Consider the following 52,521-nt stretch of genomic DNA (forward strand, 5'->3'; position numbering starts at 1 on the left):
TGGCCGCCTCGCGGATCAACGCGATCGTGGAGGGGCGCCCCAAGCACTACTGGTCGATCTACCAGAAGATGATCGTCAAAGGTAAAGATTTCGACGACATCCACGACCTGGTCGGTATCCGCATCCTCTGTGACGAGGTACGCGACTGCTATGCCGCGGTCGGCGTGGTGCACTCGTTGTGGCAGCCGATGGCGGGCCGGTTCAAGGACTACATCGCCCAACCGCGCTATGGCGTCTACCAGTCGCTGCACACGACCGTGGTCGGTCCGGACGGCAAGCCGCTGGAGGTGCAGATCCGCACGCAGGACATGCACCGCACCGCCGAGTTCGGCATCGCCGCCCACTGGCGCTACAAGGAAACCCGCGGCAAGCACTCCAACGACACCGCCGAGGTCGACGATATGGCGTGGATGCGCCAACTGCTGGACTGGCAGCGTGAGGCGGCGGATCCGGCCGAGTTCCTGGAATCGCTGCGCTTCGACCTGAAATCGCCGGAGATCTTCGTGTTCACGCCGAAGGGCGATGTGATCACGCTGCCGCAGAAGTCGACGCCGGTCGACTTCGCCTATGCCGTGCACACCGAGGTCGGGCACCGCTGCATCGGCGCCAGGGTGAACGGGCGCCTGGTCGCGCTGGAGCGTCAGCTGGAGAACGGCGAGGTCGTCGAGGTGTTCACCTCGAAAGCGCAGAACGCGGGACCGAGTCGCGATTGGCAGAACTTCGTGGTGTCGCCGCGGGCCAAGGCAAAGATTCGGCAATGGTTCGCCAAGGAGCGGCGCGAGGAGGCCCTGGAGAGCGGCAAGGAGCAGATCTCCAAGGAGGTCCGCCGCGTCGGACTACCGTTGCAGCGGCTGATGAGCGTCGATGCGATGACTGCGGTCGCGCACGAACTGCACTACACCGACATCTCCACGCTCTACACCGCCGTCGGCGAGCATCAAGTCTCCGCGCACCACGTGGTGCAGCGGCTGATGGCTCAACTCGGCGGCATCGGCGACGTGGAAAACGAACTGGCCGAGCGTTCCACGCCGTCGACGACGCCGAGCAGGCAGCGGGTCACCGGCGACGCGGGCGTGCTGATCCCCGGAGCGCCCGGCACCGTCGCCAAGCTGGCGAAGTGCTGCACCCCGGTACCCGGCGACGAGATCATGGGTTTCGTGACCCGTGGTGGTGCGGTGAGTGTGCACCGCACCGACTGCACCAACGCGGGCTCGCTGCGCGACCAGGCCGAACGGATCATCGAGGTGTCCTGGGCGCCCTCGCCGTCCTCGGTGTTCCTGGTCGCCATCCAGATCGAGGCATTGGACCGTACCCGGCTGCTGTCGGACGTGACGAAGGTGCTGGCCGACGAGAAGGTGAACATCTTGTCCGCATCGGTCGCCACGCACGGCGACCGGGTGGCGATCAGCAAGTTCACCTTCGAGATGGGCGACCCGAAACACCTGGGGCACTTGCTGAATGTGGTACGGAACGTCGAGGGCGTCTACGACGTCTATCGCGTCACCTCCGCGGCCTGACCGGCGGACATCTGCCTCCCTTTCTGGTAGCCGTGAACTAGCCAGAAAGCTCGAGGGCTCGAGCCCGGTCGGGTAGGGCGCCGGCGAAATCGCCTCCGCCCGAGCCGGTCGGAAACTTGTCGGACCGTATCGCGCGGCGTGCCATAGCGTGTCGCGTGTGAACCGATGTTTCGTGGAAGATTTCCGCCGATGCGGCAGCTAGATCCGGAATCTGTTACGGTCTATTGCGTTTCATGGTGTTGAGGGTAGTTGCGGCAAACACGACTTGATTGCGGATTGCTATGACTGGATGTTCGGCAGGGTTCTCGGGGATGCTGGTCGCACTCGCCGTAACTGTGGCGACCGCCGGAACAGCGGTAGCGGAGCCGCCGAATCCCGCAGGCCCCTCGACAAAGATCGAACTCGCCACTTGTCCTGCGCTGTACGCGTTGGGGGTTCAGGGAACCGGTGAGTCGTCGCCGGACGCCGCCCCCACCACGGACACCGGCATGCTCTCGACGGTGTTCCGGCCGATGCTGGCCAGGGCCGCCGATCCGGGTCTGGTCGATCGGGCTTATGTGCCCTATGAATCCGGCTTCGGCGGTGCGACGGCAGGAAGTGCTGTGCCGTATTCCGAGTCGGTGACCGGCGGCCTCGCCCGCCTGCGGACCATGGCCGCTGCTGTTGCCGACACGTGCCCGAACACGCGCTTCGCGGTGGTCGGATACTCGCAGGGCGCGCACGTCGCGTCGGTGTTCGCGCAGGAGGTCGGTCAGGGTCACGGCGTGCTGCCCGCTGAGAAGGTCGCGGCGGTAGCGCTGTTCGCCGACCCGACCCGCAATTCCGGGGCGCCACTGTTCCCCGGCGCACCCGGCAAGGCGACACCGGATGCCGCGCCGGGCACGTCGGGCGGGCGGCTCGCCTCCATCGTCGCTCTGCCGGGGGTGCCGGCCAGTGGTGGAGGCATCGGCCCGGAACGCGACAGGGCAGTCGATTTCGGCGCGCTCACCGGACGTGTGGCCAGCTTCTGTGCGGCGGGCGATCTCGCATGCGATGCCCCGGCTGGTGCTCCGATCCTGGGAGCGGTCGCCAACCTGGTCGGCCAGTCCAGACTGAGCGGTGGTGACCCGATCGCCTCGCTGGTGTCGATCGCGCAGGCGCTGGCGTTCACCTCGATCAAGACCGCGACCGAGGTGGTCGACGAGGACATCCAGGGCAATTCGCTGGCTACCTTGTCGATCTCGCCGCGGAAGTCGATTTCACAACGTCTCGCCGACGCGTCCGACCCGCGCACCCCGCTCGATCTGCCCGGCGCGTTGCAAGCCCTGCTGAAGGTCGGCATGATCGGTCTGAACGCGGTGGCAACGGTGGTCAAGACGATCATTGATCCGGCCGCTGTGTCGGCGCTGGCGACTGCCGGCTTGTCGAATCCACCCGCCGTGTTGCTGCGACTCGGCACCGAACTGTCCGACGCTACCCCGCAGCTGATTCCGCCGACGACGGGCGTTCGGCTGGTCGCTCAGGCGTTCGACGCGGTCGTGCAGAACATCACCGACAACAGCGAGTTGCTGAACACGACCGCCTGGGTGCGGTACTGGGACACCATCCGGCGCCACGGCGCCTACGCGAGCGCGACCGTCGCGGCCAATGGCGAATCGCCCACCCAGTTCGTCGCCGCCTGGTTCGCCGCCGCGGCCCGCGATGTGGCCGACCGGTTCGGCGGCAACGCCGAGCCACGAGGCGCGGCGGCCAGGCGGCCGACCGGATTCTTCGGGGACAGCTCCGGCGCGTCGCCGACGCCGAGTTCGTCCGGTACGGGACAATTTCCGTTTGGGACAGGAGCCGATGGCGCCTCATCCGGAGGCGTGACGTCGATTCCGCCCACCGATCGATCCGGCACATCCAGCACCTACCCGTTCTCCAACTGATCGCCGAGAGGGTCCGACGATGCGACACCACGTACCCGGCTCTGCGGGAATGGGGGAATGTTGAAGTCGTACAAACAACTTTCCCGTTGGTACGGCGCCCTCGAGCCGGACAAGGGCGCGCCGGAACCAGTGCACCCGGGTGCGGCTGACTCCGGGAAGGAGGACGACGAGCCCGCACGCAATCCGCGTTCTATCCGCGAAGACGACGAGCCGCGGCGCGGCCCATCCGATGACATCCCGACAGATCTCCCCGCGCAGCGCAGCGAGTTCATCGGCGGTTGGTCGGATTGGGTGGCCGGTCGCGCCCCTGGCCCGGACGACCATTACGTCGTCGCGCGGCAGGTCGGTTTCGCACAGTTGCCGTGGACCGACGACGAGCACGACCAAGGGGATCAGGCCCGTCCGCCGGTGTCCCGCGCGCCGCGCCGAGCCGTCCGCGAGCGTGCGCCCGCGCGCCGGGCTCGGGCGGTTGTCGTCCTGATCGCCGCGGTGGTGCTGCTCGGCGCGGCCGGTCTGTGCGTCCTGTTCTTGATGCGTTCCTCCGGCAACCGAGCCGCGGCGCCGAAGGATTCGCTCGTGCCCACCTCGGTGCAGTTCACCGCCGGCAGCGCGCGGGCCGGCGTCGGTGCGCGCCCGGCCGCTGGCGGCGCCTGCCCGACCGAGCGCAGCGACGCGATCGTACGCAGCGCGGAGGCGGGTGGTACGGACTCGGGGCCGGATGCGGTGCTGTCGTTCCAGTACGCCTATTACGTCGAGCGTTCCGGTGCGAGGGCCCGGGAGGTCGTCGCCCCGGATGCCGCCGTTCAGCCGGCCGGGGTCATCCAGCGCGGCATCGACACAGTGCCCGTAGGGACCGCGCATTGCGTGCGGATCGTGACGATCGGCGACAACCGGTATTCGGTGGAGGTCACCGAGTACCGGATGGGCGGCATTCCCTCGACGTACAACAAGCAGACGGTCACCACAGCGGTGATCGGCGGCCGCACGTTGATCACGGGCATCGTGGCCGGATAAAGGAGAGCAGAAGCGATGGGAGAGGACTGGAGCCGCTGGCTCGACGAGGCGCCCGAAGAGGGCGAATCGTCGGGTCGGCCGGTGCGCTCCAAGGCTCCGGTAGTGCGATTGCGGCGCGGTAAAGATGACGGTTCCGGGGCGGAACAGCCACTACAGCGCCCGATTCTGGTGGTTGGCGGGTGCGGTGGTGCGGGTACCACCACAACGGTGCTCGGAATCGCGGGTGAGCTCGGTATGGACGGCACGACGACGGTCGCGGTGGACGCGACGGCAGCGGGTAGTGATCTCGCGCTGCGCGGTGCGGATGAGCATCTGCACCCGATCAGCCTGCAGTCGTGGTTGTACGGACGTGGGGGCGATGAACCCGCGCCGTTGAAAGAATGCCTGTCGCGTGCCACCTCGGGCATCGGCCTGCTGTGGCGCGACGCTGAGCCGCTGCGCAGGCGTGCGACATACCTCACGGTCGCCCGCGCCGTGCGCGACGCGGGGTATACGGCGGTGTACGACGGAGGAACCCCGATTGCGGGTAGGCAGCTGCGTCCCCTGCTCGACGATGCGGATGTTGCTCTGGTGCTGGTGATTCCGGCGCGCACCGACGCGGCCAACCGGCTCCGCGTCGCCTTGGAATGGCTCGACGACCAGTTTGGTGATACCGCCGTTGGGCAGGGGAGCGGCATTGTCGGTGATACGACAATTGTTGTCTCGCACCAGTATCCGGACGGCGAGTCGCGGGTAGCCGATCATTTGCGAGAGCATCTTTCGGGCTGGGTCCGCGACATCGAAGAAGTACCGTACGATCCGCATCTGGCCCGCGGTGAACTCGTCCGGCACGAGTCACTCGCCGCCGAGACACGACGGGCATATCGGCGGCTGCTCGCCGGGGTGGCATCATGACCGCCGCCATGATGTATCCACGCCAGCCCGAACCCGCGCCCGCCGGTGTGATCGCCCCACCGGAGTCCCGTCGCGCCGCCATCTGGGATCGCCCGGTGCCTGGTGTCGGCCGTGCTCCGCTGGTGTGGCTACTGGGTGTGCACGGTGGTGCCGGAGCCAGTACCCTCGCGCATGTGCTTGCGCCCGCGGCGGATTCGGGCCGCCGCTGGCCCGGCGTCTTCGACCGCGAAAGTCCGTTCGTCGTCCTGATCGCCAGGGAGACCATCGCCGGGCTGACTCGCGCCCATGACCTTCTGCGCCAGCATCTTTCCGGCTTGGCCGGTCCCTCCGACGTGCTCGGGTTGATCACCATCGCGGCGCGACCCGGCCGGATCGCCCCCGAGATCCGGCGTTACCGCGACGTGGTCGGCTCGTTGTCCGGACAGCTGTGGCAGGTGCCCTGGTACGAGGAGTGGACGTTGGTCGAACCGGAGCAGTTGCCGGTGTGGTCGCCCGGTGACCCGCTGCCGCAGAAGAAACGCAAGCTCGATCCATTGGAGGAAGTACCGCTCGATGTCCGGATGCTCGGCGCCGACATCGTGGCGGCGGCTCGGACGGCGCTGGAGGAGGCGACATTCGACTATCAGGCACCGGACCTCGGGAGGCGGGCCGATCAGTGAACGTACGTGTCGAATCGGCCACAACCACACCACTATTCGAGAAAGGCATCCGATGAGCATGATCCTCCTCGCCGTGCAGGACACGTACGGCACCGTTCTCGCGCAAGTCGGTAACCCGACGCCTGAGGCTCCGCCCGGATCGGAGAAGATTCTGCAGCTGGTGCGTTATCTCACCTGGTTCGTCCTACTGTCCGGAATCTGCGGCATCACCTACGCGGGCGGCAAATTCGCGTGGGAGAAGTGGACCGGCGGCGGTCTGGAGTCACCGAAGATGGTGGCGGGTGCCATGATCGGTGGTGTCGTCGCGACCAGCGCGGGCACCATCATGAACGCGGTCATCGGCACCTGATGTCCGCGATGAACAGCGTGCGTGTGCCCGCAGCCGAGCTGCTGGCCTACAAGCAGATGCCCGCCGATGTCCTAGCACCGCTCATGCAGCTGTTGAACTGGCTGCTGTGGTTCGTGCTGTTGGTGTGCCTGGCCTGGATGATCGTGTCGGCAGGCAAGCTGTGGATCGCGTTCCGCAGCGATCTGGCCATGAACGACTCCTCGCACGGCGTGCTGATGAGCTTGCTCGGTGCCACGGTGGCGAGTACGGCGTCGGGAATCGCCCTGGCGTTCCTGCCTGCGTGAGCCATCGGAACGGGACGAGGACGACGCGGGATGAATTCCACAGTGATGCGGTCGAACGACGCCATGACATCGTCGCCGGTCTGCCGCCGCCCGACAGCCGGAGTGGTCGGTGTCGCGCTGCTGCTGACAGCGGTCGGGTGTGGCTGTGACGACGACACGACGGGCCCTGACCTGACCGCGGCGCCGACCGACGTGCGGTGGCAGCCGTTTCAGGGCGTGCCACTGCCACAGACCGGACAGGGGCCCGAGTCGATGGCCGAGGGCGCCGCAACCGGTTTCGAGCACTCGCCGCGAGGCGCGGGCGTTGCCGCACTGACCCATTCGGTGCGGTTGGCGGTGTCCACGGATGCGCAATGGGCGAAAGTGGCCGCGCAGGAACTGGTTCCGGGTCCGGCGAAGGACGAGTGGGCGGTGAACCGGATGCAGTTGTCGATCACGGGTCCGGCCGGGCCCGAGTTCGCACCGCGCCTTCTCGGCTACCAGATCACCAGTTATACCGATCAGCGGTCCACCGTCGATGTGTTCACCGAGTACTCCGACAGTTCGAAGGCGGTGAACCACACGACCGTCGAATGGTTCGCCGGCGACTGGAGATTACAGCTGCCCGACCCGAATTCGATCGCCCGACCTATCGATTCGATCGACGCATTACCCACCGACATCGTGAAACTGGAGGCACCGACGTGAGCGACAAGGAGCCGTACGCGGGCGATCGCGTCTCCTTCGGTGTCGTCGCGTCCGCCGCCGTGCTGGCGCTCATCGTGATCGTGGGGATTTTCGTCTTCGTCGGTCGCGATGATGACAGCCTGGAAGGCCCCCCAGCGGCCGCAGGTGGTTCCGGCGGCGTCGGATTCGCCTCGCCCGAGGTCGACATCCTCGGCAGGCGCGTGGATATTCCGAACAATGCTGCCGGACAACCCCTTCCGCAGGAGCCGTCGCGGCAACGTAAGCCGGCCGACTCGGATTGGCTGACCGCCGCCCCGGAAGGCACCACGGCGCAATACGGCTGGCAGCGGGTGTACGGCGCCTCCGTGCCGTTCTCCACCTCCGACGGGCCGACCCGTATCGAAGACGACCTGGCCGTCGGGTACTCGCACACGCCGCAGGGCGCGGTGCTGGCTGCCGCACAGATCACCTATCGGCTCAACGCTCGTCCGGCCGACCGCGATCTGTATGTGCGACAGGTCCGGGTTTCCGCCCAGCAGATCGCCGCGTACGACAAGGCGCTGGCCGATGATCGCCTGCCCGAACAGCAGCCCGAGAAGGTGACCCGCTACTTCGTCGCCTCCGACGCGTTCAAAGTGGACGACTACGCCGACGATCTCGCCATCGTCCGCCTGGCCACCCGGGGACCGGTGGTGGACGGTAAGCAGCTGTGGGCCGCGACGCGCCTGGTCATGGTGTGGGACTCGGGAGACTGGCGGTTGAAGCCCGCAACCACCAACAACGCCCAGACCGCATACATCGAGTCGTTGCAGGGGTGGACGAAATGGTAAGCGGGAAGAAATATTCTGGACGCGCTTCGCTCGCACTGAAGGGCGGCGGCGCTGTGCTGGCCGTGGCGGTTGTCGTGATTGTCACCGTGGTCGTTATGGGGGACAGAGCTTCTCGGGGTGACCAGGCATCGACGGTGGACCCGATCTCACAGCCGGTGCCGGTAGCGCCGACCGTCGCAGCGGGCTTTGCCGGAACCGATAAGGACTCGTTCGGTCATGCGTTCGATATCCCGAAAGAACCTGCTGGACAGGCACTTTCGCAGTCCGGAATACCGCGCACCCCAGCCGATCCGGAATGGCTGACCGCGGCCCCCGGGGGATCGGATCAGCAGGGTGGCTGGCAGCAGGTGTACGGCGGCCCGGTGATCCCGTTCTCGACTACCGATGGTCCAGCGCGCATAGCCGACGGTGTGCCACTGGGATTCACGAAGACTCCGCAGGGAGCCGTGCTCGCCGCCGAACAGATTTACTGGCGAACAGTGGCGCGTCCGACCGACCGGACGCTGTGGCAGCAGTTGGTGGTCCTCACGCCGGAGCAACTCGCCGACCGGGAGCGAAAGATTGCCGAGGGCAAGGTGCCCAACGTGCTGCCGGAGAGTGCCAAGCCCTTGTTGTTCGCGTCCGACGCATTCCGAATCGAAAGTTATGGTGACGATTTCGCTGTTGTTCGAATCGCCCGTAAGACCCGTGACTTTTTGCACGGCGGGCGTAGTTGGGTGGCCATGAGACTCAACGTGGTCTGGCGCGACGGTGCCTGGAAACTCAAGTCGTCGGCGAGTGACGCGCAGCCGCTCGAGACGATCGGCTCGATCGATGGGTGGACACGATGGTGAGGCGACTAGTCACAATCTTCGCGGTCATCTTTACGGTGATGATCGCGACGCCAACTGTGGCCTATGGTCAGACCTACGGCTTCGACGAGACGTGTGACGACATCCACGACACGCTGGACAACGTCGGACTGCCGGGGTTCTCCCTCGGTGATGCCGCATCGGCCGCATGCAAGGCGGGTAACGCCGCCTCGCACCCCGGTCAGGCGGCAACCGCGGTCAAGGACAAGGCATGGGACTCGACCTTCGGCAAGGTGGTCGACTCGCTGATGAACGGTCTCGGCGAGGCCATCATCCTGGCCTTGACCTTTTGGATGAAGGTACCCAACGAGGCGGTCAGCGACTCGGGTTCACTGTTCACCAAGATCAATGACTACACCTATCAAGCGCAGATTTTATTGCTGATAGCGTCGGTGATCCTGTCGGGCGCGCGATTGGCCGAGGCCAGACGGGGCGCCACGATGAACGAGGCGGCCGAGTCGTTCCGGATGTTCGCGCGCGTGGTGTTCAGTTCGTGGATGCTCGGCGCGGTGATCGTCGCGGGGACCCAGGCCTCGGATCGCTTTTCGGAGTGGATCATCAACGACTCGACCAATGGCAACGCCAAAGACCTGGCCGAGCTGATGGTGAAAACCAGTAAGCTGCAGGCGTTCTCGCCGGGCTTGGTGCTGATCATCGCGATCGTCGGCGTGCTCGGCGCGCTGGCGCAGATCGTGCTGGCCATCGTGCGCCAGGGTCTGCTGGTGATCGCCGCCGGTGTCCTGCCGCTGGCGGCCGCCGCGTCGGGTATGAACGTGGGTAAGCAGTCGTATCAAAAGCTGATCGGCTGGATCATCGCGTTCATGCTGTGGAAACCGGTGGCGGCGATCGTGTACATGATCGCGTTCACCACGGCGGGCCACGTGGATGCGCTCACCGAGACCGGTGGTCTGCCGGACGGTGAGCAGGCGCAGCGCATGCTGGTCGCGATTGTGCTGCTGTGCAGCGTGGCGTTCGTGCTGCCCGCGCTGATGCGGTTGGTCACGCCTGCCGTGGCGATTGTGGGCAGCGGCGGTTCCGGTCTCACTGCGACCGGTGGCACCTTGATTGCCGTTGCGGGTCTCGGTGCCATGGGAACCAAGGCCGTCGGCGTCAAGAGCACCGCGGCGCCGGGTGCGGCGGGCTACGTGAGTGGCAGCGGAACGGGCCCGCGTCCCGGTGGGGCCGGCGGACCGCGCGGCGGCGCGCCACGGCCGACCCCCCCGCGGGGTGGTGGCGGTGGGCAGGGCGGCGCGGCTCCGCGCGCCTCCGGGCCCGGGGGCGCCGCCGGAGTACCGTCCGGAGCGGGCAGGGCGGCAGGCCGGATCGGCGCGGCGCGTGCCGCCAGCGGCGGCCTGAACCGGGCCGACCAAGCCATGGGTGACGTCGCGGGCGACCGCTGGGCGAACCGGTCACCCGACCTCGGGAGGAGCACCATTCCGCGATGACATTCACCGATACCTACGAGCGGCGCTCGTACGGACTCTGGCAGAAGCCGCGCAGCGCAGGTCTTTTCGGCCTGCGGTGGGAGGAGACCGTGCTCGGCTTCGGGGTCGTGATCACGGCGCTGATCACCGCGATGGTCGGTGGCTTCCAATGGGGGGTGATCGTCGGCGGCACAGGTGTCGTCGTGATGGTGCCACTGGTGTGGCGGACGGGGGGCCGTTCGGGCTACGAGACGGGATTGATGATGTTCAACTGGATGCGCTCGCGCAGTCGCGGCGAGCACGTGTACCGGGGTGGCAGGTTCTCCCGAATCCCGGGCGGTGTCACCCGATTGCCCGGTCTGCTCGCGCCCTCCAAACTCTACGAGGGCATCGACGCGGGCGGCTACAGCTTCGGCATGATCCACCTCCCACAGTTCGCGCAGTACACGGTGGTGTTGCGCGCGTGGCCGCAGGGCCATGAGGCGGTGGACCAGCCGGTCATCGATCGGTGGGTTTCGGCATGGGGTACTTTTCTGGCCTCGGTCGGTCAGACCAGTGACATCATCGCCGTTGTCCCGGTCATCGATACTGTGCCCGAGACCGGAAACCGTTTGCTCACCGAGGTTTCCACGATCACCCGGCCGGAGGCTCCGGAGCTGGCTCAGCAGGTGATGTACGAGCTGGCGACCGAACTGCCGCAGGAGCGGGTGCAGTTGCTGCCGCGCGTGGCGATCACCTTCAAGGCCACTACCGCCGAGCGACGGAAGAACCCGGCCGAGGAGGCCGTCGAGATCGGCCGGCGGCTGCCGGGCATCTGTGCCGCGCTGGCGGAGGCGGGCGTGCGGGCGCAGCCGATGTCGGCCGACGAGGTGATCTCGTTCATTCGGCGCAGTTACGACCCTGCCTCGCAGGCCGATCTGGAAGTCGCGGCGAGCGCACCCGAGGGCCACGGGTTGGACTGGGCGGACGCCGGACCGGTCTCGCACGATGAGAAGTGGGACCACCTGCTGCACGACGGTGGCCGATCGGTCACCTGGGAGATGGACGCCGCGCCGGAGGGCGCGGTCGACGAGCGGGTGCTGCAGCGACTGCTCGCGCCGAATCCCGAAGTGCCGCGTAAACGTATCGCCATTGTGTACCGTCCGCACTCGGCCGCCGACGCCGCCGAGATCGTGGACGACGACTTCAAGAACGCACTGGTGGCCCAGCAGAGCGAACGTGGTGTGGTGTCCGCGGCGGCGACTCTGCGGGTGGGCGCCACCCAGCAGGCCCGAGAGGAGCAGGCCAGGGGTCACGGTGTGACCCGCTTCGGAGCGCTGGTGACCATCACCGAGCCCCTGCGCGGCGACCTGCCGCGTATCGAAGCCATCACGCGCGACCTGTCGACGCAGGCGCGCTTGAAGATTCGGCGGTGTTACCGCTACCAAGCGGCGGCCTTCGCGGCTTCGCTGGGTTGCGGGGTGATCCTGCCGGAACACGCGACAATTCCCAAGGCACTGGCGGGGTGAGCGATAGATGGCACGGGATTACGAGCCACCCGTACGAGACCGGGACGAGGCCGAACGCCGCAGGCGGCTCGAGCAGACCGGACGGGACGAATGGGGACAGCGGCTGGAGCGGCCGCGACGCCCGAGGCGGGAATCGGGGCGGGTGAGCGGCGAGGATCGGTCGGGCGTCGAGACGTCCGACCGGGACCGGCGGGCCGCGCGAGAGGCCGCCGAGCGGCATGCGCGCGCAGGCGCCGGCCGATCCGACGGCGCGCGCTCCGAACGGGCGCATGTCGACCGGTCCCGTGGTGAACGCTCGTCCGCGGATCGCTCCCGTGCCGACGGTACCCGGACTCCCCGTCCGTCCCGGGACGCGGTCACCGAGCGGATGGGCCGGCCGGGACGTCCGGATCCCAACGGCGCCCGAACCGGTCGCATGGCACGGCCCGCAAAGGTCGACTACACGGCCGACCGCGCCATGGGCGCCGCGTATCCGGACAAGGCGGCCCGGCGCGCGAAAGCCCGGGCGGACCGGCGCAAACAGTCTGGTCCTCCGCTGCTCGACGACGCCACCCGCGCCAAGCTGGAGATGATCGCCCGGGAGGGCAGCGGCCTGCGCGCTGCGTGGGCACAGTTCCGGGTCCGTACCGACGATATCCGCCGCCGCAACTACGCCGCACGTGCCGAGCAGACGATCGAGGACGGATTCGACCGCAGCACAGCGCAACTCACCGACCGGGGCTATGCGGGCGCGGGGGGTGGCAGGATGAACGTGGTCGGACGTCCCGTCGAATACCGCGCTACCACCGCGCAGGTCGCGGGCCTGTGGCCGTGGTCGGTCGGAGCCGGCGCACCGCTGATCGGTACGCCGCTCGGCTCGCACCTGCACACGGGTGCACCGGTCTGCTTCGATCCGATGAACTGGTTCATGCGCGGCAGCTTCATCACCGCACCCAGCCTGTTCGTGCTCGGCCTCAATGGTTTCGGCAAGTCGTCGCTGGTCCGTCGGATCGTGCTCGGCGGCATCGCGCAGGGCATTACGCCGCTGATCCTGGCGGACGTCAAACCGGACTACCGCAAGATGGTGGAGCTGGTCGGTGGCCAGGTGATCGACCTGGGATACGGGCACGGCAAGCTCAACCCGCTCGCCGCGGGGGTGCTCGGCGCGGTCGTGCCGCGTCTGGAAGACCATCCTGCCCTGCAACTTCAGGTATTGCAGGACCTGCGGGCCAGACAGGTGACGCTGATCGCCGGTCTGGTCGAACTGGTTCGCGGCGACCGCGTACGCGACTACGAGGAGACGCTGATCTCGACCGCGCTGCGCATCCTCTACAAACCGGGCAGCGGGTTCGCGCCGGACAAACCGCCGATCATGGAGAACCTGCTCGAGGTGATCGTCGTCGGCGGCGAGGAGCTGATGCTGGACGCGGGCGCCGACAACCCGGGCGAGTATCAGAATGCGATCAAAGGCTTGCGCCGCTCGCTGCGCGCGCTCACCCAGGGTCCGTTCGGCGCGGTGTTCAACGGCCAGACCACCGTACCGATCGACACCAGCGCGGTCGCGGTGTGCATGGACGTTTCGCATATCCCGACCGGCGACAAGAAGCTCAAGGCCGCCGTCATGTTGGCCTGTTGGGCGGATGGCTTCGCCTCCGTCGAGGCAGCACACGTTCTCTCGGATGCGAATCTGGGCCCGCAGCGGTATTTCCAAGTGGTGATGGACGAGCTGTGGCAGGTGCTCGGTCTCGGCGACTTCATGGTCGACCGCGTCGACGAACTCACTCGACTGCAGCGTGGCATCGCCACCGCGCTGATCATGATCAGCCATACGATCAAGGACCTGCAAGCACTGGGATCGGAAGCCGCCATCGCCAAGGCGCTCGGCTTCCTCGAACGCGCGCGCGCCAAGATCTTCGGCGCCCTCCCCGCCGAGGAGATCAAACGTCTCGACAGCACGATTCCGTTCACGTCCGCCGAGGAGGAGATGGTGACCGGATGGTCAGCGCCGCAGGCATTGACCGGCGAAGCGCTGAAACCGGGCCAGCAGCGGCCATCGCCGCCGGGAACCGGTAAGTTCCTGTTGAAGATCGGTGAGGACCGCCGGCCCGGCATCCCGTTTCACATGGAATTCACGCTGTCGGAGAAGGAGAGCGGAATCCACGACACCAACCAGCGGTTCAGCGAATTCACCGAATCGACGTCGCGGGGAACGGATTCGCCAGGGAGTGCCGCATGAGGTATCAATTGAGACGTGATGCGGGATCCGGTCGCGGCGGGTCGCGGCGTGTGACCGCCGGTGGGGGGTGCGCCGCATGATGCCGCACCGGTCCTATCGCCGCGTTTCGCCGGAGGTTCGCGAGGCCGCAGTCCAGCAGGCGATGGCGCTCACCGCCAAACTACGCAGCGAATCGGAGGCCTGTCGCGTGGTCGCCGAACAGATCGGTGTGCACACGAATTCGGTACGGAACTGGGTGCGCGCGGCCGAAGGCCCCAGTCTGGAACGTATGGACGCGACCGCGTTGCGGCGAAAGGTCGCACTGCTGCAACAGCAGTTGGCGGCCGCCGCCGAGATGAACCGCACCCTGGCCGACACGCTCAACGAAGCCCGGCGCCGGACGTGACGCACGCCTGCCCGCGGCACGGCGCCGAGGTGCGGCGATGAGCGGTAAAACGGTGCTGTGGTCCGCGCTCGGAGCGGTGCTCGGTCTCCTGACCATCGTGCTCGTCATCGTCATGCCCGCGGTGGACGACGCGTGTGAAGGAGTCCCGGTGCTGGGTTCGCAGTCGATGCTGCCGCCGGTCGGCGGATACGCTCCCGGTGACGCACGGGTCGCCGCGACCGGCAAGCCCAGTGTCACACAGGCCAATCCGACCGCGACCGCGACACCGTTGCTTGCCGCGGGACGCGGTCCGCTGCGGCGTACGCTCCCGCTGGCCGCCGGAACCTTCAGCGTGTCAGATACTTTCGGCTCTCGGGGCGGCGCGCACAGGGGCGTCGACCTGGCTGCGGACGACGGGACCCCGATCTATTCCGTGTCCGATGGTCGCGTCGTCGCCGCGGGTCCCGCATCGGGTTTCGGAAACTGGATCGTCATCGACTCGACGGACACCAACGGCCGCTCGTACTCGGCGGTCTACGGCCACATGTGGAGTTCGGGTGTTCTCGTCCGGGTCGGCGACACGGTGCGGGCGGCTCAGCCCATCGGCGCGGTCGGCTCCGCGGGCGAATCCAGCGGTCCGCACCTGCATTTCGAGATCGTCCCGGGCGGCCGGTTCACCGGGGGCCGTCAGATCGACCCGCTGCCCTGGCTGGGCGGTGCCCCCACCCCGGATGTCGGTGGCGCGCGCGCTTTCTCCAGCGATCCGCGGTGCAGTCTCGGGTTCGGCACCGCCGGTGGCGCGCTCGCGGCGGGCAAGGTTCCACCGGAACTCGAGATCTGGTATCGCCGTGCCGGTTCGATCTGCCCGCAGATCACGCCGTCGTTGCTCGCGGCGCAGGGTAGGCAGGAATCAGGGTTCCGGCGCGGTGCGATCTCACCCGCCGGTGCGCAAGGGCTGGCGCAGTTCCTGCCCAGTACCGCGGTGAGCACCAATCCGGACGACGGCCAGCCCTATGTGATCGACGCCGATGGCAACGGCATGGCCAGCCTGTGGGATGACGGCGACGCAATCATCGGCCAGGGCCGTTACATGTGCGCGATCGCGCACAAGATCCTGGGGTGGCAATCCGAGGGGAAAGTGCAGGGCGATGTCGTCGCGCTGACCCTGGCCGCGTACAACGCAGGCGAAGGCGCGGTGCTCGCCTCGGGGGGCATGCCGAATCAGGTCGCGGCGCATTACGCTGAGACCCAGCCATACGTCAAGAACATCCTGGCGATGGAAGCCCAGTACCGGGCGCCTGGTTCGCTCGGTCGGTTCACACCGGGGGAGGGGTCGACCGGCGACCAGATCGTCGAGGCCGCGCACGAGTGGCTCGGTGCGCCGTATGTATGGGGCGGTGGCGGGCCGCAGGGACCCAGCGGTGGCGGCCTGGACGGCCCCGGGCTGACCTCGGCGGCGGTGTTCGCGGCCTCCGCGGGCACGCTCACGCTGCCGCGCACGGCCGAGCAACAGTGGGAGACCGGTGTCGAGGTGCCGATGAGCAGAGTGCGGCCGGGTGACCTGGTGTTCAGCTCATTCGGGCCGCGTGGGCCCGCGCAGGTCGGCATCTACGCCGGAGCCGGACGCATGATCCAATCGGTGCCCGGCGCGGATGTGCGGTCGCGCGGCGGTGTCTCGGACATCGCGGTCCCTGGGGACGGACGGGCGAGGAGGGTGCTGTGAGTGGCGGTGTTCACGTCGCGCCGGAACACACGGCGGCGAGACTGCCGAAGTGCCCCCCGATGCCGCTAGCCTGGACAGACAAGGCAAATGCGCGCACGAAACTGGTGGTGATGCTGGTGCTGAGCGTCGCGATGCTCGGCGCGGCCTGCGGTCGTGGCGACCGTACGGACGCGGAATCCGGTGGGGCGCACCCGGCTACATCGACAACCCGGTTGCTCGAGGGTGTCCCCGCCCCCGACCCGGTGACGCCCGATGGCGTCGCGGTCGCGGCGCTGCGGGAGATCTACACCTGGGAACCGGCCAGCGAAGATCAGGGGGCATCCTTGATTCGAGCACGGAAGTACCTCGGTCCCAGCCTCATTCGTATGCTGGATGGCGCGCCTACCGGGTTGGCGACGCCGAAGGCGACGCTGCAGTGGGCGGACTGGGGGAAGGCAGGGGCACGCGTGGAGGCTTTCACCTTCGCCTCCGGCGAAAAGGCGCCGAACACCGTCGACCCGAACATCCAGCAATTCAAAATCGGGATCGAGCAGACTGTCGCCTTCCCGAACGGACGCAAGGAGTCGTTGCCGCCGGCGACGGTGATCGCCACCGTCGTTCGCACGCCCGACGGCTGGCGGCTCGACGCATTCCGCTGACCACACGCATTCCCACCGGACGGCTCGACCCAGGAGGCAAACATGGCGAAGAAGAAAAAGGTCACAGATCCGGCCGTGCCCGATCCGGATGCCGTCCTGATCCTGACCTACGCCGGCTTCGCCATCTTCGGAACCCTGTGGCTCGCGGTGCATCTGGGTAACCTGCTCGCGGGCAGTCCGCAGCACATCCCGATCAACCCGATCGCCATCGTCGCCGGCCTCGCCAGGGGCAAGCTGCAATGGCCCGGCGCGGCCACGGTGATCGTGCTGCTGGTGATCCTGAGCGCGGTCGCCTATCTCGTGATCGGCAAGGAGCTGAAGAAGCGGCGCAACAAGGGCAGGCTGCCGGTCGACGACAAGGCAGACGTGATGGGCTACGGTGGCGCGATCTCGATGCTCACCGAGGCGGGGGTCCGGGAGAAGGCCGAACAGCTCGGCGTGCGACTCGGATACGACGACATACCCGGCGTCCCGATCGGGATCGGCGTCGCCGACGGGGTGATGCTCTATGGCTCCTACGAAGATCTGCATCTGGACATCTGGGGCCCGCGTCAGGGCAAATCGACCTCCCGGGTGATCCCGGCGATCCTGACCGCGATCGGACCGGTGCTGGCGACCTCGAACAAGCGCGACGTGGTGGACGCCACCCGTGACGTCCGGGAGGCCAAAGGAAGTCCCACGTTCGTCTTCGACCCGCAGGGCGTCGCCGGCGAGGAGCCGACCTGGTTCTGGGATCCGCTGTCCTGGGTGGATGCCCGCCGCGAGGGCTGCGAGATGCGCGCGGCGCGGCTGGCCGGGCACTTCGCCGACGGCGACGACGGCAGCGACAGCCAGACCGACGCGTTCTTCGATCCGGAGGCCGAGGACCTGCTCGCCGGACTGTTCCTCGCCGCCGCCGTCGGCGACGGCAATGGCAGCAGACCGATTGTCCAGGTGTGGGAGTGGGTGACCAACCCGCAGGACACCGAGCCCATCGAGCTCCTCCGTGCCGCGCGCCACCATTACACCGCCTCCGGTCTGTCCTCCCAATACAACAGCGATCCGCGCACACGAAGCGGCATCTTCGGCACTGCCAAGAAGATGGTCCGCTGCCTCAAGTTGTCGAACGTGCATCCGTGGATCACCCAGGGCGGAGATCGCCGGGAGTTCGACGAGTTGGAGTTCCTGGAGCACAACGGAACTCTCTACAGTCTCTCGCTCGAGGGCCGCGGCTCGGCTGCCCCGCTGGTCAGCGCGCTCACCGAAGCAGTGGTGGATGTCGCGATGCGCAAGGCCTCGCAGTCGGCAGGCGGGCGATTGGCGATTCCGTTGCTCGCGGTATTGGACGAGGCCGCGAACGTGGTGCGCTGGAAGGATCTGCCGAAACAGTACAGCCACTTCGGGTCGCGCGGCATCGTGGTGATGACAGTGCTGCAGTCCTGGGCACAAGGGGTTCGTTGTTGGGGTGAAAGCGGCATGAACGCCTTGTGGGCGGCGGCGAACATCAAGGTGCTCGGCAGCGGTGTCGACGACACCAAATTTCTGCAGGAGCGGTCCGACGTCCTCGGCGAGTACGACTCGATCTCCCAGTCGATGTCGGAATCCAAAGGGGGCAAGAGTTATTCGCGCTCGCTCGGCTCCTCCAAGACCTTCTCGGTCAACGGCCTCGCCACGCTGCCGCGCGGCCGGATCATCGTGTTCCCGTCCGGCGCGCCGCCGGTGCTCGTCCGGACCGTGCCCTGGTGGGAGGGCGAGTACGCTGCCGAGGTGAAGAAGTCCATCTCACACCACGATCCGCAACGTAAGACGGAAATCACGGACCTGATCGGCGCCCCCTCGTTGAGCAAGGGGACACCACCACCCGAGTACGGACAGATCGAGGAGGCTCGGCCGCTGTGACCGAACAGCAGCAACAACCGATGATCTACGCGAGTGTGGTGGAGTTCGTCGAGAACTATCTCAGCGTGGTTTACCGGCGACAGGTCACCGATCTCAGCGACACGGTGTGGTGCCCGGAGTGGTGGCAGCACGCCGAGGCGGTCGCGCGTCTGGACGCGTTGTGGCGGGCATGGGAGCACTATCGTCTGGATCCATCGACTGGATTGAGTGTCTGGTTCCTGGATCACGCGGATCAGCACATGTCGAAGCTCTTCGACCCCAAGGGGCCATTCAAATACTGCAGTGTGCGCAACGGCCACAAGGACATGCTCAGCCCGTTGCCGCTGAAATCGCCGCAACACGGCATGTTCGGTGATCCTACGGTCGGTGACTTCGGCCTGTGACCGTCTGCGCGGCAGCGGTTCACGCCGCTGCCCAGTAAGGCGAACGCCCGCTGGGAAACCAGCGGGCGTTTGTGTTGTTCTGTTACTGTCTCGAGCGCTCCAGACCGCGGCTTTCCCGGTCCTTGGCCCTTGTCACCGCCGGCGCCTCGTCCGGTCGGGCGCGTACGGCCTCGCCCGGCGGCTGCGCCTGGCCCACCTCGATCAGCATCCGTACCGCGGCCAGCTCCGGCGCGACACCCATCTTGGCGAGATGGGCGGCGATCGCCATGCGTCGTTCCGGGGAGTCGTATCGTAGCGCGGGCTTGGCGTTCGCCGCGGCGTTCGCGGCCATGCGGGTGGCCTCTGCTTGCGCTGAGAAGCGGTCCTTCTCCAGGGACACACCTTTTTCCGCAAGCGGTTTCTCGATCAGCCGAGTCAGTTCCGCATTGCGCGGATCCTTCGCCTTCGCGTCCCGCGCCTCACGGATCTGCATCTCCCTGGCCTCTTTGGCGCGGGCTTCGGTGAGCTTCGCTCGCGCTTCGGCTTCTTTCTGACCACGCTCGCGGGTCCGCAGCGCGACGAGCGTCGCCAGCTGCAACATAGTCCTCATCATGGCCGCAGTTTCGCGGCCGATGTCATCCAGTTCCTCGGACATGGCTGCTCCCCGATGCTGCAGTGATCACTGTGGATGATTGTGGTGCTTCGTCACGGACGCCGCCATGCGAACTGTAGTCCGTAGGCGGTGTCCCCTCTGCAAACGTGGACACCAGGAGGACTTGTGGCGCGGACTCCCGCCCAGGGGATTGCCCTGCTGGGGATGGCTGCGCTATGGGAACTCCTTGGTTCGAGATTACCTGACAAAGGTCGACACAATCGCACTAGCGCGCCTGGTTATCAGCATATATCGCACAATTCCGGCACGCCTTCGGACTCTCCGGATGATCTTCTGATTCAGGACATGCTTACCGCACAGAGTGTCCTATCCGGGCCGCGTGACATCGATTGGTCACATGCCCGGTACGACGTGGGCCCGCCGCCGTTATCTCGGCCGCGGGCCCGCGAGTTAGAGGATCAGCGGTCGATTCGTACCGACTGGATCGTGACCGGCTGTTTCGGCTTGCCGTCATCGGGCCCGTTCGAATCGTCCTGGCCGATCTGGGCGATCTTGTCGAGGGTGCCGAGGCTGTTCTCGTCCACCGTGCCGAAGATCGTGTACCGCGGCGGCAACTGGGAATCCCCGTAGACGATGAAGAACTGGCTGCCGTTGGTGCCGGGGCCGGCGTTCGCCATGGCGAGCGCACCGCGCTTGTAGGCGATCGGTGTGCTGGTCGCCGGATCGTCCTGGGCGTACTGATCGGTCGGGTACTCGTTGTCGAATTCATAACCGGGACCGCCGGTTCCGGTGCCGGTCGGGTCACCACACTGCAACACCTTCAGCATCGTGCTGGCGGTCATCCGGTGGCAGGCGGTGCCGTCGAAGAAGTTCTGCGAAGCCAGACTGACGAAACTGTTCACGGTGCAGGGCGCCGCGGCGTTGTTCAGCGTCAGTCCGACCGGGCCCTGGCTGGTCTCCATGCTGACGCTCACCTCGGCGTCGACACCGGTGGTCGGGATGCCGTCACCCTTCGGCTTGGCCACCTGCTTGCTCGCGGCCTTGGCGCCGTCGTGGTAGACGCAGTCGACCTTCGCCGGCTTCGCCTTTGCGGCAGGCGGCGCCGCGGGAGCCGGGGAATCGGACAGTGCAGCGGAATCGGAGAGTGCGGCGTCGGCGGCCGTGGAGTTGTTGCTGTCCTCCCCGCGAGTCAGGAAGTACACCCCGGTGACGGCGGCGACCACTACGACTACACCGAGCACCGAGCCGGCGATCGTGAGTTGCTTGCGCCGTTGCGCCCGTTGCGCTCGGTGGGAGAGCTGGCGCTCCAGCTTGCGTTTCGCCGCTGCTCGTCGCTGTTCGTTGCTCGGCACTACCACGTTCCTCCCGTATCCGGTGACATCGGGATAAGAGTGTGCCATTTCTTCCTGAGACTGTTCCGTATCCTTCCTGAGAGTCGGTTCGGGAAGCCGGTTGGACTTCGCGGGGCGTGGTGGTGGAAACTGGAGCATCGTGACCAAGACCAGCAGCTTCTCCGCCCCGAAGGGGGTACCGGACTACGTGCCACCCGGCTCGGCCGAGTTCGTCGCGGTGCGCGACGGCCTCCTCCGGGCCGCCCAACTGGCCGGGTACGGGCATGTCGAGCTGCCGATCTTCGAGGACACCGCGTTGTTCGCCCGCGGGGTCGGCGAGTCGACCGACGTGGTCACCAAGGAGATGTACACCTTCCCCGACCGTGGCGACCGCAGCGTCACCCTGCGCCCTGAGGGCACCGCGGGCGTGATGCGCGCTGTCATCGAACACGGACTCGACCGTGGTCAGCTCCCGGTGAAGCTGGTCTATTCCGGTCCGTTCTTCCGCTACGAGCGGCCGCAGGCGGGCCGTTACCGGCAGCTGCAGCAGGTCGGTATCGAGGCGATCGGCATCGATGACCCGGCATTGGACGCCGAGGTGATCGCCATCGCCGACGGCGGATTCCGTGGACTCGGGCTCGAGGGGTTCCGGCTCGAGATCACCTCACTCGGCGATGAGACCTGCCGCCCGCAGTACCGGGAGTTGCTGCAGGAGTTCTTGTTCGGTCTGCCGCTGGACGAGGAAACCACGCGCCGCGCCCAGCTCAATCCGCTGCGCGTCCTCGATGACAAGCGGCCCGAGGTGCGTGCGATGACAGCGGATGCTCCGCTGATGATCGATCACCTCTCGGAGTCGGCCAAGGCGCACTTCGAGCAGGTGCTCGGGCACCTGGAAGCGCTCGGGGTGCCGTATGTGGTGAACCCGCGCATGGTGCGCGGTCTCGACTATTACACGAAGACCACCTTCGAGTTCGTGCACGACGGTCTCGGCGCGCAGTCCGGCATCGGTGGCGGCGGTCGCTACGACGGGCTGATGGCCGAACTCGGCGGTCAACCGCTGTCGGGGATCGGGTTCGGCCTCGGTGTCGACCGCACGATGCTCGCGCTGGCGGCGGAGGGTAAGTCGGTGGGTAGCCCAGCGCGCTGCGACGTGTTCGGTGTGCCACTGGGCGATGCCGCCAAACATCAGCTGGTCGTGCTGGCCGGGCAGTTGCGGGCCGCGGGCATCCGGGTCGATCTCGCCTACGGCGGTCGTGGTGTGAAGGGCGCGATGAAGGCGGCCGACCGGTCCGGCGCGAAGCTCACCCTGGTGCTGGGCGACCGCGATCTCGCGGAGAACACCATCGGGCTCAAGGACATGGCGACCGGCGAGCAACGGCAGGTTCCGCTGGACGAGGCGGTCGGGGTGATCCGCGACTCGCTTGCCGGCTAGCCGCGGCGTCGACACCACCGAATTCGGGGTTCTGGTGGCGGTGTGCGGGGTACACGTGACAACGAGCGCACCGCTCGCCAGTCGGGTCGGCGCGGTCGCGTCACCGCAAACGACCGGCGCCTCGGTCGGGAAGGCAGTGCAGTGTCGACGAATTCTGGTGACCAGCAGGCGGTTGCGCCGGTAGGACTCGATCTGGTCGCGCCCGAGCTGTACGCACCGATGCTACGCAGGCTTGCGCTGGCCGCGTCGGGCATCGGGATCGGGGCGGCGCTGCTGGCTGCCACCGTCGTGAGCTGGCCGATCGCTGCTGCCATCGGTATCGCCGTCGGCGCGCCGACCGTGCTGTACGCCATCGCTGTGCGGCGGCGGCGAATGTGGTTGACGGGAACGACGATTCATGCGCGCAAGCTGCTCGGTGAACGGCAGCTGGAGATCTCGGCGGCGACCGGCGTCGAGGTGCTCGTGTTCCCGGCCCGGTTGAGCCGCATCGTCCTGCGGGTCACCGTGGGGGAAGCCTCGCAGATCATCCCGCTGGCCATGTATACCGATGCAGGCAGCGGGCGTGAACTGCACCTGCTGGGTCTACGCAGACTGGCCGACGCACTCGCCACAAGTCATTTGGCCGCGGCAGTGGCGGTTGCCGCGATGCTGACGCACCAATTGCGGGCCGAGGCGCGCGACGCCGGGCTGGACGAGCGGCCACTGTATCGCGCCGTGCGGCTGGCGCGTGCCAAAGACATGGTGTCGCCGATCGTGCTGACCGACACCGAGGTTGCCACGCTCGGCTGACCGGTACACGTCGGCAGTATCGACCCGTTCGGTCGGGTCGGTTGTCCCCGGCCCGGCAGACCTACCATGCCGCGCACCCGGGGTCTTCAGCCGCACGATCGGATTACTGTCGTGTCACTCACCAACCAGCTTCGTGATCTCTTCGAGTCGATAGGGTGGGCACCGAGAGTCCGCCTACCGCAAGGAGTTGTCGTGAGCACCGCTGCCGGGACCGCGCCCGTGACTGTTGCCGTGACCGGAGGCGCCGGTCAGATCGCGTACAGCCTGCTGTTCCGGATCGCGGCCGGCGCGATGCTCGGCGCCGACACGCCGGTGCGGCTGCGGTTGCTCGAGATCCCCGCCGCGGTGGCCTCGCTCGAGGGTGTCGCGATGGAGCTGGCGGACGGTGCGTTCCCACTGCTGGAGTCCATTGAGATCAGCGACGATCCGTGGACCGGTTTCGCGGGCGTCGACATCGCGGTACTGGTCGGGGCTCGTCCGCGTACCGCGGGGATGGAGCGCTCGGATCTGCTCGCTGCCAACGGCACGATCTTCGCGGAGCAGGGCGCGGCGATCAACGCCGGCGCCGCGGACGATGTACGGGTGCTGGTGGTCGGGAACCCGGCCAACACGAACGCATTCATCGCGATGAGCAACGCTCCTGATGTTCCCGCCGAGCGTTTCACCGCATTGACTCGTCTCGACCACAACCGCGCCATCGCCCAGCTGGCCGCGCGGACCGGCGCGCCCGTCGCCGATATCGCCCGCGTCGCGATCTGGGGCAACCACTCCGCGACCCAGTATCCGGACATCGCGCACGCCACCATCGCGGGCGGTCGCGCCCTCGACCGCGTCGGCGGCGGTCGCGCCTGGCTGACCGACGACTTCATCCCCACGGTGCAGCAGCGCGGCACGGCCATCATCCGGGCTCGCGGCGCGTCGTCGGCGGCCAGCGCGGCCGGCGCGGCGATCGACCACATCCACGACTGGATGCGGGGCACCGAGGAGGGCGATTGGGTGTCCATGGCCGTCCCATCGGACGGGTCCTACGGCGTGCCTGAAGGGCTGATCAGTTCGTTCCCGGTGACCTGTAAAAACGGTGACTACACGATCGTGCCGGAACTGAGCATCGACGATCTCGCCCGTGCCCGCATCGACGCCTCGGTCGCGGAATTGGCGCAGGAGCGCGACGCCGTCATCGACCTCGGATTCGCCAAGCGCGTCTGACGCATCTCGCGCTCCGCGAATCCGCGCGACGTCCCGCCGTCGCGCGGATCCGTCTGCTCCGACCCGCGAGCCTAGTCGACCGTCCAGGTTTCGCGTCCGCTGAGCAGCGACTGCAGTGATCCCGGATCGATCGGATCGCGCCCGCGGGCCACCTCGGTCTGGGCACGCACCGCGTCATCGTAGGTGGGCCTCGAGACGCGGCGGAGAATACCGGTGACCACGTGCCCGAGATCCTGGTCGGACAGCCGCGACAGCGCGTAGGCGTACTCCGGGTTTTCCGCGTAGGCATCGTGTACCACGATGTCGCACTCCGCGACGCTGTCGGCGCGGGCCACCTGCAGCCCGAACCCTTTTCGCACGACCGCGAATTCGCCCTCGGTGCCGAAGCGGATGGGCTCGGCGTGCCGCAGCGGGATGAGGTGGTCCGCGGCGCTCTCGCGCCGGAGCACGTCGAACGAGCCATCATTGAAGATCGGGCAGTCCTGCAGGATCTCTACGAACGAGGTGCCACGATGTTCGGCGGCCGCGCGCAGCACTTCGGTGAGTCCCGCGCGGTCGGAATCCAGGGCGCGGGCCGCGAAAGTCGCCTCGGCGCCCAGCGCGACCGACAGGGTGTTGAACGGGTGGTCCACCGAGCCCATCGGCGTGGACTTGGTGACTTTGCCCTGCTCCGAGGTCGGTGAGTACTGGCCCTTCGTCAGCCCGTAGATCCGGTTGTTGAACAGCAGAATCGTCATGTTCACGTTGCGACGCAGCGCGTGGATGAGATGGTTGCCCCCGATCGACAGCGCGTCACCGTCTCCGGTCACCACCCAGACCGACAGATCGGGGCGGGTGACCGCGAGCCCGGTGGCGATCGCTGGCGCGCGACCGTGGATGGAGTGGATTCCGTAGGCCTCCAAGTAGTACGGGAAGCGGCTCGAGCAGCCGATCCCGGAGACGAACATCAGGTTTTCCCGGCGCAACCCGAGGTCGGCAAGGAAACCGCGCACGGTCGCCAGGATCACATAGTCACCGCACCCGGGGCACCAGCGCACCTCCTGATCCGAGGTGTAGTCCTTCGCTTTCTGCGGTCCGTCCGCCGACGGCACCCCGGATACCCCGGTCAGGCCCAGATCGGCGCCGACAAGCGAGGTTTCGACGATGGTCATTCGGTACCCCCGATGTTCGGCTCGGCGCACGGCTGTGGACGCACCTTGTCCGACCGCGTTCGATAGGTGGCCTGCGCCCGCGCGGCGAAGGCCTTGTGCTGTTCCATATCCGCGATCGATCCGTCGCGTGCCGCGTCGATCACTCCGACCAGTTCTTGGGCGGAGAACGCTGTGCCCGCGATCTTCGTCCACGGCTGCACGTCGACCAGGTATTTCCCGCGGAGCAGCAGAGCCAGCTGGCCGCCGTTCATCTCCGGCGCGACTACGGTGCGGTAGCGCCGGAGCACGTCACCGAGATTTGCGGGCAACGGATTCAGATGCCGTAGGTGCGCTTGGGCGACCGACACGCCCCGGCGGCGTGCGCGGCGGCACGCCTCACCGATCGGACCGTAAGAACTGCCCCAACCGATGAGTAGCAGCTCGGCCTGGTCCTGCGGGTCGTCCACCACGAGATCGGGGACACCTATCGTGTCGACTTTGGCCTGCCGCAACCGCACCATGAGTTCATGGTTGGCCGGGTCGTAGGAGATGTTGCCGCTGCCGTCCGCCTTCTCCAGTCCGCCGATTCGGTGTGCTCTGCCCCTGGTGCCGGGGACGGCGAGCGGGCGCGCCAGCGTCTCCGGGTCACGGGCGTAAGGCTGGAATGGATCGGCGTCATCGCCTTCCGGCTCGAACGCGGGGTCGATCGGCGCCAGCTCGTCGACGCGGGGGATCGACCACGGTTCCGAACCGTTCGCGATCGCGCCGTCGGACAGCAGCAGTACCGGCGTGCGATAGGTGAGCGCGATCCGCGCCGCCTCCACCGCGGTGGCGAAACAGTCGGCGGGAGAGCGGGGCGCGAGCACCGCCACCGGGGACTCGCCATTGCGGCCGTAGAGGGCCTGCAAGAGGTCGGCCTGCTCGGTCTTGGTCGGCAGGCCGGTGGACGGTCCGCCGCGCTGCACATCGATCACCACCAGCGGCAACTCCGTCATCACCGCGAGGCCGATGGTCTCGCTCTTGAGTGCGAGGCCGGGCCCGGAGGTGGTGGTGACACCGAGCGCGCCGCCCAGGGCAGCGCCGAGGGCGGCCCCGATTCCGGCGATCTCGTCCTCGGCCTGGAAGGTCGTGACGCCGAAGTTCTTGTGCTTGCTCAGCTCGTGCAGTATGTCCGAGGCGGGCGTGATCGGGTATGTCCCGAGGAAAACCGGCAGCCCCGCGAGCTGCCCTGCCGCGACAAGGCCGTAGGCGAGTGCGGTGTTGCCGGTGATCTGGCGGTAGGTTCCCGGCGGCAACTTGGCGGGCGCGATCTCGTAGGTGGTGGCGAAGGTCTCGGTGGTCTCGCCGTAGTTCCAGCCCGCGCGGAAAGCCAGCACGTTCGCCTCGGCGATCTCCGGTTTGGCTGCGAACTTCTCTCGCATGAACTGCTCGGTGCCGCCGATCGGGCGTCCGTACATCCAGGACAGCAGACCGAGCGCGAACATGTTCTTCGCGCGTTGGCCGTCCTTCTTGCCGACGCCCGTCGATTCGGTGGCGCCCAGGGTGAGCGAGGTCATGGGCACCCGGTGCAGCACGAAATCCGACAGCGTGTCATCCTCCAGCGGATCGGCGGCGTAGCCGACCTTCGCGAGAGTGCGCTTGGTGAACTCGTCGGTGTTGACGATGATCGTGGCGCCGCGTGGCAGATCCTCCAGGTTCGCCTTGAGCGCCGCGGGGTTCATCGCCACCAGCACGTCGGGCTGGTCACCCGCGGTGAGGATGTCGTAGTCGGCGATCTGGATCTGGAACGACGAGACACCCGGCAACGTGCCCTGCGGTGCTCTGATCTCGGCCGGGAAGTTGGGTTGGGTGGCCAGATCGTTGCCGAACGCCGCGGCCTCGTGGGTGAAGCGATCGCCGGTCAGCTGCATGCCATCGCCGGAGTCTCCGGCGAACCGTATGACGACCTTTTCCAATTTCGCTGTGCCGACATCACTTTGGTGCGAAACCATGTACCTGCTTCACTTCCTCGTTGATGAGAGGTGTCATCGCCAAACTACTCCGTCGAGCGTGGTGTGTGCCCCCGGAGCGAGTGGACCGACGAGAATCGGAAAACCGATGGTGGGGGCGTCAAGCGAACAATGCCAGCTGTGCGGCGTCCGTGTGTGCAGTTTCGGATTGTGTCTCGGGTTCTGCGGTCTTGTGTGGCGTCAGGCCGTGTGCGGCCAGTAGCGGATCGACTCGGCCGCGCAGCCAGGTCGCGTATTCCGGCGTCACGTACGCGCCTCGGCCGTAGAGCCGGCGATAGCGAGGCAACAGGTCCGGGTGGTGTTCGGCCAGCCACGTCAGGAACCAGCCTCTGGTGCTGCCGCGCAGGTGCATCGGAAACGCGACGGCCGAGCCGGCCCCGGCCGCGGCGATGGCGCCGAAGAGCGCGTCCAGGTGTGCGTGGCTGTCGGTGAGCAAGGGAATCACCGGCGCGACCATGACATGCACCATGAATCCCGCGTCGGTGAGCACGCGCACCAGATCCAGCCGGGCGCGGGGCGAGGGCGTGCCGGTTTCCAGGCCGAGGTGCAGGTCCCGGTCCAGGATAGCGATGGACACGGCGAGGCCGACTCGCACCTCGCGGGCGGCCTGCGTGAGCAACGGCAGGTCGCGGCGCAGCAGCGTGCCCTTGGTCAGGATCGAGAACGGGGTGCCGGAATCCGCCAGCGCGCGAATGATGCCCGGCATGACTCGATATCTTCCCTCTGCGCGCTGATACGGGTCGGTATTGGTGCCCAGCGCTACGGTCTCACGATGCCAGGACTGCTTGTTCAACTCGGTGCGCAGTACCGCCGCGATATTCGTCTTCACGACGATCTGCGCGTCGAAGTCCCGGCCTGCGTCCAGGTCCAGATACTCGTGGGTGCTGCGTGCGAAACAGTATCGGCACGCGTGCGAACAGCCGCGCATCGGATTGACCGTCCATCGGAACGGCAGGTTGGCGCCCTCGGGTATCCGGTTCAGCGCGCTCTTGCACAGCACCTCGTGAAAAGTGATGCCGTCGAACTCAGGAGTCGTAACGGTGCGTACGAAACCTGCGCGGGACAGCCCGGGCAGCGCGCCGTCCTCGGCGTCCACGGTTCGGCTTTGCCATCGCACCCATTCAGTCGAACATGTGTTCTAGTTGCTGTCAAGTAATTCGGGACGGCCCCGGTGTCGTCCGGGCCGGGTCTGCGAAGAAGGTGACCAGGTCGCGGACGGTCTCGTTGAGAGGGCGGGGATGGTAGCCGAGTTCGAGTTCGGCTTTGCTGTGGTCCACGATCGGCGCCGAGATCAGCGCGCCGACCGCGGCCTTGGAGACGACGTCGGAATCGAACAACTTGCCGATCGGTGCGAGTGCCGGGATGATTCCGGCCACCACTTTGGCGGGAATGGCGAACTTCGGCCCTTTTCTGCCGCCGTGGCCTGCGGCGAGCCTGCACAGGTCGAGCATCGAGATCATCGATCCGCCGAGCAGATAGTTCTCGCCGGTGCGGCCCAGTTCGCCGGCCAGTAGCAGGCCGTTGGCCACATCGCGCACGTCGACCAGATCGAAACCCCCGCCGATGATGGCGGGAACCCTGCCTTGGGCCGCGTCGCAGAGCGTGCGGTTGATTCTCGACAGCGGCTTGCTGTAGTCCAAGGGGCCGAAGACGCCGGAGGGGTTGCACAACACCGCGTCCAGGCCTCGGTCGACCACCTTGCGTAGTGCCACCTCACCTGCCCACTTCGAGCGGTCGTACACCGGAAGTGTCGGGTCGGTCGACCGTGGCGAATTCTCGTCGATCCGGCCGCCGCAGCTGTATTGGTCGAACGCGTGGATCGAGCTGGCATGCACCATCCGGCGCGCGCCGACGGCCAGCGCGGCCTCGGCGACCACGCGCACCCCTTCGGTGTTCACCCGCCACGCCAGGTCGTTCTTCTCGGCGAGGGTGATCACCGCGACCAGGTGATAGACGATCTCGGCGCCGGCCAGCGCGGCGTGCATCGAGGCTGGATCGAGCACGTCGCCGCGTACCCAGGTCACATTCGGTGGCATCGCCGTGTCGGGGACTGTTCGGTCGATGGCGGTGACCTCGTGGCCGCGCTCGGTGGCGAGGCGAATCAGATTGGTGCCAAGGTAGCCGGCTGCGCCGGTCACTGCGACCTTCATGACACCGAGAATATAGAACTTGTTCTAATTTGCAACACGTTACAATTTTGCGCGCACGTCCCGCGTCAGCTCTCGAAACTTGTCGCCGAGGTCCGCTATATTGGGCCGAACCGTAGCGGCCCAGCCGATTCGGCAGGGAACAAGCAGGTCGCGACGAAGTTCATGACACAGCTGTTCACAACAATTTTTTTGGGGGGGCAACTCGATGAGTGATCTCTCGGTGGAGACCGCGGCGGTCCGGGCGTTCGCTGCCACGAACGCGGGCATCGCCGACGATCTCGCGGGGGCCGGAAATCTCGATGCGGTGCGGAACGTCTCCGCGCTGGTTCCCGTGTTCGGTCTGATCGGCGCCGACTATCTCGCGATGTTCGCTGCTGCCCAGGTGCTGCAAGCCAAGGACATCAACGATCTGTCGGCCAAGTACGCCAAGCTTTCACAGTCGGCGTTCAGCGCTGCCAGTGCCTACGAGGCCACCGACTGGTCGGCGGCAGGCGCGCTCGGATCCGCTACCGGCCGGATCGGTGGCGTGCTATGAGACCACTCGACAGCGGCGTCATCGCGCCGGCGGACGAGGCCGTCGCGCACGCGGCCGAGCAGAACGTCGATATCGGTCGGCAGACCGTGCTCGACGCAGTGCAGCACTCGCCCGCGCAGGCGGTGCTCGATCTTCCGCTCCCACAACTGCCCGACGATCTGCCGCCCATCGAACCGCCCGCATTCGTGTTGTCGCGCAAGATCTCCGAGGACCAGACCTCGGTCGGCGCCATTCCGGCGGGCCTGCCTGGCCTGAGCGGTACGGGCGTTCCGGACGAGGTCTCCACGCTGCTCGGCGACATGCGCGCGGCGATCGGCCAGGTCGCTGCTCCGGTGGTCGAGGCCACCCAGGGTGTACTGAGCGGTACGCTCGCCGACGCGCCGAGCGCGGTGTCCGCCGCGGCGAGCCAGGCTGCGAACGCGGGACAGGCCGTGTTGCCGCCGCTGCCCGCCGACCCGGTCGCCGCGCTGCTGCAGGGCATCGCGGTGCCCGCGCTGCCGGGAGTGGATGTGCTCATGAAGCCGCTCCTCGATCTGCTCGGCAGTTTCGGCACCGGTGTCATCGGCGCGTTCGATCCGACGGCGATCCTCAGTCGGTCCTCCCAGGTCATCGAGATGGCCATGCAGGTGGGCAAGGGCAGTATGGCCACCGTCGACCAGGTCTGGCAGAGCCAGGCCGCCCGCAACGCGCAGGTCGCGGGTCAGCAGGCCAACGTCGAAGGCCACGAGACCAGCCGGCGTGGTATCGATATCGCCGAGCTCACCCAGCGCGCCGCCACCGTGGTACAGCAGGGCAATGCGCAGCTGCTGGGCATCGCCGCGGCGTTCGCCACCCAGGCGACCGCGCTGGCGCCGGTGATCCTGACCCCGCCGGCGCAGGCGACGCTGATCGCCGCGGCCACCGAGCACCTCGGCCATGCTGTGGGCGTTGTCAACGCCACCCGCGGTGACTTGGCGGGCAAGACCGCCGAACTCGGCAATGCGGTGCAGCAGCTGGTCGGATCCGGGAGCGGCCCGGCGCCGCAGGAAGTCGCACAGGCGCTGGCACAGAACGTCGGCCAACCGATCCTGGAACAGGCCCAGTCGACCGCGGATACCATCACCCAGGCTGCCGGCCTGGATTCGTCCGCACCGGGAATACCGAGCTATCCCTCGACCACCCCGTCGTCGGTGCACACGCCGCACAGCCCGAGTATCGGTCATGGCGGGCCGACGGGAATCCCCGGTCGGGCGGGAACATCGAGCACACCGTCGGTACCCAAGCCCACCGGCCTGCCCGGCACCGCGGTTTCGTCGGCCAAGCCGGTTGCCGCCGCACCGTTCGGTCCCGGCGCCACCCCTACCGGCGCCAACAGCTTCCTGGGCGGACCCGCCGCCGCGGCGGGGCAGCGCAGCGCTGAAGACGAGCATTCGCGCACAGTGCAGCCATATCTGAGCCCCACCGGCAACGACGACCTCACCGGTCCCCTCGGGGAGTCCACGCCGAACGTCATCGGCGCGACACACGCTGACGAGATCATCAGTTTCGACTACGAGCAGGACCAGTTCTAGCGCGGCGAAACAGTCACCACGTGATTCGGTCCGAACGGTTTATGCCGCTCGGACCGAATCATGCTCGGCTGTGCTTGTCAGTTGCCTTGAACGAATGCGTCGAGCAGCTTCGTGTAGAGGTCGGTGAAGCGCTTGCGCGAGGCCACCTGCTCGGCGCCGAGCCCGTCGGTCGCGTCGGGTGCGTAGACGATGAGGTGCACATCCTCATTCGGTGACTGCGGCATGTAGTCGATGATCCGGCTGGTTCGGTCGGTGCCCTTCGCCATGCCGAGGTCCGCGGCCGCCAGGGATCTGGTCTCGGCCAGCGCCGCGGTCAGCACCTCCTGGGGAATGCGCCCGTCGACCCGTTTCGGCGGGGCATCCGGCCCGCGATCGGCGGCAACGGCGTCGGGACTCTTGACCGCCCTCCCGTCGGCGAATACCTCCAGCTGTGGACGCAGATCCATCCGGTCCTCCCAGCCGTCGGGGATAGTCGTCAGGGTGAGCAGTGCCAGCGTGGTGGACACCGAAGGCAACGCACTGGGTAGCGGCGGCCGGTCGGGGTTCGGCTCGGCCGCGGCGGTACCGACGCCCACCGCGAGCGCCAGCATCGCAACCAGGACACTCGCTGTCGTTTTTCGCATCAATCCAATCTTCCGGTATGACCCGTGTTCGCGTGTGGCACAGGTGAACTGCCGTCGATCATGACAGAGCCAGGAGCGGTGCGGGTCCTGGTGCGCCGTGCAGTCGAGTCGAACTGTGCGGTCGATCGAATCACCGCAGGGCGGGTGGATTGTTCAGGTCCTGGGCCGAATAGGTGTCACAGGCGCGCACTTCGCCGGTTTTGTAGCCGGTGAGGAACCACTTCTGCCGCTGCTCGGACGACCCATGCGTCCAACCTTCGGGATTGACCCTGCCGCGGGCCGCGCGCTGGATGCGGTCGTCGCCGACCGCCGATGCCGCCGACAGGGCGTCGCGGATGTCCGTGTCCGACAGCGGTTTCAGGAATGGCTGGCCACCGCCGGGTGCGGGCAGTTTGTCCGCGAAGTGCGCCCAGAGTCCCGCGTAGCAGTCGGCCTGTAGCTCGGTGCGCACCGCGCCGGATTCCGGACCGCGCGGATCCCGTTGTGCACGGCCGATATCGCCGAGCTGGTTCTGGATGTGATGGCCGATTTCGTGCGCCACCACGTATTCCTGTGCGAGCGGACCGCCGCTGGAACCGAAGCGGTCCACCAGTTCCTGAAAGAAGCTCGTGTCGAAGTAGGCGGTCCGATCCGCCGGGCAGTAGAACGGGCCGACGGAGCTGGTGGCGTTACCGCAGCCGGTCGAGGTGGCGCCGGAGAACAGGACGACCTTCGGTTGCGCGTACCGTTTGCCGGTCTGCTTCGGCAGTTCGGTGGACCACACGGCGTCCAGACTCTGCGCGGTGAGCACCACCCGGCAGTCGAGGTATTTGTTGGCGTCCGCGCCGGTCTTGCAGTGGCTCGGCGTGCCCGCCGTGCCCGGCTGCGTCTGGCTCTGGTCTTGTGCGCCGGTGAAGTTGCCGAGGACCGAACCGGGGTCACCGCCCAGCAGTAGGGTCAGTACCAGAACGATGAGACCGCCGGCGCCGCCGCCCAGCGCGATCTTGCCGCCCATACCGGGGCCACCGCCGGACGACACCCGATCAGGGTCGATCTGCATGCCCTCGTTGAAGGTCATCGTTGTCGCTTTCTCGTTTATGGTCGCTCACAGCGTTCGGTCCCGGCCCTCGCCGATACAGCTTGGCACGCGCGTGGCGATATCGGTTTCCACTCGGCGAATGTGTCTCACTACGATGGACCCGCACCTGGTCACACCGCGCCGGTGCCGAGTCGTCGAAAGGAACACCGTGCTGCGCACCCACTTGGCTGGTTCGCTGCGAAGCGAGCATGCCGGTCAGACCGTCACCCTCACCGGCTGGGTGGCCAGGCGTCGTGACCACGGTGGTGTGATCTTCATCGATCTGCGCGACGCGTCGGGCGTCGCCCAGGCGGTGTTCCGCGAAGGCGAGCCGGCCGAGCAAGCGCATCGGCTGCGCGCCGAATACTGCGTGCGAGTCACCGGCGTCGTGGAGTTGCGCCCGGACGGTAACGAGAACCCGGAGCTGCCCACCGGCGGCATCGAGGTCAACGTCACCGAACTCGAGGTATTGAACGAGAGCGCACCGCTGCCCTTCCAGCTGGATGAGCAGCCGGGGGAAGAGGCGCGCCTGAAGCATCGCTACCTGGATCTGCGTCGCGAGGGGCCGGCGCACGCCATCCGGCTGCGGTCCAAGGTCAACGCGGCCGCCCGCGAGGTGCTGGCCCGTCACGAGTTCGTCGAGGTGGAGACGCCCACGTTGACCCGATCCACCCCGGAAGGCGCGCGCGACTTCCTGGTGCCCGCCCGGCTGCAGCCGGGCAGCTTCTACGCACTGCCGCAGAGCCCGCAGTTGTTCAAGCAGTTGCTCATGGTCGGCGGAATCGAGCGGTACTACCAGATCGCGCGCTGCTACCGCGACGAGGACTTCCGCGCCGACCGCCAGCCCGAGTTCACCCAGCTCGACATCGAGATGAGTTTCGTCCGTCAAGACGACGTCATCCTGCTGGCCGAGGAGATCCTCGCCGCGCTGTGGAAGTTGGTCGGCTACGAGATCCCGACGCCGATCCCGCACATGACCTATGCCGAGGCCATGCGGCGCTTCGGCTCCGATAAGCCGGACCTGCGTTTCGGCATCGAGATCACCGAGTGCACCGAGTATTTCAAGGACACGCCGTTCCGGGTGTTCCAGGCGCCCTATGTCGGCGCGGTGGTCATGCCGGGTGGTGCGGGCCAGCCGCGTCGTCAGCTCGACGCCTGGCAGGAGTGGGCCAAGCAGCGTGGCGCGAAGGGCCTGGCGTACATCCTGGTGAACGAGGATGGCACGCTCGGCGGTCCGGTCGCCAAGAACCTCAGCGATGCCGAGCGTGAGGGATTGGCCAAACATGTCGGTGCGGTACCTGGGGATTGCGTGTTCTTCGCGGCCGGCCCGGCCAAGGCGCAGCGCGCCCTCCTCGGCGCCGCGCGCGGGGAGATCGCTCGTAAGGTCGGTTTGATCGACGAGAGCGCCTGGTCTTTCGTGTGGATCGTGGACGCGCCACTGTTCGAGTCGACCGCCGAGGCGACGGCGAGCGGCGATGTGGCACTGGGGCATTCCGCGTGGACCGCGGTGCACCACGCGTTCACCTCCCCGAAGCCGGAGTCGCTGGCCACTTTCGACACCGACCCGGACTCCGCGCTGGCCTACGCCTACGACATCGTCTGCAATGGCAACGAGATCGGCGGCGGCTCGATCCGTATCCACCGTCGCGATGTGCAGGAACGCGTGTTCAAGGTGATGGGGATCAGCCACGAGGAGGCGCAGGAGAAGTTCGGATTCCTGTTGGACGCCTTCGCTTTCGGCGCCCCGCCGCATGGCGGCATCGCCTTCGGCTGGGACCGGATCACCGCGCTGCTGGCCGGGCTCGATTCGATCCGCGATGTGATCGCGTTCCCGAAGACCGGAGGCGGTGTCGATCCGCTGACCGACGCACCCGCGCCGATCACCGCGCAACAGCGTAAAGAGGCAGGTCTGGATGCCAAGTCGGAGCAGAAGAAGGGCGAGGCCGACAAGCCCGTGCACTAGCTCGTCGCGCGGGAGCGGTACCTTCCCTTCCGGCCGGCAGCGAACGTCGCGGGGCCTCGCTGTGGTCGGGAGGATGCTCGAGCTCCGGCCTCGCGCGGGCAGCGAGGCCGGGCCGCCGGCGGTTCGTGCGCTGGATCGGGATGCGGTCCGATCGATCGGTGATCGTCGCTACAGCGTGGGGTAGGCGCCTGCGTCGAGCACGCGGTAGGCGTAGGTCACCGCGATGATGGTGACCGGGCCTGCGACCAGCAGGCCGATACCACACAGCAGCAAGCCGAAGAAGGTCACCACCGTGACCGCGAGCACGAGCAGCAGCACCTGCCAGATATTGGCGATCACTAGGGTGAAACTGGACTTCAGCGCCTCGAACGGTCCCTGGTCCTGATCGAGGACGTAGTGCAGTGAAAATATGCAGAGCACGCCGGCGACAAGTCCGGGGACGAGGCACAGCGCGGAGCCGAGGACGGTCAGGCTGAACGCCAGCAGCGCGGTGAGCAGGACGTTGCCCGCATTCAGGAAACGGAAGTACGAACCGAAAGACGGTGGCGTGTCATTGGTTTCGTACAGCGCGCCGCGGACCATGGCTGCCTGCAGCAACCAGACGCCGGCCAGCGCCGCGAGGCAGATCAACAGCAAGGGCAACATCGTCGTGGGATCGGCGATCTGCACGACGAGCAGGAATGCCAGGTAGATGAGCACGCCCACGGCGGTCACGCCGACCCACGGCCCAGGATTGGCGCGAAATTTCGCCCAGCCATAGCTCAGCGCCTGACCTACATCGAGTGTGCCGGGGCCCATGGGAACCTGCTGGTAGCCGTAGACCGGCTGCTGTGCTGATGCGGTACCGGGCGGAGGCATCGTGCCCGGCTGCGGCATGCCGCCGGGTGGCGTCGGGCTGGGACCGGTGCCCTGCGGCCCGTAGCCGGTATGCGGCGCGATCACTGGCGGAGGGTCCAGCGATTCGTTGCCGTATTGCGTCGCGCCAGGGCCCCCGAACTGCGGGTATCCCGCCGAGCCGGCCATCTCGTTAGGGGCGTGGCCGGTCCCGGGGCCCGGAACCGGCGGGGCCTGGCTTTCGTGCTGTCCCGGCCGCGCTGCGACGCCCTGCGCGTGACTCGGGTCGGCGGCACCGGCAGCTGATTCCTTCGGCACGGGGGGCGGTGTTTCGGTCATGCGTAGACCTTTCCACTCATTTGCGCTGTGGCGCAGAGCAGTTGACGATGAGAAACCTGACCGGCGCAATAGTGTCAAGCAACCGGTGACCGTTGTTCAACCTTGGCGCAGACACGCCGAGCGACGCGGAAAGGTTGTGTAACCGCTCGCTAGAAGTGACCGGATGCGAGTAGCTTGAAAGGCGATGACCGCACTATTGGCCGAACGCGCCACCGAAGTCGTGTCCGCAGCGCAACAGTTGCTCACAAAGCGAATGGGTGCTCCGGTAAAGCTGAGCGATCCGATCGAACTCAGCGGTAGTGGAAGAACGACCGTCCTCCGTGTGCGTGTAGCGGAGAATGCCTTCTCGTTGCCACGGACCTTGATCGTGAAGCAGGTCCGCGGTGCTGCTCGGGACCGTCGGACCGGTGGTCTGGCTCCGGGCGTCGTCAGCATCGATTCCGCGTTTCTCCGCGAGGCCGTCTCCTATCAGTTCACCACCGCCCTGAGTCGGGAGCATCGGCCAGGTGCGTACCTGATCGCCCACAGTCTGCCGGAGCGGTTGCTGATTCTCAGCGATCTCGGCGAGAACTCCCTGTTGACGGCCGTGCTGCGGTCCGGAGCCGAGCCCGCCTCCCGTAACGCGCTGATGGCATTCGCGCAGGCGCTCGGTCGGATGCATGCGGCCACGGTCGGACGCGAGGCCGATTTCGTCGCACTGCTGCGCCGGGTGGACGTCGTGCATCGCGTCGACGGTATCGCGCAGCAGGCCGAGTCGGCGATCGCCGAGGTGCCGAAGCTGCTGCAGCGTGAACTGGGCGTCGAGGTGCCCGGCGAGATCGCTGAGCGTATCGTGCGGGGCAACCGGCTCTACTCCGCAGGGCGTTTCCGCGCGTTCAGTCCGTCGGACCTGTGCCCGGACAATGTGATCCTGAACGAGGAGGGGGCGCGCTTCCTCGACTACGAGTGGGGTGGGTTCCGCGACGCGACGCTGGACATCGCCTACGCGCTGGTGTCCTTCCCCGGCTGCCTGTGCGATGTCGAACTGTCGCGGGAACGCGCCAGCCAGATGGTGGAGGCGTGGCGTTCCGAGGTGGTGGGCGTGTGGCCCGCGCTGGCCGATGACGACCTGCTCGCCGAGCGAATCCTCGAGGCCCGGCTGATCTGGGTGTGGCTGTCCACCTTCTGGTTCCTGCCCGCCGACCACGGCCGCATCGCCTCAGCGCGCGAGCATGGATTGTCGGTGCCACGCTCCGCTGCGCTGATCAATCGCTGGGCCGCGCTCGCCGAAGACGCCCGGTGCACGGGCGACGACATCGTCGGCGATTTCGCCGAGGATGTGTCGGCGATGTTGGAAGAACGCTGGTCGGAATAGGTGTCCGCGACATCCGACGCCGGAGTCGTGGTGTGTCAGCCGGTGAGTTCGGCGAGACGCGCTTCCAGATGTGCGCGTTCGACGCCGTTCTCGGTGAGCAGCAGGGCCGACTCGTAGGCAGTCGCCGCTTCCGCGCTACGGCCGAGGTCGGCGAGGAATGCCGCGCGTGACGCCTCGAGATAGCCGTAGGTGGCGAGGGCTGGGTCATCCGCCAGCGCGTCGAGCAGCGCGAGGCCCTGCGTTAGGTCACCGGAAAGGCCGACGGCTACAGCGTAATTGAGCCGAACGACAGGTGAAGGCCAGCGGCGGAGCAGCACGAGATACAGACCGGTGATCTCGCGCCAGTCGGTCTGTTTCCAACTGGACGCCTCGCCGTGCACGGCGGCGATGGCGGCCTGCACCGTGTATCTGTCGGTGTGTGGGAGGGCGCTGTTCAGCAGTCCGATGCCCTCCTCGATGGCGTCGCGGTCCCACCTGGAACGGTCTTGATGTTCGAGGGTGCACAGCCGTCCCCGCGGGTCGAGTCGGGCGTCGCGACGTGCGTCGGTCAGCAGGATCAGCGCCAGCAGGCCGGTCACCGTCGGGTCGCCGGGGACCAGCGTGTGCATCATCCTGGCCAACTCCAGCGCTCGGTCGACGAGGTCTCGGCGGACCAGTTCGTCACCGGAGGGTGCGGTGTGGCCGGTGGTGAACAGTAGGTGGACGACCGCGCAGATGGCGTCGAGTCGCTGCGGGAGTTCGCGCACCGACGGTACCCGGTAGGGGATGCGGGCGAGCGCGATCTTCTTCTTGGCTCTGGTGATCCGGGCAGCCATGGTCGACTCGCTGATCAGGAAGGCGCGGGCGACCTCGGCGGTGGTGACGCCGCAGACCATGCGCAGGGTGAGCGCCACCTGGGCGTCCCTGGACAGCGCCGGGTGACAGCAGGTGCTGATCAGGCGCAGCCGGTCATCGGGGATATCGTCGAGGACGCGCATCGCGCGGTCGGCGGTGTCGTCGTCGGCCGGGTCGGTGACCAGCTTCGGTAAGGTGCGGCGCAGCGTCGACTCGCGGCGAAGAAGATCCAGACCGCGCCTGCGCGCGACCGTGGTCAGCCAGGCGGCGGGCTTGGCGGGAACGCCGTGCGCCGACCACTCGGTGAGCGCCTTCGCGTAGGCGTCCTGGACGCATTCCTCGGCGAGGTCGAAATCGCGGACCAGCCGCACCGTCGCGGCGAGCACGAATGCCCACTCGCGCCGGTGCGCCCGCTCGACCGCCGCGGCGGCTTCGGTGTCGATTCGCATCGAACTGGTCCGGGCCCGCCTACTCGAAGGTCATGATCGGACGGACCTCGACGCCGCCGAAACGGGCGGGCACCTGCTCGGCGAGCGCGATCGCGGCATCCAGATCCGGAGCCTCCAGCAGGTAGTAGCCGCCGAGCGCCTCTTTCGCCTCGGCGAACGGCGCGTCGGTCACCGTGAACCCACCGTCGTCCCGCTTGCGGATCGCGGTCGCCGTGCTGGTCGGTTGTAGTGCGTTGCCGCCGCGCAGCGAGTCCTTCGCGATCTTCTGGAAGGCGAGATGGTCCTGGTAGATCTCGCCCATCACCTCCTGTGACGCCGCCGCGTAGGCGGTCTCGTCTTCGTACAGCAGCACAAGGTATTGGCTCATCGTCTTGCTCCTTCGGGTTCCGGGCCCGCTGATCGGGCCGCCGTACTCATTCCGACGCGCGAACTCATGGCAGATCGACACCCTGTCGAAGAAATTCTGCTCCGAGATCCCCGGTATTTCGATGTGGTGCGAATGTCGACCGCGGCCGGTGCGGGAAAAACCCCGGAGGCGGGCTGGTGTGTCGGCTACCACGGCCCGCAGCGCTGTCGGTGCGGCTCGGTAACGTTCTTTCGGTGAACGATGGCTTGTTCGATGTGCCCGGTTCGGCCGCCGTCCCGGTCGGGCACACGATCGACAACGTGGTGCGTCGGGACGCGGGCGCGCCCCTGGCGGTGCGGATGCGCCCTGCCGCGTTGGATGAGGTGGTCGGACAGCAGCATCTCCTGGGTCCGGGGTCGCCGCTGCGCAGGCTGATCGAAGGCTCCGGAGCAGCGTCGGTGCTGCTGTACGGTCCGCCGGGCACGGGAAAGACGACTCTCGCAGCACTCATCTCGCAGGCGACCGGCCGCCGCTTCGAGGCGCTGTCCGCGCTCTCCGCGGGGGTGAAGGAGGTGCGTGCGGTGATCGATGTGGCGCGTCGCAGACTATCGGTCGGTGAACAGACGGTGCTGTTCATCGATGAGGTGCACCGCTTCTCCAAGACCCAGCAGGATGCGCTGCTCGCCGCGGTGGAGAACCGGATCGTGCTGCTGGTCGGCGCGACCACGGAGAACCCGTCGTTCTCCGTCGTGTCACCGCTGCTGTCGCGCTCGCTGGTGTTGCAGTTGCAGTCGCTGACCGAATCGGACCTGCGCCAAGTGCTGACTCGCGCGCTCGCCGATCCACGCGGGCTCGACAGCGAGTACGCCGTCACCGACGGTGCGCTCGACCACATCATCCGTATCGCGGGCGGCGACGCGCGACGCGCGCTCACCGCGCTGGAGGCCTCCGCCGAATCGTCTCTGGATGGCACCGTCGATGTCGAACTCGTCGAGGCGAGCGTGGACAAGGCAGCCGTCCGTTACGACCGTGCCGGAGACCAGCATTACGACGTGATCAGCGCGTTCATCAAGTCCATCCGTGGCTCGGACGTCGATGCCGCGTTGCATTACCTGGCCCGGATGCTCAGCGCCGGCGAAGATCCGCGCTTCATTGCCCGCAGGCTGATGATCCATGCCAGCGAGGACATCGGCATGGCCGATCCGACGGCGTTGCAGACGGCGACGGCCGCGGCGCAGGTGGTGCAGCTGGTCGGCCTGCCGGAAGGGCGGCTGGCGCTGGCTCAGGCCACTATTCATCTGGCCACCGCACCCAAGTCCGGCGCGGTGGTCACCGCGATCGGCGCCGCCATGGCCGATGTCGCCGCGGGCAAGGCAGGCGCCGTGCCACCGCATCTGCGTGACGGTCACTACGCGGGCGCGGCGCAGCTCGGAAACGCCCAGGGCTACCGGTACCCGCACGACAACAAAGACGGCGTTCTCGCCCAGCAGTACCCGCCCGACGAGCTGGTCGGGGTCGACTATTACCGCCCGACCGAGCACGGCCATGAACGCGAGATCGGCTCGCGCGTGGACAAGCTGCGCCGGATCGTGCGCGGGTGAAGCCACACCGGACCCGGTGGACGGGTCCGCGGGGGTTCGCCGGGCTGCCGGACACTGTCCCGGTCGATGAATAATCGCGTGCGCGGCACCGGTAGGCTGGATATCTGTGCAGACCCACGAGATCCGACGGCGTTTTCTGGACCATTTTCTCCGTGCCGGCCACACCGAGGTGCCGAGTGCCTCACTGATCCTGGCCGACCCGAACCTGCTGTTCGTCAATGCGGGCATGGTTCAGTTCAAGCCGTACTTCCTGGGTCAGGAGGCGCCGCCGTACGCGCGGGCGACGAGCGTGCAGAAGTGCGTCCGCACCGGCGACATCGAAGAGGTCGGCGTCACCACGCGGCACAACACCTTTTTCCAGATGGCGGGGAACTTCGCCTTCGGTGACTACTTCAAGGAGGGGGCGATCACTCTCGCCTGGGAGCTGATCAGCAAACCCCAGGACGAAGGCGGCTACGGATTCGATCCGGAGCGGATCTGGGTGACCGTGTACCAGGATGACCCGGACGCGGCCGAGATCTGGCGCCGGGTCGCCGGTATCCCCGCGGAGCGGATCCAATTCCGCGACGGCAAGGACAACTACTGGGACATGGGGGTGCCCGGCCCGGGTGGCCCGTGCTCGGAGATCTACTACGACCGCGGACCGGAGCACGGCCGAGACGGCGGACCGGTCGCCGACGAGGACCGCTACCTGGAGATCTGGAACCTGGTCTTCATGCAGGACATCCGTGGTGAGTTGAGCCCGAAGCAGGGGCACCCGCCGGTCGGATCGCTGCCGAAGAAGAATATCGACACCGGCATGGGCGTCGAGCGGATCGCGTTGCTGTTGCAGGGCGTGGACAACGTCTACGAGACCGACCTGCTGCGCCCGATCATCGACAAGGCCGAGGAGCTGACCGGCCGCTCCTACGGCGTGCAGCACGAGGACGACGTGCGCTTCCGCGTGATCGCCGACCACGCCCGCACCGCCGCGATGCTGATCGCCGACGGTGTGAACCCCGGCAACGACGGCCGGGGCTACGTGCTGCGTCGTCTGCTGCGCCGGATCGTGCGCTCGGCCCGCCTGCTCGGCGCGGAGAAGCCGGTGATGAGCGAGTTCATGAACGTCGTGAGCGACCTCATGGCGCCGGCCTACCCCGAGTTGTCCACCGACTTCCGCCGGATCGAGACTGTCGCGGTCGGTGAGGAAACGGCGTTCCTGAAGACGCTGAACACCGGATCCACCCTGTTCGACAACACCGCGGCCACCGTGAAGGCCAAGGGTGGCAAGACGATCGCCGGGTCGGATGCCTTCACCCTGCACGACACCTACGGCTTCCCGATCGATCTGACCTTGGAGATGGCCGCCGAGGCGGGCCTCTCGGTAGACGAAGAGGGTTTCCGCGCGCTCATGGCCGAGCAGCGCAAGCGCGCGAAGGAGGACGCCCAGGCCCGCAAGCACGCCCACGCCGACCTGACGATCTACAAGGAGTTGGTCGACCGCGGCGCCACCGAGTTCACCGGCTTCGACGAGCTGACCTCAGAGGCCACCGTGCTCGCTCTGATCGCCGACGGCGTCCGGGTGCCGACCGTGACCGCCGGGCGGGACGTCGAGGTGATCCTGGACCGTAGCCCGCTGTACGCCGAGTCCGGCGGTCAGATCGCCGACCGCGGCAGCATCACCGCCGCGGGCCTGAAGCTGCGCGTCAATGATGTGCAGAAGATCGCCAAGAAACTGTGGGTGCACAAGACCACGGTCGAGCAGGGCCAGATCACCGAGGGCGATGTGGTGCTGGCCCAAGCCGATCCGGCCTGGCGGCGCGGCGCGACCCAGGGGCACTCCGGCACGCACATGGTGCATGCCGCTCTGCGCCAGGTGCTCGGCCCGAACGCGGTGCAGGCGGGATCGTTGAACAAGCCGGGCTACCTGCGCTTCGACTTCAACTGGCAGGGCCAGCTGTCCGAGCAGCAGCGGGCCGACATCGAAGCCGTGTCCAACGACGCGGTCGGCGCCGACTTCCCGGTCAACACTTTTGTCACCGACCTGCCGAAGGCCAAGCAGATGGGTGCGCTTGCGCTGTTCGGCGAGAACTACGGCAACGAGGTCCGCGTCGTCGAGATCGGCGGCCCGTTCTCGACCGAGCTGTGCGGTGGTACGCACGTGCAACATTCCTCGCAGATCGGCCCGATCACGGTACTCGGTGAGTCGTCGGTCGGCTCCGGCGTACGACGCGTCGAGGCATTCGTCGGCCTGGACTCCTACCAGTACCTGGCCAAGGAGCGTGCGCTGCTGGCAGGCGTCGCGTCGTCGCTGAAGGTGCCCTCCGAAGAGGTGCCCGCGCGCGTCGAACAGCTGGTGGAGCGGCTCAAGGCCGCCGAGAAGGAGCTCGAGCGGACCAAGATGGCCGCCGTGCTGTCCTCGGTGGGCACCTACGTCGAGCAGGCTGAGCGGATCGGCCGCTTGTTGCTGGTCGCTGTTCCCGCGCCCGAGGGCGTGCCTGCGGGCGATCTGCGGACGCTGGCCACCGATATCCGCGGCCGGTTCGGTAGCGAACCCGCGGTAGTGGTCCTGCTCGGCCATGCCGAGGGCAAGGTGCCGTTCGTGGTGACGGTGAACAAACCCGCCCAGGAGTTCGGCATCAAGGCGGGCGATCTGGTCGGTAGCTTCGGTCCGAGCATCGCGGGGCGCGGCGGTGGTAAGCCGGAGATGGCGCAGGGCGCCGGTTCGGATCCGTCCGGTATTCCGGCGGGGCTGGCCGCGGTCCGCCTCCGGGTGGCTGAACTAGCCGGGTGATGGGCGCCCCTGGAAGTCCGGAGAGGTCGGCGTCACCCGATGCCGATCGGCCGCAGCCCGGCACCGATCCCGGTCGGGGCAGGCGGATCGGCGTCGACGTCGGCAGCGTCCGGATCGGCGTCGCTGCCTGCGATCCTGACGGTATCCTCGCCACCCCGGTGGAGACCGTACCGCGCGCGAAGCAGAATCAGCGTGCGGACGCGGTTGCTCCCGATATCCGGAGGATTGCCGAAATTGTGCGGGAGTATGAAGCCGTCGAGGTGATCGTGGGATTGCCACGAACATTGCGCGGGGAGAAGGGGGCTGCCGCTACGCTGACGACTGTGTTCGCCGATCGGTTGCGGGCTGCTATCGCCCCGGTGCCTGTGCGGCTTTCCGACGAACGTTTGACTACGGTGTCAGCTGCACGTGCATTGCGGGACAGCGGAGTTCGCGCGCGTGGCCAGCGGCAGGTGATCGACCAGGCGGCGGCCGTGTCGATCCTGCAGGGATGGTTGGACGAACGGAGTGCGGTGTTGAGGTCGGTGGAAGCGGGACGTTCTGTGTCGTCGGGGGACGATGCATGACCGATCGGTGGGCGCGGGCCGAGGAACTGTTTCGACAGCGCGAAGCTGATCGGCGTTACCGAAGAGACGACCAGGCCTGGGCCGAGCATGACGACGAGGCCGCGCAAGCGCATAGCCGTGTCGGCGGCCGCGATGATGACGAATACGACACGTCCGTCATCCCGCGCTACGTCGAGGACGAGTACGAGGACGAGGACGAGTACTACGACCCGCCGCCGCGACGACCTGCCCGGCGGCCCGAGACCCAGCGTCCGCGGGGGGCCGGTCGTCAGGAGGCGCCGCGCCGCCCGAAGCGGGCGCAGCCGGAGCGCGCCGGGCGCCCGCAGCGCGGCAGGCGTTCTCGGGCCTCCTCGCGCAAGGCGGCCGAGCGCAAGAAGCGGCGCAGGAACCTGTGGGTCATCACCGGTGTCTTCGTGCTGCTGTTCACCGGCGCCGTGGTGTTCGCCGGGATGAAGCTGGTCGACGGCCTCGGCGGCCCGGAGGACTTCGCGGGTCCCGGGGGTCCGCTTGTGGTGGTGCACGTCCAGCCGGGCGACACGTCGCAGCAGATCGCCGCGACGATGGTCGAGAAGGGCGTTGTCGCGAGCACGGGCGCGTTCGTTCAAGCGGCCGTGCGTAATTCGAACATGAACTCGGTGCAGCCCGGGTACTACGCGATCCCCAGCCGCAGTCCCGCCGCGGAGGCGGTGATCGCGCTGATCGCCAAGTCCTCACGGGTCGGCAATCTGGTGGTGTCGGAAGGGCGTCAGCTGCACGACCAGCAGGATGTGAACACCGGCTCGCGCAAGGAGGGCATCTATCGCAAGATCGCGGACGCCAGCTGTATCGGGACCGGTCCGACGCAGAAGTGCGTGACCTACGAGCAGCTCGACGCCGCCGGCGCGACCATGGATCCGGCAGCGCTCGGTGTGCCCAACTGGGCCGCGCAAGATCTGCGCAACGTCCCGGACCGCAGCAGGCAGCTCGAAGGTCTGATCGCCGCAGGCACGCTGGATTTCGATCCGAGCGGGACACCGGAGCAGATCCTCGCGCAGGTGGTCACCGCCAGTGCCCGCAGCTACGAGGGCACCGGATTGCTGCAGTCGGGCACCGAGACCAAGCTGAGCCCGTACGAGACGCTGGTCGCGGCCTCGCTGGTCGAGCGAGAAGCGCTGCCACAGGACATGTCCAAGGTGGCACGCGTGATCGTGAACCGGTTGCGGGTCGATCAGCCGTTGCAGTTCGACTCGACGGTCAACTACACCCTGGACCGCACCGAGGTCGCGACCACCGATTCCGACCGGGCGACGCGCAATCCCTGGAACACCTACGCCATGGCGGGCCTGCCCGCCACGCCGATCTCGGCGCCCTCGCTCAACGCGTTGCGCGCCGTGGAGAATCCGGAGCCCGGCCCCTGGCTGTATTTCGTCACCATCGATAAGCAGGGCACCACGCTGTTCACCGACAGCTATCAGGAGCACCTGCGCAATATCGAGAAGGCAAGGCAGAGCGGGATTCTGGACAGTGGCCGGTAATCGGAAGGCGGCGGTGCTCGGCACACCGATCGAGCACTCCCGTTCTCCACAGCTGCACCTGGCTGCCTATCGTGCGCTTGGGCTGGACTGGACTTACGAGCGCATCGAGTGCTCGGCCGAGCAGTTGCCCGGGCTGGTCGGCGGGCTGGGTCCGGAGTGGGTCGGGCTCTCGGTGACCATGCCGGGCAAGGAGGCCGCGCTCGCCTACGCCAGTGCGCGAACCGAACGGGCCGTGCTGGTCGGGTCGGCCAATACGCTTGTCCGCGTCGAGGACGGTTGGCGGGCGGATTGCACCGACGTGGACGGGGTGCTCGGGGCGCTTCGCGGTGGTGGGGTCACCGAACTGGCCGAGGGTGTGGTGCTCGGCGCGGGCGGTACCGCTCGACCCGCGCTGCTGGCGATGTCGGAACTGGGTGGCAAGGCGGTCACTGTGGTCGCGCGGGATGCCGGGCGAGCGCGTGGCGCACTGGAACTCGCGGAGCGCCTCGGGATGACCGCGACTCTGGTCGGCTTCGATGTCGCGGCGATCGGCGCGGCTTGCGCCGCATCGGGCGCCGTGGTGAGCACGATCCCCGCGACCGCCGCCGCGGTGGTCGCGGACGCGGTGGCAGCTGCCCCCGTGGTGCTGGACGCGATCTACGACCCATGGCCGACCCCGCTGGCCGATGCGGTCGAGCGCGCCGAGCACACCGTGGTCAGCGGACTGCAGATGTTGCTGAACCAGGCCTACGGGCAGGTCGAGCAATTCACCGGTCAACCGGCTCCGCGTGCTGCGATGGCCGCCGCGCTGGCGGGTGTGGCGTAGCGCCGGCATCGGTGCCGATCCGGCGCCAACTAGGCGAAACAGCCAAGTAGCTGATACGTGTTCTAGTTTGGGACCGGACAGCGCGGGGTTATGGTGGTCGGCATGAACGGTTGGGTGCTGCGAGCCGTCGTGTTCGGCGCGCTGGTAGTTGTGCTGCGTGCCGCGCTGGGGTTCGCGATGGCGTACTGGCCCACGCACGGCGCGTGGATGCGGATCCTGTGCTTGATCGTGCTGGTCGCGACCATTGTGTCCTGGGGTGTGCTCGATGGCCGTGCGGACCGGATCACCGGCTCGCGTCCGGAGCGCGGTTCCGATCTGACCCTCCTCTGGCTGAAGGCCGCCGTCGCGGGCGGCGTCGGCAGCGGGCTGGTCGCCTGGGTACTGGACTGGATACCCCGATTCGACCTCGGTGACAACGGCCTGCTGTTCGAGCTGACCGCCAGCGCGTCCTTCATCATCCTGCTGATCTTCGTGCCCGCGCTGATCGGCGTGGGCATCGGTCGGATGCTGGCCGATCGCCGCGGCTCGAAGCGACGGGCCGCTGCGCCGCCGCACGAATCCGCGGACTTCTGACTCGACGATAAACGGCGTGCCCCAGTACGGAGCGCGCCGTGTGTCGGGTGCGGACGGCGCGGTGGTTGGGCCGTGCGCGCTACAACAGGACCGAACCGCCGCTCGACGGGCTGTCCTCGCGAGCGATCGCCGAGTACGCCGCGGCCAGTAGGGCAGGGTCCGGTCCCTCCAGGCGGCCGGGCTTGGCCAGACCGTCGAGTACCACGAAGCGCAACACACCCGAACGTGTCTTCTTGTCGGTCTGCATGGCATCGAGCAGTTGCGGAAGGGCCTCGGCGTCGTAGCTGGTCGGCAACCCGACAGAGGCCAGGATCGCGCGGTGTCGATCAGCGGTGGCGTCGTCGAGACGGCCCGCGAGGCGGCCGAGTTCGGCGGCGAAAACCAGTCCGACGGCCACCGCGGCCCCGTGCCGCCAGCGGTACCGCTCCCGCCGCTCGATCGCATGGGCGAGGGTGTGGCCGTAGTTGAGGATCTCGCGCAGACTTGCCTCTTTCAGATCGGCCGCGACCACGTCGGCCTTCACCTGGATCGCGCGGCGGATCAGTTCGGGCAGCACATCGCCGGCCGGGTCCAGCGCGGCCTCCGGATCGCGCTCCACCAAGTCGAGGATCACCGGATCGGCGATGAAACCGGCCTTGATGATCTCGGCCATGCCCGCCACGATCTCGTTGCGCGGCACCGTTTCCAGCGTGGCCAAGTCGACGAGCACGGCGGCGGGCTCGTGGAAGCAGCCGACCAGGTTCTTTCCCGCCTCGGTGTTGATGCCGGTCTTGCCGCCGACAGCGGCATCGACCATGGCCAGCAGCGTGGTCGGAACGTGCACGATTCGCACCCCGCGCATCCAGGTGGCGGCGACGAAACCGGCGAGGTCGGTCGCCGCGCCGCCACCCAGACTGACCACGACGTCGTTGCGGGTCAGGCCGATTCGTCCGAGCACTTCCCAGCAGTACCCGGCGACGGGCAGGTCCTTGCCTGCCTCGGCGTCCGGAATCTCGATGCGGTGGGCGTCGATACCGTTGTCAGCCAAGGCCTTCCGTACGACTTCGGCGGTCTCGGTGAGCGGCGGCTGGTGCAGGATCGCTACGGTACGCACGCCTGCGGACGCACCGCTGACCGACTCGACGAGTTCGCCGAGCAACCCGCGGCCGATGATCACCGGGTACGGGTCGGCGGTCCGGACTTCGAGACGACTCGGCTCTGTCACGTGGCTTGCTCCGATTCTGTTGTTACTGGCGCTGACTGTGCTGCTGAAGCCGACTGTTGGCGGGCACGGGCACGCGCACGTCTGGTGCGGTTGCCGGCTGCCGTTCTGTCGCGGGAACCGACTCCGTCCGCGGCGCTCGATTCGCCGGTGTCGGTGCTGCCCCCGCGGGTCCGAGGAGACCGGACGGTCACACCGGGTTCTGCTGGCGGGTTCGGCGCGGTGTCGGTGGGCTTGCCCTGTTCGGCGGACCTGCGTTGGGCGGCCGCCCGCGCTCTGGCTCGCCGCCGAGCCCGGGATCGACTGCTGCCCTGTGGTATTCTGGCCGGCTGCTGCTTGTGGTCCGGCGCGGCCGCGGGCGACTCGACCGGTTCCATCCCGAGCTTGGTCATGATCATGCGGACGACCCGCCCCGGGCTGCGGCCGTCGGTCCGCAGTCGGGTGGTCGCCACCTCGCGGTAGAGCGGGCGGCGGGTGCGCATCAACTCTCGATACTTGGCGCTGGGATCCGCGCCGTTGAGCAGCGGACGCTGCATGCTCGCCCCAGTGCGCCGAAGCCCTTCGGCCACACTGATTTCCAGGTAGACGACGGTACGGCTGCGAAGCAGCGCCCTGGTGTTCGCGGACAGTACGGCGCCGCCACCGAGCGAGACGACTCCGCGTTCGGCCAGGATGGCGCGGCGCACCACCTGTTCTTCGATCCTGCGGAACTCGGGTTCACCGTCTTCGGCGAAGATCTCCGGGATAGTGCGACCGGTCTCGCGCTCGATCCCGGCATCGGTGTCGTACAGCTCGACACCGAGTTCCCTGGCGAGCTTGCGGCCGATCGTGGATTTCCCCGCCCCGGGCGGTCCGACCAGCACCACGCGCGGGACGCGCGGGTCGGTCTGCACGATCATTGTGACCGACTGTCCATGGTTATCTGCGGGGCGCCGACGTGCGGGCGGGTGCTGATGCGCTTGACGTAGCTGGTGATGTTCTCGGTGGTCTCGGTGAGCGAATCGCCGCCGAACTTCTCCAGCGCGGCCTGCGCCACGACCAGAGCCACCATGGATTCGGCGACCACGCCCGCGGCGGGCACGGCGCAGACGTCCGAGCGCTGGTGGATGGCGACCGCTTCGGCGCCGGTGGTCATGTCGACGGTGGACAGTGCCCGCGGCACGGTGGAAATCGGCTTCATCGCGGCGCGTACCCGCAGCGCCTCGCCGTTGGTCATGCCACCTTCGAGGCCGCCCGCGCGGTTGGTGGAGCGCAGCACACCGTCGGGGCCGGGTCGCATTTCGTCGTGCGCCTGGCTGCCGCGCCGCCGCGCGGTCTCGAAGCCATCGCCGACCTCGACACCCTTGATGGCCTGAATACCCATGAGCGCGGCCGCGAGCCGCGAGTCCAGACGGTTCTCGCCACTGATGAACGAGCCGAGGCCGACCGGGAGACCCTCGACGACCACTTCGACTACGCCGCCGAGGGTGTCGCCGTCCTTCTTGGCCGCTTCGATCTCCGCGATCATCGCTGCTTCGGCGGTCTTGTCGAATGCGCGCACCGGGCTCGCGTCGACCGTGCCGAGGTCGGCGGCGGACGGCACGATGCCGGTGCTGTTCTGTGCGCCGCCGATCGAGACGACGTGCGAGACGACCTCGACGCCGAACGCCTGGCGCAGGAAGTTGCGCGCGACGGTGCCCGCCGCCACGCGTGCCGCGGTCTCCCTGGCGCTGGCACGCTCCAAGACATTGCGGGCGTCGTCGAAGTTGTACTTGAGCATGCCCGAGTAGTCGGCGTGACCGGGCCGCGGCCGGGTCAGCGGCGCGTTGCGGGCCAGTTCGGCGAGTTCGGCCGGATCGACAGGATCGGCCGACATCACCGTCGTCCACTTCGGCCACTCGGAGTTGGCGATCTCGATGGCCACCGGACCGCCCATCGTGTGACCGTGCCGCACACCGCCGACGACGGTGACCTTGTCGGCCTCGAACTTCATCCGTGCGCCGCGCCCGTACCCCAGCCTGCGTCGTGCCAGCTGCGCGGAGATCTCGTCGGATGTCACCTCGACGCCGGCCACCATCCCCTCGAGGATGGTGACGAGGGCGGGACCATGGGATTCTCCGGCAGTTATCCAGCGCAGCACATCGTCCATCTTCCCATGTCGGCGTGCGTGCTTCGGCAGGCGGCCCGCAGACGGTGGGCACTGCTGCCGGACCGGCGCTCGTGCCACCGCCGGCCCGCCGCGGATCCGCAGCTCGCCGCGGCGCACGCACCCATCCGTATCGCGATTGTCGACGACAACTCGAAAACTCGACCTGGATCACCGAGCGAACCGAATATTGCAACGATGAAATTCGATCGAGGAATGGCGCTCAGAAGTATGATTCGGGCAATCAGGCAGCAACGGGGCAGCATAGACGTAGCATGGGGTCCATGTCGGCCGATGTCGACCCCGGCCGTACCCGGCTGTTGGTGGCGGAGGATCACCCTATGGTGGTGATGGCGTTGGACTCCGCCTTCGAACTCGTCGACGACATTGATGTCATCGAAATAACAAGGTCGATCGAGGATGTGATCGGTGCTGCAGGTCGATACCACCCGCATGTAGTTCTGCTCGACCGTCGCCTGCCCGACGGCGACGGTATCGACGCCATCGGGCAGCTGCACAGAGCGTCCCCACAGAGTCGGGTGCTGGTTTTCACCGGGGACGCCGACCAGGCCATGGTCGACCGGGTGATGGCCGCGGGTGGCGCCGGTTTGGTGCTCAAGACCGGAATGTTCGACGACTTGCTGAACGTCATCCGTCGTGTCGCCGCCGGCGAGAAGTGCTTCGACGTCGACCTCGGATTCGACCGGCCACGCAGACGAAGTTAGGCAGGTACACCGATGGTCCAGGACACCGCGACCACGGACCGGGTAAGCAGCAACGACGAGCGACTGCAACCGTTGTTGGACGGGCTCAAGGCGGTGCGCGACGGTGACTTCCGGCGGTACCTGCCCGAGGTCGGTGATCCGCTGCTGGACGAGATCGCCACCGTCTTCAACGGCATGGTGGACCAACTCTCGCTGTTCACCACAGAGGTCACGCGGGTCGCGAGGGAGGTGGGCACCGAGGGCATGCTCGGTGGTCAGGCTTCGGTGCCCGGGGTATCGGGTACGTGGAAAGATCTGACCGAGTCGGTGAACGCGATGGCGGACAACCTGACCGCTCAGGTCCGGGACATCGCGGGTGTGGCCACCGCGGTGGCGCAGGGCGACCTGTCGCAGAAGATCACGGTGGATGTCAAAGGAGAGTTGCTGGAGTTGAAGATCACCATCAACACGATGGTGGACCAGCTCTCGGCATTCGCCGACGAGGTGACGCGAGTCGCCCGGGAGGTGGGCAACGAGGGCCGGCTCGGGGGCCAGGCGCAGGTGCCAGGGGTATCGGGAACGTGGCGGGACCTCACCGAATCGGTGAACATCATGGCGGGCAACCTCACGGCACAGGTTCGGTCCATCGCGGAGGTGACGACCGCGGTGGCGAAGGGCGACCTGTCGCAGAAGATCACCGTGGATGCCCGCGGCGAGATCTTGGAACTGAAGTCGACGATCAACACGATGGTCGACACCTTGTCCTCGTTCGCCGACGAGGTGACTCGCGTCGCGCGCGAGGTCGGTACCGAGGGGCGGCTCGGTGGCCAAGCTCAGGTGCTCGGCGTCTCGGGCACCTGGAAGGGTTTGACCGAGTCGGTGAACTTCATGGCGGACAATCTGACCGACCAGGTGCGTTCGATCGCCCAGGTCGCGACCGCGGTCGCGCAGGGTGATCTGTCGCAGAAGATCCGGGTGGATGCCCGTGGGGAGATCCTGGAACTGAAGGACACCATCAATACGATGGTCGAC

46 protein-coding genes and 1 pseudogene (1 of these 47 only partly in view) are annotated in these 52,521 nt (G+C 67.4%); 33 read left to right on the top strand and 14 right to left on the bottom strand.

Annotated elements, in window-relative coordinates; translation table 11 throughout:
• The 18 genes from AB0B25_RS05600 to AB0B25_RS05685 all read left to right on the top strand — a co-directional run.
• A protein-coding gene (locus AB0B25_RS05600; RefSeq protein ID WP_357175176.1) for a RelA/SpoT family protein crosses the window boundary here: on the top strand, positions 1 to 1,517 show its 3' portion. The gene continues 886 nt to the left of window position 1, outside the view; only the last 1,517 of its 2,403 coding nucleotides appear in the window; the start codon falls outside the window, past its left edge; the stop codon is at positions 1,515 to 1,517.
• Between the two features lie 311 nt (positions 1,518 to 1,828).
• Positions 1,829 to 3,424 carry a cutinase family protein gene (locus AB0B25_RS05605; RefSeq protein ID WP_357175179.1) on the top strand — a complete coding sequence of 532 codons (1,596 nt, stop codon included), beginning with the start codon at positions 1,829 to 1,831 and terminating at the stop codon, positions 3,422 to 3,424.
• 57 nt (positions 3,425 to 3,481) lie between these two features.
• Complete coding sequence (locus AB0B25_RS05610; protein WP_357175182.1) at positions 3,482 to 4,438, top strand: hypothetical protein; 957 nt, start codon at positions 3,482 to 3,484, stop codon at positions 4,436 to 4,438.
• Positions 4,439 to 4,453: 15 nt separating this feature from the next.
• Complete coding sequence (locus AB0B25_RS05615; RefSeq protein WP_357175185.1) at positions 4,454 to 5,332, top strand: hypothetical protein; 879 nt, start codon at positions 4,454 to 4,456, stop codon at positions 5,330 to 5,332.
• Entirely contained in the window at positions 5,329 to 5,991 is a 663-nt protein-coding gene (locus AB0B25_RS05620; protein ID WP_357175187.1) for a hypothetical protein, read from the top strand. Before AB0B25_RS05615 ends, AB0B25_RS05620 begins: the two co-directional genes overlap by 4 nt.
• A gap of 52 nt (positions 5,992 to 6,043) precedes the next feature.
• Positions 6,044 to 6,340, top strand: coding sequence for a hypothetical protein (locus AB0B25_RS05625; RefSeq protein WP_040692318.1), 297 nt, complete (start codon positions 6,044 to 6,046; stop codon positions 6,338 to 6,340).
• Entirely contained in the window at positions 6,340 to 6,624 is a 285-nt protein-coding gene (locus AB0B25_RS05630) for a hypothetical protein (protein WP_357175190.1), read from the top strand. The genes AB0B25_RS05625 and AB0B25_RS05630 overlap by 1 nt, the downstream gene beginning before the upstream one ends.
• A 30-nt stretch (positions 6,625 to 6,654) precedes the next feature.
• Positions 6,655 to 7,311: a hypothetical protein gene (locus tag AB0B25_RS05635; protein WP_357175192.1), complete on the top strand. Its 657-nt coding sequence runs from the start codon at positions 6,655 to 6,657 to the stop codon at positions 7,309 to 7,311.
• Complete coding sequence (locus AB0B25_RS05640) at positions 7,308 to 8,120, top strand: hypothetical protein (RefSeq protein WP_357175195.1); 813 nt, start codon at positions 7,308 to 7,310, stop codon at positions 8,118 to 8,120. Before AB0B25_RS05635 ends, AB0B25_RS05640 begins: the two co-directional genes overlap by 4 nt.
• A gap of 95 nt (positions 8,121 to 8,215) precedes the next feature.
• Complete coding sequence (locus AB0B25_RS05645; protein WP_357175198.1) at positions 8,216 to 8,953, top strand: hypothetical protein; 738 nt, start codon at positions 8,216 to 8,218, stop codon at positions 8,951 to 8,953.
• Positions 8,954 to 8,991: 38 nt separating this feature from the next.
• Positions 8,992 to 10,416, top strand: coding sequence for a hypothetical protein (locus AB0B25_RS05650; RefSeq protein WP_357175200.1), 1,425 nt, complete (start codon positions 8,992 to 8,994; stop codon positions 10,414 to 10,416).
• Positions 10,413 to 11,903: an SCO6880 family protein gene (locus AB0B25_RS05655; RefSeq protein ID WP_357175202.1), complete on the top strand. Its 1,491-nt coding sequence runs from the start codon at positions 10,413 to 10,415 to the stop codon at positions 11,901 to 11,903. The genes AB0B25_RS05650 and AB0B25_RS05655 overlap by 4 nt, the downstream gene beginning before the upstream one ends.
• Before the next feature lie 7 nt (positions 11,904 to 11,910).
• Entirely contained in the window at positions 11,911 to 14,118 is a 2,208-nt protein-coding gene (locus tag AB0B25_RS05660; RefSeq protein ID WP_357175205.1) for a hypothetical protein, read from the top strand.
• Between the two features lie 76 nt (positions 14,119 to 14,194).
• Positions 14,195 to 14,503, top strand: a complete 309-nt coding sequence (locus AB0B25_RS05665; RefSeq protein WP_357175208.1) for a transposase — start codon at positions 14,195 to 14,197, stop codon at positions 14,501 to 14,503.
• 37 nt (positions 14,504 to 14,540) lie between these two features.
• Complete coding sequence (locus AB0B25_RS05670) at positions 14,541 to 16,205, top strand: peptidoglycan DD-metalloendopeptidase family protein (protein ID WP_357175211.1); 1,665 nt, start codon at positions 14,541 to 14,543, stop codon at positions 16,203 to 16,205.
• Positions 16,202 to 16,843, top strand: a complete 642-nt coding sequence (locus AB0B25_RS05675; protein WP_357175214.1) for a hypothetical protein — start codon at positions 16,202 to 16,204, stop codon at positions 16,841 to 16,843. The genes AB0B25_RS05670 and AB0B25_RS05675 overlap by 4 nt, the downstream gene beginning before the upstream one ends.
• Positions 16,844 to 16,885: 42 nt before the next feature.
• A complete protein-coding gene (locus tag AB0B25_RS05680) occupies positions 16,886 to 18,721 on the top strand; it encodes a TraM recognition domain-containing protein (RefSeq protein ID WP_357175218.1) in 1,836 nt (611 codons plus the stop codon).
• On the top strand, positions 18,718 to 19,104 hold the full coding sequence (locus AB0B25_RS05685) for a DUF4913 domain-containing protein (protein ID WP_357175221.1): 387 nt from the start codon (positions 18,718 to 18,720) through the stop codon (positions 19,102 to 19,104). Before AB0B25_RS05680 ends, AB0B25_RS05685 begins: the two co-directional genes overlap by 4 nt.
• Positions 19,105 to 19,186: 82 nt before the next feature.
• On the opposite strand, the gene AB0B25_RS05690 is transcribed toward AB0B25_RS05685, so the two are convergent.
• Together AB0B25_RS05690 and AB0B25_RS05695 are read right to left on the bottom strand one after the other, a co-directional pair.
• The gene (locus tag AB0B25_RS05690) at positions 19,187 to 19,738 is read right to left on the bottom strand and encodes a hypothetical protein (RefSeq protein WP_357175224.1); all 552 of its coding nucleotides are present in this window, start codon (positions 19,736 to 19,738) and stop codon (positions 19,187 to 19,189) included.
• A gap of 416 nt (positions 19,739 to 20,154) precedes the next feature.
• The gene (locus tag AB0B25_RS05695) at positions 20,155 to 21,048 is read right to left on the bottom strand and encodes a peptidylprolyl isomerase (protein WP_357175749.1); all 894 of its coding nucleotides are present in this window, start codon (positions 21,046 to 21,048) and stop codon (positions 20,155 to 20,157) included.
• Positions 21,049 to 21,187: 139 nt separating this feature from the next.
• Here AB0B25_RS05695 and hisS point away from each other — a divergent pair, with 139 nt between their 5' ends.
• The 3 genes from hisS (at position 21,188) to AB0B25_RS05710 (ending at position 24,454) form a co-directional block, all read left to right on the top strand.
• Positions 21,188 to 22,459, top strand: a complete 1,272-nt coding sequence (gene hisS / locus AB0B25_RS05700) for a histidine--tRNA ligase (protein ID WP_357175227.1) — start codon at positions 21,188 to 21,190, stop codon at positions 22,457 to 22,459.
• Between the two features lie 141 nt (positions 22,460 to 22,600).
• A complete protein-coding gene (locus AB0B25_RS05705; protein WP_357175229.1) occupies positions 22,601 to 23,248 on the top strand; it encodes a hypothetical protein in 648 nt (215 codons plus the stop codon).
• A gap of 192 nt (positions 23,249 to 23,440) precedes the next feature.
• Positions 23,441 to 24,454 carry a malate dehydrogenase gene (locus AB0B25_RS05710; protein ID WP_357175232.1) on the top strand — a complete coding sequence of 338 codons (1,014 nt, stop codon included), beginning with the start codon at positions 23,441 to 23,443 and terminating at the stop codon, positions 24,452 to 24,454.
• Between the two features lie 71 nt (positions 24,455 to 24,525).
• On the opposite strand, the gene AB0B25_RS05715 is transcribed toward AB0B25_RS05710, so the two are convergent.
• From AB0B25_RS05715 to AB0B25_RS05730, 4 genes are all read right to left on the bottom strand, one after another.
• A complete protein-coding gene (locus AB0B25_RS05715; RefSeq protein WP_357175235.1) occupies positions 24,526 to 25,605 on the bottom strand; it encodes a 2-oxoacid:ferredoxin oxidoreductase subunit beta in 1,080 nt (359 codons plus the stop codon).
• Positions 25,602 to 27,575 (bottom strand): 2-oxoacid:acceptor oxidoreductase subunit alpha, encoded by a 1,974-nt coding sequence (locus AB0B25_RS05720; RefSeq protein ID WP_357175238.1) that lies wholly within the window; start codon positions 27,573 to 27,575, stop codon positions 25,602 to 25,604. The genes AB0B25_RS05715 and AB0B25_RS05720 overlap by 4 nt, the downstream gene beginning before the upstream one ends.
• A gap of 118 nt (positions 27,576 to 27,693) precedes the next feature.
• Complete coding sequence (locus tag AB0B25_RS05725) at positions 27,694 to 28,710, bottom strand: Rv2578c family radical SAM protein (RefSeq protein WP_357175241.1); 1,017 nt, start codon at positions 28,708 to 28,710, stop codon at positions 27,694 to 27,696.
• Positions 28,711 to 28,741: 31 nt separating this feature from the next.
• Positions 28,742 to 29,743, bottom strand: coding sequence for an NAD-dependent epimerase/dehydratase family protein (locus tag AB0B25_RS05730; RefSeq protein ID WP_357175242.1), 1,002 nt, complete (start codon positions 29,741 to 29,743; stop codon positions 28,742 to 28,744).
• Positions 29,744 to 29,948: 205 nt separating this feature from the next.
• On the opposite strand from AB0B25_RS05730, the gene AB0B25_RS05735 reads away from it, so the two are divergent.
• Both AB0B25_RS05735 and AB0B25_RS05740 read left to right on the top strand, forming a co-directional pair.
• Entirely contained in the window at positions 29,949 to 30,278 is a 330-nt protein-coding gene (locus AB0B25_RS05735) for a type VII secretion target (RefSeq protein WP_357175245.1), read from the top strand.
• A complete protein-coding gene (locus tag AB0B25_RS05740; protein WP_357175248.1) occupies positions 30,275 to 31,828 on the top strand; it encodes a hypothetical protein in 1,554 nt (517 codons plus the stop codon). The genes AB0B25_RS05735 and AB0B25_RS05740 overlap by 4 nt, the downstream gene beginning before the upstream one ends.
• A gap of 77 nt (positions 31,829 to 31,905) precedes the next feature.
• Here the strand turns inward: AB0B25_RS05740 and AB0B25_RS05745 are convergent, their stop codons facing one another.
• Together AB0B25_RS05745 and AB0B25_RS05750 are read right to left on the bottom strand one after the other, a co-directional pair.
• A complete protein-coding gene (locus AB0B25_RS05745; RefSeq protein WP_357175251.1) occupies positions 31,906 to 32,451 on the bottom strand; it encodes a hypothetical protein in 546 nt (181 codons plus the stop codon).
• Between the two features lie 130 nt (positions 32,452 to 32,581).
• Positions 32,582 to 33,508 carry a neutral zinc metallopeptidase gene (locus tag AB0B25_RS05750; protein WP_357175254.1) on the bottom strand — a complete coding sequence of 309 codons (927 nt, stop codon included), beginning with the start codon at positions 33,506 to 33,508 and terminating at the stop codon, positions 32,582 to 32,584.
• A 169-nt stretch (positions 33,509 to 33,677) separates the two neighbouring features.
• Between AB0B25_RS05750 and aspS the strand changes: the two genes are divergently transcribed.
• Positions 33,678 to 35,471, top strand: a complete 1,794-nt coding sequence (gene aspS, locus AB0B25_RS05755) for an aspartate--tRNA ligase (RefSeq protein WP_357175256.1) — start codon at positions 33,678 to 33,680, stop codon at positions 35,469 to 35,471.
• Positions 35,472 to 35,639: 168 nt separating this feature from the next.
• Here aspS and AB0B25_RS05760 read toward each other — a convergent pair whose 3' ends face one another.
• Positions 35,640 to 36,644, bottom strand: coding sequence for a hypothetical protein (locus AB0B25_RS05760; RefSeq protein WP_357175259.1), 1,005 nt, complete (start codon positions 36,642 to 36,644; stop codon positions 35,640 to 35,642).
• 184 nt (positions 36,645 to 36,828) lie between these two features.
• On the opposite strand from AB0B25_RS05760, the gene AB0B25_RS05765 reads away from it, so the two are divergent.
• The gene (locus AB0B25_RS05765) at positions 36,829 to 37,998 is read left to right on the top strand and encodes a kinase (protein ID WP_357175262.1); all 1,170 of its coding nucleotides are present in this window, start codon (positions 36,829 to 36,831) and stop codon (positions 37,996 to 37,998) included.
• A gap of 35 nt (positions 37,999 to 38,033) precedes the next feature.
• On the opposite strand, the gene AB0B25_RS05770 is transcribed toward AB0B25_RS05765, so the two are convergent.
• Both AB0B25_RS05770 and AB0B25_RS05775 read right to left on the bottom strand, forming a co-directional pair.
• Positions 38,034 to 39,281, bottom strand: coding sequence for a sigma-70 family RNA polymerase sigma factor (locus AB0B25_RS05770; protein WP_357175265.1), 1,248 nt, complete (start codon positions 39,279 to 39,281; stop codon positions 38,034 to 38,036).
• Between the two features lie 19 nt (positions 39,282 to 39,300).
• A complete protein-coding gene (locus AB0B25_RS05775; RefSeq protein WP_357175267.1) occupies positions 39,301 to 39,648 on the bottom strand; it encodes a YciI family protein in 348 nt (115 codons plus the stop codon).
• A gap of 290 nt (positions 39,649 to 39,938) precedes the next feature.
• Here AB0B25_RS05775 and AB0B25_RS05780 point away from each other — a divergent pair, with 290 nt between their 5' ends.
• From AB0B25_RS05780 to AB0B25_RS05805, 6 genes are all read left to right on the top strand, one after another.
• Entirely contained in the window at positions 39,939 to 41,228 is a 1,290-nt protein-coding gene (locus AB0B25_RS05780; protein WP_357175752.1) for a replication-associated recombination protein A, read from the top strand.
• A 106-nt stretch (positions 41,229 to 41,334) separates the two neighbouring features.
• On the top strand, positions 41,335 to 44,001 hold the full coding sequence (gene alaS / locus AB0B25_RS05785; RefSeq protein ID WP_357175268.1) for an alanine--tRNA ligase: 2,667 nt from the start codon (positions 41,335 to 41,337) through the stop codon (positions 43,999 to 44,001).
• A complete protein-coding gene (gene ruvX / locus AB0B25_RS05790) occupies positions 44,001 to 44,567 on the top strand; it encodes a Holliday junction resolvase RuvX (protein WP_357175271.1) in 567 nt (188 codons plus the stop codon). Before alaS ends, ruvX begins: the two co-directional genes overlap by 1 nt.
• Entirely contained in the window at positions 44,564 to 46,081 is a 1,518-nt protein-coding gene (locus AB0B25_RS05795; protein ID WP_357175273.1) for an endolytic transglycosylase MltG, read from the top strand. The genes ruvX and AB0B25_RS05795 overlap by 4 nt, the downstream gene beginning before the upstream one ends.
• Positions 46,071 to 46,886, top strand: a complete 816-nt coding sequence (locus tag AB0B25_RS05800) for a shikimate dehydrogenase (protein ID WP_357175276.1) — start codon at positions 46,071 to 46,073, stop codon at positions 46,884 to 46,886. The genes AB0B25_RS05795 and AB0B25_RS05800 overlap by 11 nt, the downstream gene beginning before the upstream one ends.
• A gap of 102 nt (positions 46,887 to 46,988) precedes the next feature.
• Positions 46,989 to 47,459 carry a B-4DMT family transporter gene (locus tag AB0B25_RS05805; RefSeq protein WP_357175279.1) on the top strand — a complete coding sequence of 157 codons (471 nt, stop codon included), beginning with the start codon at positions 46,989 to 46,991 and terminating at the stop codon, positions 47,457 to 47,459.
• Positions 47,460 to 47,538: 79 nt separating this feature from the next.
• Here the strand turns inward: AB0B25_RS05805 and aroB are convergent, their stop codons facing one another.
• From aroB to aroC, 3 genes and pseudogenes are all read right to left on the bottom strand, one after another.
• Positions 47,539 to 48,663, bottom strand: coding sequence for a 3-dehydroquinate synthase (gene aroB, locus AB0B25_RS05810; RefSeq protein WP_357175282.1), 1,125 nt, complete (start codon positions 48,661 to 48,663; stop codon positions 47,539 to 47,541).
• Between the two features lie 245 nt (positions 48,664 to 48,908).
• Positions 48,909 to 49,559 (bottom strand): annotated as a pseudogene (locus AB0B25_RS05815) (shikimate kinase); the annotation flags it as partial.
• A complete protein-coding gene (gene aroC / locus AB0B25_RS05820; RefSeq protein ID WP_357175755.1) occupies positions 49,556 to 50,779 on the bottom strand; it encodes a chorismate synthase in 1,224 nt (407 codons plus the stop codon). The gene aroC and the pseudogene AB0B25_RS05815, both read right to left, overlap by 4 nt.
• A 290-nt stretch (positions 50,780 to 51,069) precedes the next feature.
• On the opposite strand from aroC, the gene AB0B25_RS05825 reads away from it, so the two are divergent.
• Both AB0B25_RS05825 and AB0B25_RS05830 read left to right on the top strand, forming a co-directional pair.
• Positions 51,070 to 51,510, top strand: coding sequence for a response regulator transcription factor (locus tag AB0B25_RS05825; protein ID WP_357175285.1), 441 nt, complete (start codon positions 51,070 to 51,072; stop codon positions 51,508 to 51,510).
• Between the two features lie 12 nt (positions 51,511 to 51,522).
• Positions 51,523 to 52,521 (top strand): HAMP domain-containing protein (locus AB0B25_RS05830; protein ID WP_357175288.1); only part of this gene is annotated, 999 nt, incomplete at its 3' end.

The sequence above is a fragment of the Nocardia sp. NPDC049190 genome, from assembly GCF_040648115.1.
Classification (GTDB): Bacteria; Actinomycetota; Actinomycetes; order Mycobacteriales; family Mycobacteriaceae; genus Nocardia.

What these genes read in the sequence shown, in the direction of transcription:
- AB0B25_RS05660 (WP_357175205.1), top strand. Translation starts at nt 11,911, where the DNA reads ATGGCACGGGATTACGAGCCACCCGTACGAGACCGGGACGAGGCCGAA.
- AB0B25_RS05770 (WP_357175265.1), bottom strand. Translation starts at nt 39,281, where the DNA reads ATGCGAATCGACACCGAAGCCGCCGCGGCGGTCGAGCGGGCGCACCGG.
- AB0B25_RS05720 (WP_357175238.1), bottom strand. Translation starts at nt 27,575, where the DNA reads ATGGTTTCGCACCAAAGTGATGTCGGCACAGCGAAATTGGAAAAGGTC.
- AB0B25_RS05745 (WP_357175251.1), bottom strand. Translation starts at nt 32,451, where the DNA reads ATGCGAAAAACGACAGCGAGTGTCCTGGTTGCGATGCTGGCGCTCGCG.
- AB0B25_RS05650 (WP_357175200.1), top strand. Translation starts at nt 8,992, where the DNA reads ATGATCGCGACGCCAACTGTGGCCTATGGTCAGACCTACGGCTTCGAC.
- AB0B25_RS05715 (WP_357175235.1), bottom strand. Translation starts at nt 25,605, where the DNA reads ATGACCATCGTCGAAACCTCGCTTGTCGGCGCCGATCTGGGCCTGACC.
- AB0B25_RS05665 (WP_357175208.1), top strand. Translation starts at nt 14,195, where the DNA reads ATGATGCCGCACCGGTCCTATCGCCGCGTTTCGCCGGAGGTTCGCGAG.
- AB0B25_RS05655 (WP_357175202.1), top strand. Translation starts at nt 10,413, where the DNA reads ATGACATTCACCGATACCTACGAGCGGCGCTCGTACGGACTCTGGCAG.
- AB0B25_RS05805 (WP_357175279.1), top strand. Translation starts at nt 46,989, where the DNA reads ATGAACGGTTGGGTGCTGCGAGCCGTCGTGTTCGGCGCGCTGGTAGTT.
- AB0B25_RS05620 (WP_357175187.1), top strand. Translation starts at nt 5,329, where the DNA reads ATGACCGCCGCCATGATGTATCCACGCCAGCCCGAACCCGCGCCCGCC.
- AB0B25_RS05635 (WP_357175192.1), top strand. Translation starts at nt 6,655, where the DNA reads ATGAATTCCACAGTGATGCGGTCGAACGACGCCATGACATCGTCGCCG.
- AB0B25_RS05765 (WP_357175262.1), top strand. Translation starts at nt 36,829, where the DNA reads ATGACCGCACTATTGGCCGAACGCGCCACCGAAGTCGTGTCCGCAGCG.
- AB0B25_RS05740 (WP_357175248.1), top strand. Translation starts at nt 30,275, where the DNA reads ATGAGACCACTCGACAGCGGCGTCATCGCGCCGGCGGACGAGGCCGTC.
- AB0B25_RS05645 (WP_357175198.1), top strand. Translation starts at nt 8,216, where the DNA reads ATGGGGGACAGAGCTTCTCGGGGTGACCAGGCATCGACGGTGGACCCG.
- AB0B25_RS05825 (WP_357175285.1), top strand. Translation starts at nt 51,070, where the DNA reads ATGTCGGCCGATGTCGACCCCGGCCGTACCCGGCTGTTGGTGGCGGAG.
- AB0B25_RS05760 (WP_357175259.1), bottom strand. Translation starts at nt 36,644, where the DNA reads ATGACCGAAACACCGCCCCCCGTGCCGAAGGAATCAGCTGCCGGTGCC.
- AB0B25_RS05750 (WP_357175254.1), bottom strand. Translation starts at nt 33,508, where the DNA reads ATGACCTTCAACGAGGGCATGCAGATCGACCCTGATCGGGTGTCGTCC.
- ruvX (WP_357175271.1), top strand. Translation starts at nt 44,001, where the DNA reads ATGGGCGCCCCTGGAAGTCCGGAGAGGTCGGCGTCACCCGATGCCGAT.
- AB0B25_RS05605 (WP_357175179.1), top strand. Translation starts at nt 1,829, where the DNA reads ATGCTGGTCGCACTCGCCGTAACTGTGGCGACCGCCGGAACAGCGGTA.
- AB0B25_RS05670 (WP_357175211.1), top strand. Translation starts at nt 14,541, where the DNA reads ATGAGCGGTAAAACGGTGCTGTGGTCCGCGCTCGGAGCGGTGCTCGGT.
- AB0B25_RS05775 (WP_357175267.1), bottom strand. Translation starts at nt 39,648, where the DNA reads ATGAGCCAATACCTTGTGCTGCTGTACGAAGACGAGACCGCCTACGCG.
- AB0B25_RS05690 (WP_357175224.1), bottom strand. Translation starts at nt 19,738, where the DNA reads ATGTCCGAGGAACTGGATGACATCGGCCGCGAAACTGCGGCCATGATG.
- AB0B25_RS05625 (WP_040692318.1), top strand. Translation starts at nt 6,044, where the DNA reads ATGAGCATGATCCTCCTCGCCGTGCAGGACACGTACGGCACCGTTCTC.
- AB0B25_RS05730 (WP_357175242.1), bottom strand. Translation starts at nt 29,743, where the DNA reads ATGAAGGTCGCAGTGACCGGCGCAGCCGGCTACCTTGGCACCAATCTG.
- AB0B25_RS05795 (WP_357175273.1), top strand. Translation starts at nt 44,564, where the DNA reads ATGACCGATCGGTGGGCGCGGGCCGAGGAACTGTTTCGACAGCGCGAA.
- AB0B25_RS05610 (WP_357175182.1), top strand. Translation starts at nt 3,482, where the DNA reads ATGTTGAAGTCGTACAAACAACTTTCCCGTTGGTACGGCGCCCTCGAG.
- AB0B25_RS05735 (WP_357175245.1), top strand. Translation starts at nt 29,949, where the DNA reads ATGAGTGATCTCTCGGTGGAGACCGCGGCGGTCCGGGCGTTCGCTGCC.
- AB0B25_RS05630 (WP_357175190.1), top strand. Translation starts at nt 6,340, where the DNA reads ATGTCCGCGATGAACAGCGTGCGTGTGCCCGCAGCCGAGCTGCTGGCC.
- AB0B25_RS05615 (WP_357175185.1), top strand. Translation starts at nt 4,454, where the DNA reads ATGGGAGAGGACTGGAGCCGCTGGCTCGACGAGGCGCCCGAAGAGGGC.
- AB0B25_RS05680 (WP_357175218.1), top strand. Translation starts at nt 16,886, where the DNA reads ATGGCGAAGAAGAAAAAGGTCACAGATCCGGCCGTGCCCGATCCGGAT.